General features: G+C 63.9%; 43 protein-coding genes and 1 tRNA gene (1 of these 44 running past the window's edge). 23 read left to right on the top strand and 21 right to left on the bottom strand.

Annotated elements, in window-relative coordinates; all coding sequences use genetic code 11:
• Positions 1-229 precede the first annotated feature (229 nt).
• The 3 genes from AC3WLM_RS19475 to AC3WLM_RS19465 all read right to left on the bottom strand — a co-directional run bounded on the left by AC3WLM_RS19475 (position 230) and on the right by AC3WLM_RS19465 (position 3,535).
• Positions 230-1,333 carry a ParB/RepB/Spo0J family partition protein gene (locus AC3WLM_RS19475; RefSeq protein ID WP_492478505.1) on the bottom strand — a complete coding sequence of 368 codons (1,104 nt, stop codon included), beginning with the start codon at positions 1,331-1,333 and terminating at the stop codon, positions 230-232.
• A gap of 83 nt (positions 1,334-1,416) precedes the next feature.
• Positions 1,417-2,619 (bottom strand): AAA family ATPase, encoded by a 1,203-nt coding sequence (locus AC3WLM_RS19470; protein ID WP_039335745.1) that lies wholly within the window; start codon positions 2,617-2,619, stop codon positions 1,417-1,419.
• Positions 2,620-2,716: 97 nt separating this feature from the next.
• Positions 2,717-3,535, bottom strand: coding sequence for an SDR family oxidoreductase (locus tag AC3WLM_RS19465; RefSeq protein ID WP_492478504.1), 819 nt, complete (start codon positions 3,533-3,535; stop codon positions 2,717-2,719).
• Between the two features lie 141 nt (positions 3,536-3,676).
• Here AC3WLM_RS19465 and AC3WLM_RS19460 point away from each other — a divergent pair, with 141 nt between their 5' ends.
• Both AC3WLM_RS19460 and AC3WLM_RS19455 read left to right on the top strand, forming a co-directional pair.
• The gene (locus AC3WLM_RS19460; RefSeq protein WP_039335742.1) at positions 3,677-4,438 is read left to right on the top strand and encodes an SDR family NAD(P)-dependent oxidoreductase; all 762 of its coding nucleotides are present in this window, start codon (positions 3,677-3,679) and stop codon (positions 4,436-4,438) included.
• 10 nt (positions 4,439-4,448) lie between these two features.
• On the top strand, positions 4,449-4,976 hold the full coding sequence (locus tag AC3WLM_RS19455; RefSeq protein WP_062342568.1) for a VOC family protein: 528 nt from the start codon (positions 4,449-4,451) through the stop codon (positions 4,974-4,976).
• A 248-nt stretch (positions 4,977-5,224) separates the two neighbouring features.
• Here the strand turns inward: AC3WLM_RS19455 and AC3WLM_RS19450 are convergent, their stop codons facing one another.
• The 8 genes from AC3WLM_RS19450 to AC3WLM_RS19415 all read right to left on the bottom strand — a co-directional run bounded on the left by AC3WLM_RS19450 (position 5,225) and on the right by AC3WLM_RS19415 (position 10,248).
• Positions 5,225-6,745 (bottom strand): chemotaxis protein CheW, encoded by a 1,521-nt coding sequence (locus AC3WLM_RS19450; protein ID WP_062342566.1) that lies wholly within the window; start codon positions 6,743-6,745, stop codon positions 5,225-5,227.
• 5 nt (positions 6,746-6,750) lie between these two features.
• Positions 6,751-7,746, bottom strand: a complete 996-nt coding sequence (locus tag AC3WLM_RS19445; protein ID WP_492478503.1) for a methyl-accepting chemotaxis protein — start codon at positions 7,744-7,746, stop codon at positions 6,751-6,753.
• Positions 7,747-7,933: 187 nt separating this feature from the next.
• Positions 7,934-8,350, bottom strand: a complete 417-nt coding sequence (locus AC3WLM_RS19440; RefSeq protein ID WP_492478523.1) for an enolase C-terminal domain-like protein — start codon at positions 8,348-8,350, stop codon at positions 7,934-7,936.
• Between the two features lie 49 nt (positions 8,351-8,399).
• The gene (locus AC3WLM_RS19435; RefSeq protein WP_492478502.1) at positions 8,400-8,852 is read right to left on the bottom strand and encodes an enolase C-terminal domain-like protein; all 453 of its coding nucleotides are present in this window, start codon (positions 8,850-8,852) and stop codon (positions 8,400-8,402) included.
• Positions 8,853-8,856: 4 nt separating this feature from the next.
• Positions 8,857-9,138 carry an MBL fold metallo-hydrolase gene (locus tag AC3WLM_RS19430; RefSeq protein WP_156451881.1) on the bottom strand — a complete coding sequence of 94 codons (282 nt, stop codon included), beginning with the start codon at positions 9,136-9,138 and terminating at the stop codon, positions 8,857-8,859.
• The gene (locus tag AC3WLM_RS19425; protein WP_492478501.1) at positions 9,078-9,512 is read right to left on the bottom strand and encodes an MBL fold metallo-hydrolase; all 435 of its coding nucleotides are present in this window, start codon (positions 9,510-9,512) and stop codon (positions 9,078-9,080) included. Before AC3WLM_RS19425 ends, AC3WLM_RS19430 begins: the two co-directional genes overlap by 61 nt.
• 3 nt (positions 9,513-9,515) lie before the next feature.
• Positions 9,516-9,833: a hypothetical protein gene (locus AC3WLM_RS19420; protein ID WP_492478500.1), complete on the bottom strand. Its 318-nt coding sequence runs from the start codon at positions 9,831-9,833 to the stop codon at positions 9,516-9,518.
• A 341-nt stretch (positions 9,834-10,174) separates the two neighbouring features.
• Positions 10,175-10,248 (bottom strand) — tRNA-Gly (locus AC3WLM_RS19415).
• 167 nt (positions 10,249-10,415) lie between these two features.
• Here AC3WLM_RS19415 and AC3WLM_RS19410 point away from each other — a divergent pair.
• Positions 10,416-10,706 (top strand): DUF2218 domain-containing protein, encoded by a 291-nt coding sequence (locus tag AC3WLM_RS19410; RefSeq protein ID WP_039335738.1) that lies wholly within the window; start codon positions 10,416-10,418, stop codon positions 10,704-10,706.
• Between the two features lie 71 nt (positions 10,707-10,777).
• Here the strand turns inward: AC3WLM_RS19410 and AC3WLM_RS19405 are convergent, their stop codons facing one another.
• Positions 10,778-11,686 carry an SDR family NAD(P)-dependent oxidoreductase gene (locus AC3WLM_RS19405; protein ID WP_039335737.1) on the bottom strand — a complete coding sequence of 303 codons (909 nt, stop codon included), beginning with the start codon at positions 11,684-11,686 and terminating at the stop codon, positions 10,778-10,780.
• A 176-nt stretch (positions 11,687-11,862) separates the two neighbouring features.
• Here AC3WLM_RS19405 and AC3WLM_RS19400 point away from each other — a divergent pair, with 176 nt between their 5' ends.
• The 6 genes from AC3WLM_RS19400 (at position 11,863) to AC3WLM_RS19375 (ending at position 16,030) form a co-directional block, all read left to right on the top strand.
• Positions 11,863-12,633: an SDR family NAD(P)-dependent oxidoreductase gene (locus tag AC3WLM_RS19400; RefSeq protein WP_492478499.1), complete on the top strand. Its 771-nt coding sequence runs from the start codon at positions 11,863-11,865 to the stop codon at positions 12,631-12,633.
• Positions 12,626-13,165, top strand: coding sequence for a nuclear transport factor 2 family protein (locus AC3WLM_RS19395; RefSeq protein ID WP_492478498.1), 540 nt, complete (start codon positions 12,626-12,628; stop codon positions 13,163-13,165). Before AC3WLM_RS19400 ends, AC3WLM_RS19395 begins: the two co-directional genes overlap by 8 nt.
• Before the next feature lie 105 nt (positions 13,166-13,270).
• Positions 13,271-14,749, top strand: coding sequence for a flavin-containing monooxygenase (locus AC3WLM_RS19390; RefSeq protein ID WP_193828611.1), 1,479 nt, complete (start codon positions 13,271-13,273; stop codon positions 14,747-14,749).
• Between the two features lie 4 nt (positions 14,750-14,753).
• Positions 14,754-15,332: a GTP cyclohydrolase I FolE gene (folE, locus tag AC3WLM_RS19385; RefSeq protein WP_062344390.1), complete on the top strand. Its 579-nt coding sequence runs from the start codon at positions 14,754-14,756 to the stop codon at positions 15,330-15,332.
• A gap of 63 nt (positions 15,333-15,395) precedes the next feature.
• Positions 15,396-15,686 (top strand): type II toxin-antitoxin system Phd/YefM family antitoxin, encoded by a 291-nt coding sequence (locus AC3WLM_RS19380; protein ID WP_039335732.1) that lies wholly within the window; start codon positions 15,396-15,398, stop codon positions 15,684-15,686.
• Positions 15,683-16,030 carry a type II toxin-antitoxin system RelE/ParE family toxin gene (locus tag AC3WLM_RS19375; RefSeq protein WP_039335730.1) on the top strand — a complete coding sequence of 116 codons (348 nt, stop codon included), beginning with the start codon at positions 15,683-15,685 and terminating at the stop codon, positions 16,028-16,030. Before AC3WLM_RS19380 ends, AC3WLM_RS19375 begins: the two co-directional genes overlap by 4 nt.
• Before the next feature lie 7 nt (positions 16,031-16,037).
• Here AC3WLM_RS19375 and AC3WLM_RS19370 read toward each other — a convergent pair whose 3' ends face one another.
• Positions 16,038-17,333 carry an MFS transporter gene (locus AC3WLM_RS19370; RefSeq protein WP_062344386.1) on the bottom strand — a complete coding sequence of 432 codons (1,296 nt, stop codon included), beginning with the start codon at positions 17,331-17,333 and terminating at the stop codon, positions 16,038-16,040.
• Between the two features lie 5 nt (positions 17,334-17,338).
• Positions 17,339-18,097 carry an SDR family NAD(P)-dependent oxidoreductase gene (locus AC3WLM_RS19365; RefSeq protein ID WP_039335728.1) on the bottom strand — a complete coding sequence of 253 codons (759 nt, stop codon included), beginning with the start codon at positions 18,095-18,097 and terminating at the stop codon, positions 17,339-17,341.
• 324 nt (positions 18,098-18,421) lie between these two features.
• Between AC3WLM_RS19365 and AC3WLM_RS19360 the strand changes: the two genes are divergently transcribed.
• The 6 genes from AC3WLM_RS19360 to AC3WLM_RS19335 all read left to right on the top strand — a co-directional run bounded on the left by AC3WLM_RS19360 (position 18,422) and on the right by AC3WLM_RS19335 (position 27,194).
• Positions 18,422-20,977 (top strand): TonB-dependent receptor, encoded by a 2,556-nt coding sequence (locus AC3WLM_RS19360; protein WP_062344383.1) that lies wholly within the window; start codon positions 18,422-18,424, stop codon positions 20,975-20,977.
• A gap of 187 nt (positions 20,978-21,164) precedes the next feature.
• Positions 21,165-21,668 carry a nuclear transport factor 2 family protein gene (locus AC3WLM_RS19355; RefSeq protein WP_492478497.1) on the top strand — a complete coding sequence of 168 codons (504 nt, stop codon included), beginning with the start codon at positions 21,165-21,167 and terminating at the stop codon, positions 21,666-21,668.
• Between the two features lie 23 nt (positions 21,669-21,691).
• Positions 21,692-22,450 (top strand): SDR family NAD(P)-dependent oxidoreductase, encoded by a 759-nt coding sequence (locus AC3WLM_RS19350; protein ID WP_492478496.1) that lies wholly within the window; start codon positions 21,692-21,694, stop codon positions 22,448-22,450.
• A 77-nt stretch (positions 22,451-22,527) separates the two neighbouring features.
• Positions 22,528-24,183 (top strand): choline dehydrogenase, encoded by a 1,656-nt coding sequence (locus AC3WLM_RS19345; protein WP_492478495.1) that lies wholly within the window; start codon positions 22,528-22,530, stop codon positions 24,181-24,183.
• Between the two features lie 54 nt (positions 24,184-24,237).
• Positions 24,238-26,370: a PA5441 family protein gene (locus AC3WLM_RS19340; RefSeq protein ID WP_492478494.1), complete on the top strand. Its 2,133-nt coding sequence runs from the start codon at positions 24,238-24,240 to the stop codon at positions 26,368-26,370.
• Complete coding sequence (locus tag AC3WLM_RS19335; RefSeq protein ID WP_492478493.1) at positions 26,340-27,194, top strand: DUF3142 domain-containing protein; 855 nt, start codon at positions 26,340-26,342, stop codon at positions 27,192-27,194. Before AC3WLM_RS19340 ends, AC3WLM_RS19335 begins: the two co-directional genes overlap by 31 nt.
• Here AC3WLM_RS19335 and AC3WLM_RS19330 read toward each other — a convergent pair.
• Both AC3WLM_RS19330 and AC3WLM_RS19325 read right to left on the bottom strand, forming a co-directional pair.
• The gene (locus AC3WLM_RS19330) at positions 27,191-27,811 is read right to left on the bottom strand and encodes a DUF3885 domain-containing protein (RefSeq protein WP_193828603.1); all 621 of its coding nucleotides are present in this window, start codon (positions 27,809-27,811) and stop codon (positions 27,191-27,193) included. The two genes, AC3WLM_RS19335 and AC3WLM_RS19330, sit on opposite strands and share 4 nt — an antisense overlap.
• Before the next feature lie 191 nt (positions 27,812-28,002).
• Entirely contained in the window at positions 28,003-28,488 is a 486-nt protein-coding gene (locus AC3WLM_RS19325) for a hypothetical protein (RefSeq protein WP_193828602.1), read from the bottom strand.
• A gap of 281 nt (positions 28,489-28,769) precedes the next feature.
• On the opposite strand from AC3WLM_RS19325, the gene AC3WLM_RS19320 reads away from it, so the two are divergent.
• Positions 28,770-29,258, top strand: a complete 489-nt coding sequence (locus AC3WLM_RS19320) for a TspO/MBR family protein (protein WP_193828601.1) — start codon at positions 28,770-28,772, stop codon at positions 29,256-29,258.
• Positions 29,259-29,460: 202 nt separating this feature from the next.
• Here the strand turns inward: AC3WLM_RS19320 and AC3WLM_RS19315 are convergent, their stop codons facing one another.
• Both AC3WLM_RS19315 and AC3WLM_RS19310 read right to left on the bottom strand, forming a co-directional pair.
• Positions 29,461-29,850, bottom strand: a complete 390-nt coding sequence (locus tag AC3WLM_RS19315) for a C-glycoside deglycosidase beta subunit domain-containing protein (RefSeq protein ID WP_492478492.1) — start codon at positions 29,848-29,850, stop codon at positions 29,461-29,463.
• 13 nt (positions 29,851-29,863) lie between these two features.
• A complete protein-coding gene (locus AC3WLM_RS19310) occupies positions 29,864-30,856 on the bottom strand; it encodes a sugar phosphate isomerase/epimerase family protein (protein WP_492478522.1) in 993 nt (330 codons plus the stop codon).
• 343 nt (positions 30,857-31,199) lie between these two features.
• Here AC3WLM_RS19310 and AC3WLM_RS19305 point away from each other — a divergent pair, with 343 nt between their 5' ends.
• The 6 genes from AC3WLM_RS19305 to AC3WLM_RS19280 all read left to right on the top strand — a co-directional run bounded on the left by AC3WLM_RS19305 (position 31,200) and on the right by AC3WLM_RS19280 (position 37,360).
• Positions 31,200-32,042: a nuclear transport factor 2 family protein gene (locus tag AC3WLM_RS19305; RefSeq protein ID WP_427465426.1), complete on the top strand. Its 843-nt coding sequence runs from the start codon at positions 31,200-31,202 to the stop codon at positions 32,040-32,042.
• A gap of 8 nt (positions 32,043-32,050) precedes the next feature.
• Positions 32,051-33,607, top strand: coding sequence for a carboxylesterase/lipase family protein (locus tag AC3WLM_RS19300; protein WP_492478521.1), 1,557 nt, complete (start codon positions 32,051-32,053; stop codon positions 33,605-33,607).
• A gap of 24 nt (positions 33,608-33,631) precedes the next feature.
• Complete coding sequence (locus AC3WLM_RS19295) at positions 33,632-34,921, top strand: SGNH/GDSL hydrolase family protein (RefSeq protein WP_492478491.1); 1,290 nt, start codon at positions 33,632-33,634, stop codon at positions 34,919-34,921.
• Positions 34,922-35,019: 98 nt separating this feature from the next.
• Complete coding sequence (locus AC3WLM_RS19290; protein WP_492478490.1) at positions 35,020-36,717, top strand: putative bifunctional diguanylate cyclase/phosphodiesterase; 1,698 nt, start codon at positions 35,020-35,022, stop codon at positions 36,715-36,717.
• Positions 36,718-36,782: 65 nt separating this feature from the next.
• Positions 36,783-37,022: a ribbon-helix-helix domain-containing protein gene (locus AC3WLM_RS19285; RefSeq protein ID WP_492478489.1), complete on the top strand. Its 240-nt coding sequence runs from the start codon at positions 36,783-36,785 to the stop codon at positions 37,020-37,022.
• A gap of 14 nt (positions 37,023-37,036) precedes the next feature.
• The gene (locus AC3WLM_RS19280; RefSeq protein ID WP_492478488.1) at positions 37,037-37,360 is read left to right on the top strand and encodes a type II toxin-antitoxin system RelE/ParE family toxin; all 324 of its coding nucleotides are present in this window, start codon (positions 37,037-37,039) and stop codon (positions 37,358-37,360) included.
• Between the two features lie 15 nt (positions 37,361-37,375).
• Here the strand turns inward: AC3WLM_RS19280 and AC3WLM_RS19275 are convergent, their stop codons facing one another.
• From AC3WLM_RS19275 to AC3WLM_RS19265, 3 genes are read right to left on the bottom strand one after another with little or no spacing between them, the layout of a single operon-like run.
• Positions 37,376-38,323 (bottom strand): ThuA domain-containing protein, encoded by a 948-nt coding sequence (locus AC3WLM_RS19275; RefSeq protein ID WP_062343741.1) that lies wholly within the window; start codon positions 38,321-38,323, stop codon positions 37,376-37,378.
• A gap of 11 nt (positions 38,324-38,334) precedes the next feature.
• The gene (locus AC3WLM_RS19270; protein WP_492478487.1) at positions 38,335-39,678 is read right to left on the bottom strand and encodes an MFS transporter; all 1,344 of its coding nucleotides are present in this window, start codon (positions 39,676-39,678) and stop codon (positions 38,335-38,337) included.
• A 33-nt stretch (positions 39,679-39,711) separates the two neighbouring features.
• A complete protein-coding gene (locus AC3WLM_RS19265) occupies positions 39,712-40,485 on the bottom strand; it encodes a TIM barrel protein (RefSeq protein WP_193828594.1) in 774 nt (257 codons plus the stop codon).
• Between the two features lie 245 nt (positions 40,486-40,730).
• Here AC3WLM_RS19265 and AC3WLM_RS19260 point away from each other — a divergent pair, with 245 nt between their 5' ends.
• Positions 40,731-42,726, top strand: partial view of a TonB-dependent receptor gene (locus tag AC3WLM_RS19260; protein WP_193828593.1) — the 5' portion only. 365 nt of this gene lie beyond the right edge of the window; 1,996 of the gene's 2,361 nt are visible here — the first part of the coding sequence; its start codon is at positions 40,731-40,733; its stop codon lies beyond the right edge, outside the window.

Here is a 42,726-nt window from a genome sequence, read left to right as displayed (position 1 = left end):
CCTTCGACAGGCTCAGGATGAACGGAGAAGGGGGGAGGCGGTGTGGATGGGAGCGTTATGTAGATAACAAATCCTGAAATCCGCTCAGCCTGAGCCTGTCGAAGGCCCCACCGGACGAAATGTTTCCCCAGGGAAACACCTGTCCGGATCGAGGGGGAAGGGGCGCACGGGAAAAATGTTTCCCCGGGGAAACATTTTTCTGCCGCTGCGCTTCTCCCCCCGTTTTCCATTAGAGCAGGATGCTCCGGCCCTCGTCCTCAAGCTGCTCCAACGCCTCGCGCGCCAGTTCCAGGAGGGCGTCGAGGTGCATGCCCGAACCGGCGTGGAAGCGCAGGGTCACGCCCTGCCGGTTGATCGAGCGCAGGGTGATGGCCGGCCTGCCGCCACGGCCTTCGAGCACGATCTCGCGCGGAGGGCCATCGGCCCTGACGCTCGCCGCCGCCATCAGACGGGCGACAACATCGTTGGCGGCAATCGCCGGATCGCCAGACTTGCGCCGTTCTTCCTGCAGGCGGGCCAGCACCTTGGCCTCGCGCAGGATCGCCGGAGCCAGCTCCCGGTTGTCGAGCAGCTGGGCGAGGGGGTAGGCGGGCTTCATCTGTACATCGGCGGGACTGGCGAAGGCGGCGACCACGACATCGGGCAGAGAGGCAACCTTGAGCATCTTCGACAGCCAACCTTTTGACAGGTTGAGCCGGTCTGCCATGCGCGTCAGGTGGGCGCCGTAATGATCGTAGAGCGCCTGCGCATAGTTGCGGGCGCGCTCGAGGTCCGACACGTCCTTTCGCGCGCGGTTCTCAAGGTCGGCCAGGCGGAAGGCGGCCTCGTCATCGAGCTGGGCGACTTGCGCCACGAACTGCATGTCGGGGTAGGAGTGGGCGCGCAGCCATGAGATCGACCAGTGCCGCCGCGTACCGGCGATGACTTCGTAGTCGTGGTCCGGGTCACCATCGATGCGGCGCACCACGGCGGGGACCTTCTGGCCACCCTCGGCAATGATCGAATCGATCAGCTCGCGGCAGGATTCGACCGAGAGGTGTTCGTATGAGCGGGCATTGCCCTTCCACACCCGCACCCGCGCCGGATCGAGCAGGAGCTGCGTGACCTGGCGGACTTCGCCGCTCGCCACGCGGGCCAGCGCGCTTTCGCGGCCGAGCAGGGTGGTGCCGCGCAAGCGTTCGTGGCGCGCCGGGGCAGGGGAGGGGCCAGGGGAAGGAGCCGGCGATTCGGCCGCCGTTTCCGGTGCCGTTGCTTTAGAAACTTCCGATTTGGTTTCAAGCACTTCCTCGTCAGCCAGCAGGCTTGCGAGATAGTCCGACTGCTTACGCGCCATAAGTCACCTCGTTGCGAAAGGCGCGGAACATAAAGTGAACGATTGCCTGTAGGAAAGTTGTTTCCCACGCGCTTGGCGGACGATCACGCATGGATCACGTCCTCCTCTCTTGCCGGGGCGACGCGGCCCCAGCCGGCGCGGACGAGCTGTTCGATCTGGCCCATCGCTTCATCGAGGTTGGCGCGGCAGCGCTTGTGGGTGCGCGGCGTGCCGATCGGCTTCTCGAGTTCGTAGACCGTCATCATGCGCAGGGCTGCGTGGCTGATCTCGGCGCTTTCGAGGATGGGCACGGGCAGCAGGGCTGGGCCGAAAGTCTGCTCCATGATGGTGCGGACCATTTCGTGGGAAGGATCGCCGCCATCGAACTTGGAGCAGATCAGGCGGACGAAGCTGTAGTCCACCGCGATCCCGGCCTCGATCAGCTGGGCGATGACCTGGTCCATCATCGAGAGAAACTGCACGGTCGAGCAGAAATCGGGCGTGGTGGCAGCGAGCGGCACCAGCAGCGCGTTGGCCGCCTGCATGACGGCAAGCGATATCGTGCCAAGGGCCGGGGGCGGATCGAGGATCACCACGTCATAATCGCGGGCCATGTCCATCAGCCCGGCCTTCAGCTTGCGGAAGCGCGCGGCGAGGACCGACTGGCCATCGGAACCGGAGGCGGCAAGTTCATACTCCACGTCGAACAGTTCGAGGTTCGAGGGGATCAGGTCGACATTGGGCCAGGGCGTGCGCTTGACCGCATAGAGCAGGTCAGTCTGGGTCGGGTCGATTGAAAGATAAGGATAAAGCGTTTCGTCGCGGGTGATGTTGAAGTGCGGGTTGAAGCCGAACAGCGTCGTCGTCGTCGCCTGGCTGTCGCAGTCCACCACCAGCACGCGATAGCCCTGCACAGCGAAATAATGGGCGAGGTGAGTGGTGACGGTGGACTTGCCGACGCCGCCCTTGAAGTTCTGCACCGCGATGATCGCCGGCACGTCGAGCGGGGCGCGGGCAGGGGAGGCGCCCAGCACTTCGCGCATGTGCATCAGCTCTTCCATCGAATAGCCGAGGCGGCGCCCATTCTCGCCCGAGGGGGGCGGGGGGAGGCGGCCGTCATCCTCGGCCATGCGGATGCGATTCGTCGAGCAGCCAAGCAGCTGCGCCGCCTCGGCAATGCCGACACGGACGTTGAGTCCCTTGCGGCTGTCTGGCAGGAAAGCCTTGCGGCGCAGGCGCTCGATCATCTTCTCGCCGGCTGAGGCAAGATCGCCGATCTGGCTGACTATTGAATTCTGATCAGACATCGCCCGCCTGTTTGAAGCTGTTTGGGCGACTGGTTAACCGATTTCCTTCAAACGTGCAACGGCCAAGCGAAACATCCCAAGAACGGGTCGTGGTCGATCAACCCTCGGCCATGGCCTTGGCCACCGCGGCGTTGATTTCATCGCGCGTGGGGTTGCGGCGCAAGGTCAGGCCACCATTCACCTGCAGGTTTTCCCCGGTCATGAAGCATTCGTCGCTGGCAAGGAAGACCACGGCGGCGGCAACATCTTCGGAAGTGCCCCAGCGGCCAAGCGGATAGGAATTGCGGAACGATTCGAACAGGCCGGGGACCTGCTTGGCCTCGGCGTTCATCGGCGTATCGGTCAGGCCCGGCGAGATCGAGTTGGCGCGGATGCCTTCGTGGCCGAACTCATGCGCGATGCAGCGCACGATGTGATCGGTTCCGGCCTTGGTGCCCATGTAGATCGCGTGATCGTTGAGCATGATCGTGGCGGTGGCCGAGCTGATCGTCATCAGCGAACCGCCGCGCCCGCCAAGCGACTTCGCCATCTTGCGGATCATCGCCTGGAAGAACTGGTGCGGGCCGACCAGCTGCAGCGCGCTCATCGCATCAAGTTCGGCGCGGGTAACCTCGAGGAAGGGCTTGAGCAGGCCCCAGCCGGTGGCGTTGATCGCGATGTCGATGCCGCCGAGCTTTTCGGACGCAGTATCGGCCAGGGCGTTGACGCTGGCTTCGTCGGTGATGTCGCACGGCGCCCATGCGCAGCCGGTCTGCGCGGCGAAGCTTGCCAGCACGGCTTCCTTGCGGCCCGAAACGAGCACATGCGCGCCTTCGTCGATCAGGCGCCGGGCGATGACCTGCCCCATGTTGCCTTCGCTGCTGGCGCCCAGCACCACGGCGGTCTTGCCTTCGAGACGGCACGTACCCTTGGTCATATCCTTGCTCCCAATCGCGTTTCCTGCTGGCTACCACTCGATGGGCCAGCGCATTTCCTGTTCAAAAGGGGAGTGGCTTGCCATTGCCACCCCCTTCAAGAACGCTGCAACGGATTCTGCACGGGATAGAGGAGCGACAACATGGATCTCGGACTCAAGGGCAAGAAGGTGATCCTGACCGGCGGCAGCCGCGGCATCGGGCGGGCGACGGTGGAAATCCTTGCTGCCGAAGGTGCGGACATCGCGTTCTGCTCGCGCAATGCCGAACAGGTTGCCGAAACCGCGGCGAGCCTTGAAAAGCATGGGGGCAAGGTCTTTGGCTCGGCCTTCGACATGGATTCGGGCCCGGACGCCTATCGCGCCTGGTTGACACAGGCGGCAGAAAGCCTTGGCGGCTGCGACATCTTCATCCCGATGATCTCGACCTCGGGTTCGGGCCAGACCGGTGACTGGCAGAAGGGCCTGGACCACGACATCATGGGTTCGGTGATCGGCGTGGAAGTGCTGGAGCCTTACCTTGAAAAGTCGGATGACGGTTCGGTCGTGATCCTGTCGTCGACGGCGGGGCTTGAAACCTTCATCGTGCCGCAGGGCTACAATGCGCTGAAGGGCGCGCTGATCGTCTATGCCGGGCAGCTCAGCCAGGCGCTGGGGCCGAAGGGCATTCGCGTCAACGCGGTTTCGCCCGGGCCGATCAAGTTCCCCGGCGGCAACTGGGACGTGATCGAAGGCGCTGCGCCCGATCTGTACAAGTCGGTCGAAGCCGGATTTGCGCTGGGCCGCTTTGGCGGGCCGGACGACGTGGCCAAGGCCGTGGTGTTCCTCGCCAGCCCGGCATCGTCCTATACCACCGGCACCAACCTGGTGATCGACGGCGGCTTTACCAAGCGCGTCCAGTTCTGAGGACCAGACCATGAGCATCGGGGCCAAGGGGATCCAGCATATCGGGGTCTCGGTCCCCGATCTCGACAAGGCACGCGCGTTCTACCTCGACCTGCTGGGCGCGGTTGAGGTGGGGCCGCCGCTGGAATGGCGGGACAATCCGTTCATCGACGAGGTGATCGGGCTGAAGGGCAGTGCGGCGCGGCAGTTCATGTGCCGGTTGGGCAATGCCCATATCGAGGTGTTCGAATATTCCGCGCCCGCGCCCGAGCGGCAGGACCCGGACCGCGGCGTGAACCACCACGGCTATACCCACTTCGCCGTGCAGGTTGACGATATCCAGGCCTGCTACCAGCGCCTGCTCGACGCCGGCATCCGCGTTCATGCGCCGCCTTCGATGGCGGGCATCACGGTGGACGATGACGGCCGCCGCCACGGCTATGCCGCAACCTATTGCCGCGATTTCTTCGGCAACGTGTTCGAGATCATGGAGATCTACGACGACCCGCAGATCCGTCCCGTGTGGCGCGAGGGCGACGGCGTGATCGCGCCGGACTGATCCCTTCGCGGTGAAGCGCGGGCAGCGTTTGCTGTGCGTATCGCAGCTGAAAGCCTGGCGCTTTGCACGCGCAGCGTCCTGCGTCGGGTCAAACGAAGGAAGCGTTACAAAGGTGGCCTTCCGGCTGGGTCTGTCTCCGCGTCGTGGTCCGCCGAATGTCGTCCTTCAGGGTGGAGATGGCGCGGGTCGCCGGGGACGCAGAACTACCCGGGCAAGTGAGGTTGCCGATAGGCGGCCTTTTCGTTCGCTCAGTTGCGAGCCGCTTCCTGCTGGACGTTCAACAGCCGCTCCGCTGCGCCGGCAAGGTCGAGCACCGTGCAGGCGTGACCATCGCTCAACCGGATGGTCGGCCCGGGCAGGCCAGGCAAATGTGCAGTCCGGTCCTTCGCCCCAACTTCCTGCAGCGCCTTGCGATCGACCGAATGCAGTTCGTCGACGCGAAATCCGGCGCGGCGCAGGCCATCAGGATGGTCGGTTCGCGTGACGATGATATATCGCCCATCGCGGGTGGCGGCTTCGCCCAGCACGTAAGACAGGTCGAGTAGCGGGACGCAGTGCCCACGTGATGCGAATAGGCCCAGCATGCCGCAATCGCCCGATGGCATGGGCAGGGTGGCGGCTTGGGCGAGCAGGATCTCCTCGACCGAGCCAAGCGGGGTCGAGAAGCGCTGATCACCAACTGAGAAAACAAGAAACGGCTTTTCGGTCGGGCGCGTTGTCAACTCGTCGGCTTGCCCGATACGTACTGCAGTTGTTGCGGTCTCCTGCACATTGCGGATCACGCCAAGATTGCGGAGGCCTTCGTGCGCGGCAAGCTTCTGCGCGTTGATCAGGAGTGCGCTGCCGTCAGCCGTTTCGAGTATCCCCAGAGACAGGACCGCGCCGGCTACGGCGTCCTGCAGAAGTGGCGAGAAACATCGGGCAGCGAACCGGCCGATGTCGTCCACGGTGTCGATCAGGAGCGCCACAAGACCGAAGGGCTCTGTCCAGCCTGGCGGGACAGGGTTCGGCAATTGCGTGCGCACGACAATGCCGGCACCGCTTCGCCGGCCTTTTGGCAGCGATCCATGACCGAGCAAATGCAGGGTGTCGACCACCGGGATTTCCGCGCCCTTGTATTCGCGCTGCGCGATCCAGAGCTCTGTTTCCTTCGGCGTCGGCAAAAGATCGGCAGAAGGAAGGCTGGCATCGACGCAGCTGGCTGGCAGGGCAAGCCGCAGGCCTGCAACCGTAAACACGAGGATGGGCTCGTCGATCTGACGGGAATCGTCCTTGCTGGCGGCCCGATCGGTGGCCGTGACCATTCCTGGCAATCCGATGATCGCTGCGGGATCAAGTACAACGCCATTGTGGGCGGCAACGCGGAATGTACTGAAAAACAGCCGCACACCTTCATCCGTGGCAGCCTGGCTGAGCGGACTTATCTCGCGGGTGGTGAGCGGCATGACGCCGATGATGCCATCAGCCAGAACCGCAAAGATGTGCTGCTCCTGGCGCAGGATCACGACAATCGAGCGCTCGTCAAACTGCTGTCCACCACCGTCAACTGACGGGTTCAGTGCTTGGGCAAGGTCAATCACGGGAATGACTTCGCCGCGCAGCTCGAGAGCGCCAGCTATGTCAGGCCGCGATGCGGGGAACGGTTCCAGTCTGGACGGGCAGGGTACGACTTCCCGGATTGCCGCCACGGGCAGTGCTGCGCAAAGCCCGGCAATGCGGATCAGGCCAAACAAGGTATCGTGTACGCCCGGCTGCAGCACCGCAGTCATCGTCTTCAGGCAGCGATGCTGGTTGTGGCGGAAAGTCTTGAAATCTGCCCAACGACATTTTCGGTCAGCTGTGCCTGGTTGGCAGCAAGCCGCGTAATCGCCTCTATTGCGGCATTGGTCTGCTGAACGCTGGACACGATTTCCGAAAATGCGTTGCGCGCCATGCGGGAGCGGTTGGTGCCTTCGCCGACTTGCGCATTGGACTGATCTATAAGTCGTGAAATGTCGCGCGCGGCGGCAGAGCTGCGTTCGGCAAGTTTGCGCACCTCGCCGGCAACGACAGAGAAGCCCACGCCATGCTCGCCCGCTCGGGCAGCCTCGATCTCGGCATTGAAGGCGAGCAGGTTGGTTTGCCCGGCGATCTCGCTGATGATGCGAACGATTTCGGAGATGGAAGTGGCGGATTTCTGAATCAGTTCGATGGATTCGATGGCAGAGCCGAGCGTTGTTTCGCCCTGTTCCGCGTTAACCCGTGTTTGCAGTGACAGCGAGAGCGCCTGATCCGTCGATCCGGTGATTTCCGTGATCGATTTGCAAAGCTGGGTTGATAGCAGGTTCATCTCGTGCGCGCGTTCGGTGATCGCCGTCTCCATCTGCACCTGTTCGGTGATGTCGAAGGCATACTTCACGATACGCACGGGATTGCCCGTCAGGTCGAAGATCGGATTGTATGTGGCCTGTATCCAGATATCGCGATCATACTTGCCCACGCGATGGAAGCGGCCAGAATGGAACTGGCCGGCGTTGAGCTTCATCCAGAAATCGCGGTAATCGGAACTGCGGATATAGTCTGGCGAGCAGAACATCGAGTGGTGTTGGCCGACAATTTCGCGCAACGAATATCCAATGGTGCGCAGAAAATTGTCGTTTGCGGTTATCACCTTGCCATCGAGATCGAACTCGATCGTCGCAAGGCTGCGGCCAATGGCATCTACCTTGGCGGAGAATTCGTTGCTGCGCAGCTTCTCCTCGGTAACGTCGGAGGCGTCGCAACTTGACACAGTAATCCTGGAATCAACCCGGTTTTCATTTGAAGGCGATCGATATCAGGACAACTGCTTACTTTGGGGGAATGATCCGTTACTCGCGCCTTGACTGCGCACCTCCCCGGCAAGTCGCTTCTGAAAGAGCGGCGCGCGATCAGTGCGCGATGCACACGTTTGTCTTCGAGATATCCATCCAGCCAGTTCACCCCGAAATCCCGACCCTGGCCAGATTCCTTGAATCCCCCGAACGGCATGTTCGCATCGATAAACACATGGCGTACCTGCGCATCTGCGCCGTGTCGTCGCGCGATCGGATCGTCGTGTCGAGGAAGGCCTGGTGCGCGCGGCGCAGGCGCTCCTGGTCCAGCGCGACGCCGAGACCGGGCGCATCGCCTACGATGATGCAGCCCTCTTGAAAGGCGATCTTGCCTCCCACCAGAACTTCGTCATCGTCCTCCACCCACGGGTAATGCGTATCGCAGGCATAGGTAAGGTTCGGCGTTGTTGCCGCGAGATGCGCCATTGCCATCAGGCTGATGCCCAGGTGCGAGTTCGAATGCATGGAAAGGCCAAGCCCGAACGTTGCGCAGATCGTGGCGAGATGCTGGCTTGCCCTCAGGCCACCCAGTAGTGGTGGTCAGAGAGCACGATCTGCACGGCATTTTTCGCTACGCTTTGCCGCACGTGATCGAAGCAGGTGACGACCATGTTCGTCGCCAAAGGCAGGCCGGTCTGCCGATGCAACTCGGCCATGCATCGAGCCCGTCGACGGGATCCTCGTAGTACTCGATAAGAAGTCCCAGCCTTGCCGCAACCGAGATGGCCGTTTCCATGGACCACGCCCCGTTCGGGTCGATGCGCAAGGGATATCCCGGGAAGGCTTCTGCCAATGCCTCGATGCTGGCGACTTCGAGCGCCATCAGCGATGCCGCATCGCCGTACCCTTCTCCCAAGCCGGTCTGGCCGTTCGATGCCGTGATCTCGATGATCGATCGCAAGGCGTAGGGTTCATGCACGCCGGCCGCGTTGCGCAGCGGGGGATCGCGAAAGGCGATCGGCGTGACCTTGATGTCGACGATGCGCACCCGTCGTCCGGGATCGCCCATTGCGCCTTGTGCCATCAGCTCATTCTCCGCTTTCACCCATCCGTGCGAGCTGCACGCGCGAGCATTTCTCCATCACGCGAGCGAATCTTTCGGCACGATCGGTGCCGTAGACGAACGGATTGGGATCGGTTGCGAGACCGTTGCGGAGCAGCTGAATCTTTTCGATGGCGCTGATGTGCGCCGGATGATTGCTTATCAGCGCATCCACCCCGGCCGTCTTGCCAAGGCCAGACCAACGGATCAGCGAGGCAATCTGAGTTTTGATGGTTTCGCTGCTGCTGCCGCCGCCGGTGCCGCCCATGAGGCCGACAGCGTGCCGGGCGTATGTCCGGGAGTGACATAGAGCTTCACCGTGGTCTGGCCGAGCGTGATCTTGTCTCCGTCCCTGGCTGCGATATCGCGCCGCGGCGGAAGCAGGTCGGCAAAAGGACCGCCGCCGCGATCCGGTCTTTCGATCATGTCCCAATCCGCCTGCGACAGCACAACCTTTGCGCCGTAAGTGTCCTGGAAGAACTTTGCGCCGCCCCAGTGGTCCCCATGGCCGTGCGTCACGATCAGATAGCGGATACGCTTCGGGTCGAGGCCAAGCCGGACCATGTTGGGCAAAATGATCTCGCGGGCTTCCGCCTCGCTGTTGAGGGCATCGATCAGAGTTATGCCATCGCTCGTGTCCAAGGCTCAGGCCGAAACCGCATTCTGGCCGATGGAATAGAGCTGATCGAAGACCCGGGCCTCGGGCACCAGTCCGTCGTGCTGGATGGCGGAAACTGTCTTTCGGTCGAGCGGGCTGGTCATGCAGCGCCAGTAGAACTCCGGCAGCAAGTCGGGTTCTGCCAGCTTTCGTGCGGCTGAAAGATGACGCGCAACCGCAGCGCTGTCCTGCGCCGGAAATGCGGCTTGCGAGGGGTCGCTGGCAGGGCCGGTCGCCTGCAGCGGGGCTGCAAGCAGGGCGCAGATCAGGCTGGCACCGATCGCGGGAACGCGAAGCTTCGTCATAGTCTGCACCTCTCCGGCCTGTTCTCATGCAACGTCGGACCAAGTGGGGACGTCAATGCGCGGCCATCAAGGGATTGAAGTGACGACGCGTTATGTCCAGTCCGGAAAGGGCATTGATCCATGCTATCGGAGCATTCGTGCACCTTGATAAGCTTTGCTGACATGTTCAGCTTGGCCAGTGATGTAGAACGAAAGGGTAGCATGCGGCGCGGCACTGAACCGCCCCATCGAAAAGCTGCTTCGTGCAGCAGATATTCGCGGTTTCAAGCGGCTCGGTGACGCCAAAAATGTCCGCTTTATTGCGGATTACAGCGATCTGGGTGTGCTGGTGAACGGGAAGTTGGAGCGGGTAGCGGGAATCGAACCCGCATAGCCAGCTTGGAAGGCTGGAGCTTTACCACTAAGCTATACCCGCTCGGGCCAGCAGGCCTCATTGGCCTCGTGGTGCAGGCAGCGCGCTTGCCACGGACTTGGCGATCTAGTCAACCTTGGATGAAGCATGAATTCGCGTCGGCAGTTGACATGATGTGATTACGATATATCTTAGATGCATTGAAAACAGTCTTTAGAAGCGAGTGATCCATGACCTCCAGCCGCGCCACAGTCCCGACCGCAAACGCCAGCCGCTACTTGCAGCAGCTCTGCAAGCATTGGGGCCACAAGTTCGAGGTGTCCTTCGATCCCCATGAGGGTAGGGTTGCCCTTCCGTTCGGACCAGTCGATCTCAAGGCCCACGACTCAGCCCTTGAAGTCACGTGCACCATCGACGGCGAAGGCGATCTTTCGCGAATGCAGCAGGTTGTCGCCGATCATCTCAATCGTTTTGCGCACCGCGAAGGCGAACTGGCATTCGACTGGCAGCCGCTGAACTGAAAGCTTCACGGCGCGAACACCCCCGTCTTCCTTTTCACGAAAGCGGGGGCATCGACGTTGGTGCTGTCAGATCACTCCTGCTTCTCCATGAACACCCGCGCGCGATCGGCTGCCCAGTTCTGCAGGGCTTCGGTGCGCAGGCGGGCGCCTTCCGGGTCGGCTTCGAGGGGGAGGACCGATTCGACGATCCGATCGAAGTGGGCGCGCAGGCCGTCCCTGGCTTCGGGGTAGGGGATCACGTAGAGCTGGTTTGCTTCAATCGCGCGCTTGACGTGCTCGGCGAGTTCGACCGGGTCCATGCCGTGCTGGTGGATCGAGTGGAGCGAGGCGATGGAGTCCTCGTTTTCGACGTAGCCGCTCTGGCCGAACTGCGCGGGGCGCAGGCGGCTGGCTTCGGCGATGTTGGACTTGATGTTGGCCGGGCAAAGAACTGAAACGCCGATGCCGTGCTTTTCAAGGCCGAGGCGGTAGCTTTCCATCAGGTTCACCACCGCAGCCTTGGCCGCCGAATAGGGTGCGGCCAGCGCGCTGCCCATCAGGCCGCCGAGGGACGAGGTGGTGACGATGTGGCCGGGCTTGCCGCTTTTGATCATGCGGGGCACGAACGTGACCATGCCGTTGATTACGCCCCCAAGATTGACGCCGATGATCCAGTCGAAATCGTCGTAGCTGGTGTTCTCTACCGGGCCGAAGCTGTTGACCCCGGCGGTGTTGAAGAGCAGCGTGGGCGCGGCGCCGAACACGGCTTCGACTTCGTCAGCGGCACGGGCGTAGGCAGCGCGGTCCATGATGTCGAGCACGAGGCCGTGGGCGGTGATGCCCTCTGCGCGCAATGCGGCGAGCGCCTGATCGATGGCCTCGGCCCGGATATCCGCGATCACGACCTTTGCGCCGGCACGGCCGAAGACCTGCGCCTGCCCCAGCCCTGCGCCAGAAGCGCCGCCGGTGATGAACGCGATCTGATCGTTGAAGTCTTGCACCTTTGCGGCTCCTCTGCCCGATATTGTTAGTGTTACTTACAAAAGTCGCGTGACCAGGGCAAGCGCTGGCGATAATCCGGCCATGTTGCGCATGATTGACCTCACATCCGATAAGGTGCACCAAATGCGTAACATAAGCTGACAAGTTCAGCGCGAAGCGAAAAACGGGAGATAGTATGGGCGAGATTTTTCCGGCCGGTGCAACGATCGTATTCGGCGGCAGTGGCGGCATCGGCCGGGGCGTGGCGCTGGAGTTCGCGCGCGAGGGCAGCGACGTGGCGGTGGTCTATCGCTCGAAGGAGGATGTGGCCCGCGCGGTGGCCGACGAGATCGCTGCGCTGGGGCGCAAGGCCACGATTCACCGCGCCGACGTGCGCGACCGCGGGCAGGTGCAGGCGGCGCTGGCGGGCGCGGTCGAACAGCATGGCCGGGTGCATAGCGTGGTGTGGGGGGCAGGGCCGGTGGTGCCGCAAGTGGCGATTGCCGACTGGACAGAGGAAATGTTCCGCACGTCGATGGAGATCGAGGCGTTCGGCTTCAACAATGCCGTCCACGCCGCGCTGCCGCACATGCGCGCAAGCGGCGGGGGAAGCTTCGTCCATCTCGGCTCTGCCGGGCACGATTGGTGGCCGAAGCTCGATGGCCTGTCGGTAGCGCCCAAGGCCTGCAACGAGGCGCTGATCAAGGGCATCGCCAAGGAGGAGGGCCAAAACGAGATCCGCGCCAATTCGATTCTCGTGGGCGTGATCGATGCCGGGCAGTTCAAGATCGGGCAGGAGGCGGGCACATTCACGCCGGAATGGGAAGCTGCGGTCAAGGCGATGCTGCCGCTGAAGCGCTGGGGCACGCCGCAGGACATCGGGCAGGCTGCGGTCTACTTCGCATCCTCGCGCGGGAATTACGTCACCGGGCAGACCATTTCGGTCGGCGGGGGCTTCGGTGTCTGAGCTGGCACCGCACCCGATCAGCCTTGACGAACTGATGGCGCGCGAGGCGCTGCGCCATCTTGTCACCGCCTATGGCCACTGCATCGACCGGCGCGACTGGGATCTGCTGCGCACCCTCTACCATGACGACGCGGTGGACGATCACACGCCCTATTACTGCGGGCCGGTGGATGGCTACATCGCGTGGCTGCCGGGCATGATGGCGAGCTGGCGGGCGACGATGCACACGGCGCTCTCGGCGCTGTTCGTGGTGGACGGCACGCGCGCCCAGGGCGAGATCACGGCGCGGGCGTGGCACCTGACGCTGGATGGCGAGCGGCAGTTCGTAGCCTGGGGGCGCTATGCCGATCATTACGAGCAGCGCGACGGGGTGTGGCGCTTTGCCCGGCGCTCGTTCATCCTCGACCATGCCGAGGACCTGCCCGCCGCGCAGGGCGACGATTTCGGCAGTGGCGGCGTCGGCACCGGGCGGGCCGGGGCGGACGATCCGGTCCATGCGCGGCTTTCGCTGTTTGCGCGGACGGATGCGTAATCAGCAGTGGGTTTCGATACGCATAATACGTTCGGGTGATGACGCCGGCGCGGGGGTGAGTGATCTGGCCGGTACTGAACAGGCACTCACGAGAATGGGAAGAGAATGACGGAGACGGGTGGGAAGGCGCGGTTGCGCTATGCGGTGATTGGTGCGGGAATGTCGGGCGTGATGGCGGCGATCAAGCTGCTGCAGCGCGGCGATGCGGACTTCGCAGTGTTCGAGAAAGGCGCGGAGCTGGGCGGGACCTGGCGCGATAACCGCTACCCGGGCCTGACCTGCGACACACCGTCGCACGCCTACAGCTACAGCTTTGCCCTGAACCCCGACTGGAGCGCCTACTACGCCACCGGACCGGAGATCCACGCCTACTTCAAGGGCGTGGCCGAACGCTTCGGGGTGGTGCCCTACATCCGCTTCAACAGCGAAGTCACCTCGTGCACTTTCGACGATGCGACGAGGACATGGACCCTCGGCATCGTCGATGGCTCGACCTACGAGGCAGACGTGGTGATCGTTGCCACGGGCGTGCTGCACCATCCGAAGATGCCGGACCTGCCGGGGCTCGATACGTTCAAGGGCAAGGCGTTCCATTCGGCGCGCTGGGATGACAGCGCCGTGCTCGACGGCGCGCGCGTCGGCGTGATCGGTTGCGGGTCGACCGGGATCCAGATCGTCAACGCGCTGAGCAGCCGTGCGGCGAAGCTGGTGCACTTCCAGCGTTCGCCGCAGTGGATCATGCCGGTGGTCCAGTTCGAATATACCGCCGAACAGCGCGCCGCCTTCGCCGCCGATCCTTCGCTGATCGAGGCGATCCGCAATGACCCGCAATACTGGGAGGCGGTCTATCGCTTCACCGAGGGCGTGACCGACTTCACCAGCCCGCAGATGCACGAGATCGAGGAGCTGTGCCGCCAGAACCTGGAGCAGAGCGTGCGCGATCCGGAATTGCGCGAAAAGCTGCGGCCCGATTATCACGCGGCGTGCAAGCGCCTGATCTATTCGTGGGAGTACTACGAGTGCGTGCAGCGCCCCGGTGTTTCCGTCGAAGTGGGTGCGATCGAGCGGATCGTGCCGGAGGGCGTGCTGATGAAGGACGGCACCTTGCACGAACTTGACGTGCTGGTGCTGGCAACCGGCTTCCGCGCCGACAGCTTCATCCGCCCGGCGGTGGTGACCGGGCGCGGCGGGCGCTCGCTCGACGAATTCTGGGCGACCCGGCCGACTGCGCACTATGCGATCGCGATGCCCGATTTCCCGAACTTCTTCATGCTCAACGGCCCCGGCGCGCCGGTCGGCAACTTCCCGCTGATCGACATCGCCGAGCGGCAGTGGGAATACATCGAGCAACTGCTCGAACCGGTGCGGCGGGGCGAAGCGCGTACGGTGGAACCGCTGGAACCGGCCTATCAGGCGTACGAGGCGCGGCGCATCGCGGCAGCGAAAAAGACGATCTTCGGATCGGGCTGCACTAGCTGGTATCTCGACAAGACCGGCATTCCCGCGACCTGGCCGTGGGGCTATCACGACTTCGCCAATGCCATGGCCAAGCCGGTGGCCGAAGAGTTCGCGTTCGCGGCCTGACCCAATGGAGACGACCAAGCCGGAGGTGCCTGCCGAGGTCGAGCAGGCGATTGCCACGCTGATCCGCTGGGCGGGGGACGACCCCGCCCGAGAAGGCCTGCTCGATACGCCCCGGCGCGTGGCGCGGGCGTGGCGGGAGTATTGCCAGGGCTATGCCGAGGACCCGGCCGCGCACCTTTCGCGCCAGTTCGAGGAAGTGGGCGGGTACAACGAGCTGGTGCTGCTCAAGGACATCCCGTTCCAGAGCCACTGCGAGCACCACATGGCTCCGATCATCGGCAAGGCCGCCATTGCCTATCTGCCGCGCGACAAGGTGGTGGGCATCTCGAAGCTCGCCCGCGTGCTCCATGCCTATGCGCGGCGGCTGCAGATCCAGGAGCGGCTGACCGCACAAGTGGCGCAGTGCATCTGGGACAACCTGCGTCCGCACGGCGTGGCTGTCGTAATCGAGGCGCAGCACGGCTGCATGACCGGGCGCGGCGTGCGCACGCCGGGCGTGGGCATGGTGACGAGCCGGATGATGGGCACGTTCCTCGAGGACAACCGCAGCCGCAAGGAAGTGCTGAGCCTGATGGGCTATTGAGGGCGGCTTGCTGGTCATCCATATTCGGACTACATTCGGACCGAATATGGATGGAGCCGCGTCATGGGTCTTGAAAGCCGCATCAAGCCGATCAGCTACCTGAAAGCCAACGCCGCCGAAGTGCTGCGCGAACTGAATGAAGGCGCCGAGCCGCTGGTCATAACCCAGAATGGCGAGGCCAAGGCCGTGCTGCAGGATGCGGCAAGCTATTACCAGATGCAGGAGACAATGGCGCTGCTCAAGCTGCTGGCGCTGGCGAAGGAGAATATCGCGGCGGGGAAGGTCAAGACCGTCGAGGGACTGGCCGACCGTATCCGCGCCCGTGCCGCTGAAGAAACCCGCTTTGTCGAATGACGGGGACCTATCGCGTCGAAATTGAAGACGAGGCGGAAAACGATCTGTTCGAAATCTATCGGCGCCGCCTTGCGCAGCGCGGACCCGATGGGCCAGACGGCGCCGAGGCGCTGCTGGATTCGATGATGCAACTCATCGACAGCCTTGCCCACTATCCTGAGCGCGGTCCGGTGCCGGTGGAATTACTGGAACTGCGCGGAAGTCCGTGGCGGCAGGTTTCACATTCGCCATATCGCATCATCTACGAGTTGGGGGACGGAGTGGTGACGATCGCGCTGGTCGCAGATGCGCGACGAGACTTCTCGACCCTGTTCCAACGCCGCCTGCTCGCCTTGAAGCGCTGAGCCACCGCTAACCCGCCAGCGCGGCCTTGTCGCGTTCGAACGAGCGCATTGCGCGCAGGGCGGCCCAGACGCCGATGTAACCGGTGGGGATGGCGACCGACAGGCCAATGCGCAGGCCATGAGGACCGGCTCCCGCGATCCAGTCCGAAAGTTGTCCGGCCAGAACCGGGCCGAGTACGTTGGCGAACATGCTGGAGATCAGCAGGACCAGTGCGGTGCCGGTGGCGCGGTGGCTGTTGGGCAGGATGTACTGCAGGCCGGCAAGCACGCCGACCGACCAACCGCCGCCGAGCAGGCCCGAAGGCACCGCGAGCAGCCGGGCCACGGTCAGGCTGTCGCTCCAGGTGACGAGCAGGATGGTGGTCGTTGCGCCGCCGAGCGCCAGCGCGGTGAGGCGGAGCTGAACGGTGGCATCGCCCTTGCCGAGCTTGTCGGAGAGAAAGCCGAAGCCGAGCACGCCCAACAGGCCGGGCAGCCCGAACGACAGAGCGAAGGTTGCGCCCGCGGCTTGCGTCGAGAGACCATAGGCGCGCTCGAACAGGGCGGGGCCCCACATGCCGAAGGTCACGCCCGAAAGCGAACCCAGCGCCATCACCGTGGCCAGCAGCATGACCGACGGCGTCCCGACCAGCAGGCGCATCGTCTGCTTGAGCGGGAGCACGGGCGTGGCGACGTCAATGACCTCACGCGCGGGTTCGCGCACGATCAGCCATGTCGCCAAGGCGATGACGATGCCGATCATGCCCAGTGCGTGGAAGGCGGTCTGCCAGGTCGAGGCGGCGGCGATGGCGGGGCCGCCGGCAAGGCCTGCCATCTGGCCGACATAGATCGCGGTCCCGAGCAGGGCGAAGGCGCGGCCCCGTTCGTTGGCGGGGAAATAGGCGGCGATCAGGGCGGCGGCAGGGGCCTGGTAAGCGGCCTCGCCTATGCCGACGCCGACGCGGGCCAGCGCCAGCATTTCGGCGCTGGTGGCGAGCCCTGACAGCAGGGTGAAGAAGCTCCAGAAGCCGCAGCCCAAGGCAATGATCATCACGCGCGAGCGGCGATCGGCGGCGCGCGCGATCGGCAGGGTGAACAGGCTGTAGAGCAGTGCGAAGGCCGGGCCCATCAGCGCGCCCATCACCGTATCGCTGATGCCGAAGTGCGCCTTGATCGGCTGGGCGAGGCCGGGGATCAGAAAGCGGTCGGCATAGTTGAGCACCGCGACCATGACCAGCAGCGTCAGCGCCAGCCAGCGGTTGGTCAGCGGCTTGCCACTTGTGGACAGGGTGGCGGCGGCGCCTGCCGGAATGGTCGCGGCCACGCGGCTCAATCCCGCATCTGCGCGCCGCCGTTGACGTGCCAGACCTGCCCATTGACCCAGGCGCCATCATCGGAGGCCAGGAACGTCACGGCGGCGGCGATGTCTTCGGGCTGGCCGAGGCGGACGTGCGGCACGGCGGCGAGGCCACGCTCGACATACTCGTCGGTGAGGTGCTGCCTGACCGCTTCGGTGAGGACGAGGCCGGGGCAGATCACGTTGGCGCGCACGCCCTTCTTGCCGAACTTGGCGGCAACGTGGCGGGCCAGCGCATGGATGGCGTTCTTGGTCATCGGATAGGCAACCTGCCACGGTGCGCCGCCCGATGCCGCGCCGGAGGAGGTGTAGATCATTGCGCCGCCGCCGCGTTCGAGCATCTTCGGCAGCGCCGCCTGCGTGGCGAGGAAGTGGCTCTTGGTGTTGATCGCGAAGCTGAGGTCGAGCACGTCCTCGGGGCAATCGAGGATGTCGTTGTCGCCCCCGGTGCCGCCCGCAAGGTTGGAATGGTAGAAGTCGAGGCCGCCATAGGTCTCTACCGCGCAGGCCACGATCGCGGCTTGTGAATCGGCCTTGGTGCCGTCAAGTTCGATGCCGGTGGCGGTGCCGCCGGTTGAGCGGATGCTTTCCGCCACTTCGCGGGCCCAGTCGCCCATGAGGTCACCGATGACGACGTGGGCGCCTTCTTCGGCGAGGCGCCGTGCGGTTGCAGCGCCAATGCCGCGCCCACCGCCGGCAACGATGCCGACTTTGCCCTTGAGGCCCTTCATTCCAGAATCTCCCGTATTGCCGATTTGCGGATCATAATGCCGCCAGAATTATGCAAACATGCATATCACCGGAATTATTATCGCGCAACGTGCGATATTTTTTGCTCTCATCTCCGCATAAAGCCAGTCTTGTGATTCGCGGCGTGCGCCGATGCGAGTGCTCTGGAGCGCATCGGCATGCTGCGTTTTTGCGGGAATCGACGGGTCCATATCCCGGACAAGTGGCGCATTTCTGCGATTCATGACATGTTTGCGTATTTCGACTTGTCAATTTCTACGCACTTGCTATCTTCCGCGCCAACAACGGTTTGGAGGGGAGTAACAATGAAGGCCACCACTTGCGCAACGCTCGCCGTGCGGCTGATGCTTGGCGCCAGCCTGGCGTCGATGATGCTGGGATCTGCCGCCCATGCTGCGGATGAACCCGTGCAGGCCAGCGATGACCAGGGCCAGCTGGAGCAGATCGTCGTGACCGCGCAGAAGGTCGAGCAGAACCTGCAGGACGTGCCGCTGGCAATCAGCGCGATCAGCGCCGACAAGGTCGAGAAGCTGGGCATCCGCGATGCCAAGGACCTGTCCGGCCTCGCCCCCAACGTGACCATCGTGCAGGGCACGACCAACGCCAATGCCGCCGTCATCTCGATCCGCGGTATTCCCACGCCGGCGACCGAGACCTTTGGCCTCGACACCGCGAACGGCCTTTACGTCGACGGCGTGTTCATCGCCCGCTCGGGCGGCAGCGCGCTTGACGTGATCGACGTTGCCCGCGTCGAAGTGCTGCGCGGGCCGCAGGGCACGCTGTTCGGCCGCAACACCACCGGTGGCGGCATTGCCTTCATCTCGCGTGCGCCGTCGAAGGAATTCAAGCTTTCGGCCGAAGCCGGCTATGGCAACTACAACGCGTTCAACGCCAAGATCACGCTCGATCCGGGCGAGATCGCGGGCATCTCGACCAGCTTCACCTACAGCCACCGCCAGCGCAACGGCGTGGTCGACAACCTCAACGAGCCAAGCGATGCGCGTGATCCCGGTGCGCGCAAGGGCGATTCCTTCCGCATCGCCGCCAAGGCCGACATCGGCGGCACGGGCTCGATCCAGTACATCTTCGACTGGAGCAAGATCGACGCATCGCCGATCAACTTCCAGCTGACCAATGTCGCCAGCGGCGCGGTGCGTCCGCCCGAAGTGGTCGGCGGCGTGCCGGTGGTGGTGACGCAGCAGGCGCCCGTCGCGCCGTTCCTGAACACGGTCAACTTCCTCGATCCGCGCTGCGCCGCTCTTGCCGCGCCGACGCGCGACTGGCGCCGCACGGTGTGCAACGACATCAACAGCCGTTCGACCGACAAGGCCTGGGGCCACAACGTGCAGGTCCAGAACGACTTCGGCGCGTTCCACCTGAAGTCCACCACCGGCTACCGCTTCTGGAACAACGACAGCGTGACCGACCTTGATGGCATCGGCGCGTTCACTGCGCCGCGCTTCACGCAGGCGTCGCTGTTCAACGGCATGCCGGCAAGTCTGCTGCAGTTCATCCCGTCGATCCCGGCAGCATTCCGTCCGTTCATCGCCGCATCGCCGGTACCGACCGTGCAGCAGAACCTGTTCGACACCAACAACAAGCGCCGCCACAAGCAGTTCAGCCAAGAGGTTGAAATCGGCAACGAGAGCGACAGCCTCGACTGGGTGCTCGGCGGCTTCTATTTCTGGGAAAAGGGTTCGGAGTACAACCCGCAGAACAGCGGCTTCGTGCTCGATACCAATTCAATCTTCCTCGGCAACTTCGGCCCGCTCGGCCCCTCGTTTGTCGCGGCCAATCCGGCGCGCTACCGTCTGGTGCAGACGCTTTCGGTGCTCGATTACACCGCGACGGCGGAAAGCACTGCGGTCTATGGGCAGGCGACGTTCTACCCCGGCGGCAAGGACAGCGGCCTGCGTCTGACGGCCGGCGGCCGCTATACCTGGGATACCAAGTCGATGGTGCGCCGCCAGAACGGCGCCGCCCCGCTTGCCACGCCCGAGCAGGGCCGCGCCAGCTACAGCAAGTTCACCTGGAACCTCATGCTGGGCTATGACGTGTCCGACCAGGTCAACCTCTATGCCCGCATCGCCACCGGCTATCGTTCGGGCGGGTTCAATGCGCAGGACCCTGCGGTGGCCGGCGTGCTGCCTTCGTTCAAGCCGGAGAACGTCACGTCCTACGAAGTGGGCCTGAAGTCGGAACTGTTCGACCGCAAGGTTCGCTTCAACCTTGCCGGATACTACAACGAGTACAAGGATCTGGCGATCGCCGTGCCGATCACCAACCTTGCTCCGGGCACTTTCGCCACCAAGGTAACGAACGCCGGCAAGGTCACTTACACCGGCGTCGAGGCCGAATTGACGGCGGTGCTGACCGACAACTTCACCTTCGAGGCGAACGCCGGTTACGTCGACATCAAGTACAAGGAGTTCCTCGCCGGGCTTCCGGTCGCCGCCAACCAGCCACTGGTCAACATCGCGGCCTATGCCACGCCGGGCTACACCTCGCCGTTCACCGCAAATGTCGCGATGAATGCGCAGTTCCCGCTGGGCGACAACGGCATGCGCCTGACCGGCCGGGTCAGCTATGCCTACGAAGACGGCAAGTACAGCTTCTCGAACGTGCTGTCCTCGCCGTTCAACGAAGTGCTGAAGGGCGACAATCGCAATATCGTCGACGCGCAGGTGGCGATCGATCGCATCCCCCTTGCCGGGAGCGAGGCGGCGGTGCGCTTCTGGGTCAAGAACCTGACCGACGAGCACAACCTCGTCCGCGCAATCGACTTCGGCCAGCTGGGCTATGGCGGCGGCTACTACGCCGATCCGCGCACCTATGGCGTGACGGTGGGCGTGAAGTTCTGATCTTTGGGGAGGATGGGCGCCGGTACTCCGGGAACCGTCTTCGGGTGGCCCCGCTTCTGCAAGTGCAGGGGCGGGGCTTTTCCGTTATTACGCGTTCATATAACGAAAACGCATCTTCACAATGGAATGCGTATCCCTATAGCTAGTGACAAAGCGAATCATGCAAGGTTCGTGTGGGAGAGCCGTGATGACGATCAGCCTTGAAGACCTCGCCGCGCGGCTGACCGCGCTTGAGGACAAGGAAGCGATCCGCGCGCTGAAGGCGCGCTACCTGCGCGCCTGCGACCTCAAGCAGGTCGAAGATGTGCGCGATTGCTTCGCCCCCGGCAAGATCCGCATCGCCTACCAGAATTTTCCCGAGTTCGATGACCGCGATGCCTTTGTCGCGATCTATCAGCAGATGGCCTGCAACGGCGGCGTCTATGACATCCACCACGCCACCAACTGGCAGATCGATCTTGAAAGCGGCACGCGGGCGACGGGCAAGTGGTCGCTCAATTTCCGCACGATTCTGACCGGGCCACGCCAGGTCGTCCGCCTCGCGGTGGAATACGACGACGTTTACGAGAAGCGCGACGGCCGCTGGTGGATCGTCGAGACTGTCAGCCGCGTGACCTCGATGCTGACCGAACAGGTGGCTGAGGACGGCAGCGTGACGGTAATCGCGCTGGCTGAGCCGCCGGCAGCCTGAACCTTCGAAAGGGAGATCCAGACATGGCAATCAATTACGGCCTTGATGGCAAGGTGGCACTGGTCACGGGCGCAGGCGGCGGCATTGGCCGTGCGGCGGCAGAGGCATTCGCGCGTTCCGGCGCGAGCGTCATGGTCAGCGACGTGAACGAGGCAGGCGGTGCTGAAACGGTAGCTTTGATCGAGGCTGCAGGCGGCAAGGCCGCGTTCGTGCGCTGCGACGTGAGCAACGCGGACGAGGTCAAGGCGATGGTCGCGGCCACGGTCGCAACGTTCGGCGGGCTCGACTGTGCATTCAACAATGCCGGGATCAACCGCATCACCGACGACCAGTACGACGACGCGATCTGGGAGCGCGACATCGCGATCAACCTTTCCGGCGTGATGCGCTGCATGCGTGAGGAGGCGGCGGTGATGCTCGAGCGCGGCGGCGGCGCGATCGTCAATACCGCCTCGATCAACGGGCTGGTCGGCAATGGCGGACAGCCTGCCTATACCGCCGCCAAGCACGGCGTGGTCGGCCTTGCTCGCCATGGCGCGCTGCGCTGGGCCAAGGCCGGCATCCGCGTCAATGCGGTCTGCCCTGGCGTGATCGAAACGCCGATGACCGCGCCGCTGGTGCAGAACGCGGAAATGAAGGCGCTCATCGACGGGATGACGCCGATGGGCCGGATGGGACAGGCCAGCGAAATCGCCGAGGCGGTGGTGTGGCTGTGCTCGCCTGCGGCAAGCTTCGTCACCGGACATGCCATGGTCGTCGATGGGGGCGCTACGGCGTTCTGACGCCTTGCATTTAATCGCGCGCTTAATTACCCCTGTGTCAGTAACCGCGAGCAACGCGGAATCGGGACAGGTGGATGATGGCCGAAAGCGCTTTCGACTTTATCGTGATCGGTGCTGGCAGCGCGGGCTCGGTGCTCGCCGCGCGCCTTTCCGAAGATCCGCAGACGCGTGTGCTGCTGCTTGAGGCGGGCGGGCCCAACACGTCGGTGCTGGTGCGGATGCCGGCGGGCGTGGGCACGCTGATCAAGCAGAAGAGCAAGCACAACTGGGGTTTCTGGTCGGAACCGGAACCGCACATGGACAATCGCCGGATGTGGCATCCGCGTGGGCGCGGCCTCGGCGGCTCGTCGGCGATCAACGGCATGGTCTATGTCCGTGGCCACGCGCGCGATTATGACCAGTGGCGGCAGATGGGGCTGGAGGGCTGGTCCTGGGCCGATGTGCTGCCCTATTTCCGCAAGGCCGAGGACAATTGCGACGGGGCCGATGCCTTCCACGGTGCGGGCGGGCCGCTGAAGGTCAACTGGGGCGAGAATTCGCACCACCCGCTCTATCGCGGGATCATCGAGGCCGGGCGGCAGGCCGGGCACAAGGTCACGCCCGATTTCAACGGGGCGGATCAGGAGGGCTTCGGCCGCTACCAGCTGACCATCCACGACGGACAGCGCTGGAGTGCGGCGCGCGGCTACCTCGCGCCGATTGCGGGCAAGCGCGGCAACCTGAACGTGGTGACCGGCGCGCGGGTCCACCGCGTCGTGGTGGAGAACGGGCGCGCCGTGGGCGTGGAGTATTCGCTGGGGCAGGGAAAACCGGTCAGCCGCGCCAGCGCCAAGCGCGAGGTTCTGCTTTGCGCAGGCGCGTTCCAGTCCCCGCAGATCCTCCAGCTCTCCGGCATCGGCGATCCCGAGGCGCTGAAGGCCAAGGGCGTTGTGCCGGTCCATGTGCTGAAGGGCGTGGGCGCGAACCTGCAGGATCATCTTGATGTCACGCTTAACTGGGCCTGCACCCAGCCGATCTCGCTCTATAACGAAATCAAGGGGTTGCGGCAGCTCAAGGTCGGGCTGCAATACCTGCTGACCGGCAAGGGCACCGGGCGGCAGAATGGGCTGGAGGCCGGAGCCTTCCTCAAGTCGCGCCCCGATCTCGATCGGCCCGACCTGCAGATCCACTTCGTCATCGCGATCATGCAGGAACATGCCAAGGTCCAGGCCAAGCGCGATGGCTTCACCATCCACGTCTGCCAGTTGCGCCCGGAAAGCCGGGGGCTGGTCTCGCTCAGCAGCGCCGATCCTTATGCCGACCCTGCGATCCTGGCGAACTTCCTCGCCGCCGAGGAAGACCGCCGCGTGGTGCGCGAGGGCATCCGCATCGCCCGCGAGGTGGCGGCGCAGGAGGCATTGGCACCCTATCGCGGTGAGGAGATCTGGCCCGGGGCGCATGTGCAGTCCGACGCCGACATCGACGCCTGGGTGCGCGCCAGGGGCGAGACGATCTACCACCCGGTCGGCACTGCGAAGATGGGCACGCGCGATGACCCGATGGCGGTGGTGGACAAGGACTGCAAGGTCATCGGCCTCGAAGGCCTGCGGGTGATCGATGCCTCGGTCATGCCGACGCTGATCGGTGGCAACACCAATGCGCCGACGATCATGATCGCCGAGAAGATCGCCGACGTGATCCGGGGGCGGCCGCCGCTCGCTCCGGCCGATACGCGGGTGGCGGAACTGGTGTGATAATATGATGAAGGCCATTGCGCGAGGAGGACCGGCTGGGCCACCTTGCCGCGCATGATCAAGCGTCTGTTCGCCAAGCATCCCGTCCTCACTACCGCAGGCGCCGTGGCGCTTGGCAGCCTTGGCGTGGGCACTGCGCTGTGGGCCTGTGCCGATACCTCGTGCTATCCCGGCTGGCAGCTGGGTGCGCTGGACTATGACTGCGCAGGCCGCGCGCTGATCAGCCCCGGCAACGATACGCGCATCAACATGGTCATGCTGATGCAGAGCGTGCAGCCGGGGGTGGCACTGCCTGCCGAGGCGAAGATTGATCCCAACGATCCGCAGTTCGGCAAGGTGTTCGTGTCGTGGGAAGGCTTGCGCGCTTCGCTGTGGCCTGAGCCGGAGGCGCCCGAGCCGGATTATGACGAGAAGAGGTGCTCTGAGGCTGAGGCGGGTAGTGCCGATTTCCTTGCGGCGCTGGCGGCAGACAAGGGCGTGTCGGCGGGAGAGCGGGCCACGCTGACAGCGCTGCGGGCGACGGCAGGGTGCCATGACGGCGAGTGGAACGACGCGGCAATTTCCAGCCAGCAGGGCCGCGCCTTCCTCTCCTACCTGAAAGCCGCCGATGCCTTCCACAAGGCGGACTATGCGGCAGCAGAAGCGGGGTTTGCCACGCTGGCCAAGGTCGGCAATCCGTGGATTGCCGAGACTGCGCGCTACATGCCGATCCGCACGGGACTTCGCCGCGCGGCGGCGACGTCGCTGGACGAGTGGGGCGATTTTGCCGGACCGGAAAAGGTCGATCGCGCGGCGCTGACATCGGCGGCACGTGCGATCGATGCCTATCTCGCCGCCTATCCCAAGGGCCGCTATGTGGTCTCTGCGCAAGGCCTGAAGCGGCGCGTGGCGTGGCTGGGCGGCGATACCGAGGCGCTGGTCGGCACCTATGAGTCGCTGCTCAAGACGACCCCCGCATCTAGTGTCGAGGCGGCCTATCTCGTCGAGGAAATCGACCGCAAGCTGCTTGATCGCGAGGATGCGGCGGCCGTCGTGGCAAAGCAGGGCAAGGCGCCGCTGCTGCTGGCGCTGGCCGATATGAAGATGATGCGGCCGGTCTACGATGGGCCGGCGGTGGGGCTGTCTGCCGCAGAGCTTGCGGCGCATAAAGCGCAGCTCTTGGCCTATCCCGATCTCTACGGCCTGCTCGAAGCCACCCGGATCACTTATGCTGGCGAGAATGCGAAGCCGATCCTCTCGATCCTGCCGGATGCGGCGCGGGCGAAGGGGATGACGCCGCTGGCCTTCAGCCGCCAGATGGTGCGCGGGCAGGCGCTCTCGGCCTTGCGCGATCCCAACGAGGCGGGATTCTGGCGCGAGCTGATCGGCGCGGCGAGCCCGTTCCACCAGCGCCCCTTGGCCGAACTCGGCCTTGCCCTGCGCTGGCAGCGCGACGGGCGCGTGGATCAGGTCTTCGCACCGGGATCGCCGGTGCAGGAGCAATCGATCCGCGAGGTGCTGTTGCAGACCGTTGCCAGCCCGGCGATCCTGCGCGCCAGCGCGGCCGACGCCTCGCGTTCGGACCATGAGCGCGACGTTGCCCGCTTCGCCCTGCTGCACAAGGACCTGACGCGCGGCGCGTTCGCCGATTTCACGCGCGATGTGGCGCTGGTGCCTGCCGATGCCAACACCGATGGCGGGCTGTGGGGCTTTGCCAGCCAGCAGAGCGTGCCGGTGGGCCTGTTTACCAAGGGCCAGTGGTCGGACGGCTTTGCCTGTCCGGCGATTGCGCAGACCGCCGCCACGCTCGCCCGCAATCCGGCTGACCAACGCGCGCGCCTGTGCCTTGGCGATTTCTGGCGCCTGAACGGCTTTGATGGCTTCGCCCTGCACGCGCCGGGCGATGGCGCGAATGTTCTCGGAAGCGCGCCAGACCTTTTCCCCGGCAAGGCCAGCTATCGCGATGCGATCTATGCCGCGATCATCGCCGACAAGGCGGCCCCGGCAGACCTGCGCGCCTATGCGCTCTACCGCGCGGTGCGCTGCTATGCGCCTTCGGGCTACAATGGCTGCGCGGGGCCTGCGCGGACCACGGCGGAACTCGAGGCGGCGCAGGTGCCGCTGGCGGTCCGCAAGGGCTGGTACGACGAGCTGAAGAAGCGCTACCCGCAAAGCCAGTGGGCCAGGGCGCTGCGCTTCTACTGGTGAACTGGCGCGCGATTGCCTTTGCCGCTGCGCTGCTCCTCGCCGGATGCGAGCGCCAGCCAGACGCGCCGCGCGTGCGGGCCGAAACGGCTGAGGCAGTGTTCGTCTGGCCCGGTGTCCACCCTGCGCCGGAAGTCAAGGCGCGCACCGTCTACCTGCTCGATGGCGAAGTGCGGCGCGATGGCGCAGCGCGGCTGCATCGGCTGCGCATGGGCACCCCGCGCCTGCCCGGCCGGACGCTATGGCTGGTGGTGCGAGCGGACCGGCTCGACTGGACCGACGCCACCCGAGCCGCGATCCTCGCCGACCTTGCGCAGTGGCGTGCGGCGGGTAACGAGGTGGCGGGCCTGCAGGTCGATTTCGATGCCGCCACCAAGGGCCTGTCAGGCTACGCCGCGTTCCTCAAAGACCTGCACGCCCGCCTGCCCAGGGACGTCCGTCTCTCGATCACCGGCCTGATGGACTGGAGCGCCAATGGCGATCCCCGCGCGCTTGCCCAACTTGCCGGCACGGTCGACGAAGTGGTGATCCAGACCTACCAGGCCCGCTCCACGATCTCCGGCTACGAAGCCTACTTCGCGAAACTGGCAAATTTCCCAATTCCCTTCCGGGTGGCGCTGGTCGAAGGCGGCGAATGGCAAGCCCCACTGGGACTTGAGACCCACCCGATGTTCCGGGGCTACGCGGTGTTCCTGCTGGGGCGCGCGAGCGGCTTTGGGGGGAGGTCCGGTTTCGGACGCGGCGTAGTTCGGGCTGAATGGCTTGAATGGGGTGTATTCCGGATGGTCGGCTTTCAGTCGCGAGGCGCCACGAACGGAAGTAGTTAGAACAGCTTTGCCATGCGCTCAAGATCGTAGTCGAGGAGCCAGTCAGCAAAACCTGCGTAAAGCCCTTTAAGCTTGGCGGCATCAAATGCACTCACGTCCATTCCTCGATCATCGTAGATGTGCATCATCACGGATGCGTTTGGGTCGATCAGGAAAGTAACGACAGGAGCTCTCGGGTAGATAGGCATTTCTGACGCGACGGCATGCCAAAGAAGGGTGTCGCGGGCCATCTTGTCTAGACCCATATCGTAGCTGCGGATGTCCCAGACATCTGCCTCTTCTCCAGGATCGGTGTAAAGTACTGCCTGCCATTCGCTTATCAGAGGCGCATGAAATCCGGTGTAATGAAGAGCCATGAACCCGTCGGCTACTTCATCCGCAAGACCAGCTTGATTTGGCAGGCGGCCGTTCCACGCCACGATGCCTATGCAGCTTTCACGAAACATCGCGTCAGCGACGGTTGATGCCCGTCGGTGCGCCTGAAGAAAACGTGGAACTGACTCGGTTGTGTTATCAAACTCCTCGCCACCAAGTTCGAAACGCAGTCGAACGTCCTCGAAGCCAAAGCGGGCTGTCCAAAGACTCGACCACAAATTCTCAATGGATGGCCTGCTCATAGCGCTCGATAGCCGCTTCGAGCGCGACCAAGCAATGACGAAAAAGCTTGGCCGAACGGCAGCAATGGCGTCGTGTCGTGACTAAGCGCTTTTGGGCCCAATGGTCGGAAAGCCGCCCTTCGACTCAAGCCGGGACAAGCGGCAGCTGTCGGTACGCCTGCCTTGTTGCTCGAACGGCGGCAATGGGGTGGTTAGTGGACTTCGCCTTCGATCAGCGTTACGGCGTCACCAACCGCTGAAGTGAGCCGTCCGTCGCGAAAGCTGAATTTCATCCTAATGCCCTCGAGGGGCTGATTGGTTCGGAATAGCAATTCGACTTCCCAAGAGCAGCCGGAGGGAACGAAGGCTATCGGCCCGGTCCATAGGGATTGCGCTTCAAATCGGATCGGCTTCACGTCTTTTACCATTTTGACAGCACCGGGCGGACCAAAGCTTCTTACGGTAATATGATCACCTCGTCGGATTTCAAAACGAGCATCGTCGGCGATTACCGCTCGAAGGTGGTCGGTCTCGTTCCGATCCGCAGCTCTCACCAGATCAAGTGCACGCTGGACATAGAAGCGGTCGGCTTCGCTTTGGCTCGGGCGACCACTTTCAAACCCGGGGCAAGCTGCAGTCGCACTTGCCATCGGAGTTGAAGCGACAAGCAGGATCAATGCAGATAAGATTTGCGGCATCTGAAGGAATTGCCATCACCGCTGAATGTCCGCAATGGCGTCGTTTCCGGAACGGCGGCTTTTCAAGTAGGAGTTCGCCATAGCCGCCGATCCTCCCTTTTCATCGCTGGTGCAAAGGAGGGCGCGGAAAGGACTGGTTGCCTCCCCTGCGTCAGTCCTTCGGATTGGCACCTTCTTTGGCCTTCGCGAGGACGGGAGGATCAGAGATCTTCGAAGGCGGCTCAGGGCCGCCCGCAGATGCAGGTTGCGTGCGGCGTCGATTGCGGCCAGACCTTCGCTCCATGCAACCTCATGTCATCGCTGCCGTCCTGTGGGCCCTGATCCTTGGCGGGGCGGGCGGGGTCCTAACCGAGATCGGGCCGTGGTATCGCAATCTGAAGAAGCCTTCCTGGCAGCCGCCCGACTGGCTGTTCGGCCCGGCGTGGACGGTGATCCTGGGGCTTGCCGCCTGGGCGGCGGTGCTGAGCTGGGATGGTGCCAGTGACGAGGCCGGGCGGATGACGGTCATCGCGCTGTTCGCCGTGAACTTCGTGTGCCACTTCCTGTGGTCGCCGCTTTTCTTTGCGCGCAAGCGGCCCGACTGGGCGCTGATCGAGGTGGTGCCGCTGTGGCTTTCGGTACTGGCGCTGTGCGTCATGCTGCGGCCGTTCTCGGTGCTGGCGAGCTGGCTGATCGTGCCCTATCTTGCGTGGGTGAGCTTTGCCGCCTGCCTCAACCTTGTCATCGTGCGGCTGAACCGGCCTTTCGGGGACGTGAGAGAAATCTCGTAGACGTGTGAATTGTCGCACATTCTTCTGCGACGAAGCGAGCTAATCAGCCCTTGCGACCCGAAGGGCTCTGCCAGTCAGAGTTCCTGAACTTCAAGGGGACGGCGCGAGCGATCGCACCGTCCCCCTTTTTTGCAGGCGTTCCGTAGTAACGCCGAGGTCCCCGCTCCAAAATCCATTCAGGCGCGGGGACGCCGGGTTTTTGTCACGCGGCGAGCGCGAGGTCCTTGGTATCCTTCGTGGTGGGCACGAAGGGCAGGTAGGAGACGCGGTAGCGCACGGCGAAGGTGATCTGGTGATCGCCTGCGGCAAGGCCGCCGTTGAGCACGATGATCCGGGCCTTTTCGCCGAAGTTCCAGCGATCGTCGTAAACGGTTTCCATCTCGTCGAGCGTGTAGGTGTTGCCATGGGCGGAGAAGCGCACGGTTTCACGCGGCTGCACTGCGCCGTCGACGGTGACCTGGATGTCCTCGATCATCGAGAGGCCGAGGCCGCGGTAATAGGGCAGGCGCCCGAGGAAGGAAAAGCCCGTGGTTTCGCCGTCTCTGGCCTCGCTGCGGAGGCTGCCCTCGACGATCATCTTGTTGTCCATCATGGGAAGAGTCTCCTTATTCTGCAGCTTCGGCCATGGCTTCCGCATCGGCGCAAGCCGTGGGCGAGGTCTTGATTGCGGGGTCCTGCGCTTCGCCGAGAAGGCGGGCGAGCATGACCTGCTGGCGGCGGATCTGTTCGACCGAATCCGGCTCCTGCGCGTCCTCGATCCAGCGGTTGCCTTCGTATTCCGAGCAGATGTAGCCGTCGTAGCCGCCTTGGTTCAGCACTTCGACGATCTTGTCGTAGGGGATCGAGGGTTCCACGTAGTCTTCGTTCATCTGGTAGAACTTGCCGTGGATGTTGTGGATGCGCGGCATGTAGTCGAGCATGCGCTTGGGCTCATAGGCGGCGTTGTGGCGCATGGTTTCGGCCATGGCGATGGCAGGGCCGGTGCCGCCCATCTCCTGCACGTTCAGGATGACGTATTCCGAAAGAACGCGGTCTTCATAGGCCTTCACGATGTAATCCGCGATGTTCTTCGGCACGCCAAGCCGCATGAACCGCTCAGTGAACACCGGCGGGAAGGCGTGGAGGAACATGCCCATGTCGGGCAGGAAGCCGAGCGCGTCCGAACCGGACTTCTCGAAGGCTTCGGCGTGGCGGATGATCCAGGGGTGATCGAAGTGCAGCGGGGCGTGGACCTCGATGAGGATCTTGATGCCCTTTTCCTCGGCATAAGGCGCGGCGGCAACCAGCACTTCGGGCGCGATCGAGACGAGGGCGCGGATATACTTCGCGCCAAGACGGGCGCCGAAGTCGATGTCCTTCTTCACGCTGGCGACCTGCTCTTCCAGAGGCATCAGGCGGCCCTTGTAGCGCTTGTAGTCCAGCATGAAGTCATGACAGACGGCGGTGCAATCATACTGCGCGATAATGCGGTGCCAGTTTTCGATCTCGGCATCGGCCACGCCATATTCGGGCCAGCCCCAGAACGACTGTTCGCCGATGACCTCGATGCCCTTGGCGCCGAGTTCGGCGCTGGTGCGGATGCAGTCCTCGAGGGTCATCTTACCCTGGAAGGTCTCGTTCTGGTAGGAATAGAGGCTCACGCCCCTCTTGATCTTGGACACACGTCACCTCTTGGCGGGGTTGTTGCGGATAGCCGGCACAGGCTCGATCGAAATGCCGAGTTAGCGTTGCGGACAGGGCGGGAAGGGGCGTGCAAGATAGCGCAGGCCTTTCGCTCTCTCCTGGGGTCTGCCGCCCCTTATTGGAATGGATATTCTAACAATATGCGGCGTCCGTCAAGTCCTGCTTGACCATCGTTTTAGAATCACCACACTTATTCTGAATTCGCGATGCCGCGCATGATGCGGTGCTGCCCGAAAAGACTGCAAAAGGGAGATGGAGATGTACGCAAAGACGTTGCGCCGCGCCATGATCGGCCTTCTGGCAAGTGCCGCGCTGGCAGGTCCGGTAATGGCAGGTCCGGCCGCTGCAAAGGACGATCTGGCCGCGATCAAGGCCGAGATGCAGGTGCTGAAGGCGCAGGTCGAAGGCGCGCGCGACCGGGCGGCGGTGGAAAACCTGTTCTCGCGCTACATGTACCTGCACAATGCCTTCCGCGATACCGACATCATCCCGCTGTGGGCGAAGAAGGGCACGCCGGGCGTACGCTCGCAGTACAGCAACCTTGGCGTCTACACCGATTGGGACAAGATCATGTCCTACCACCAGGGCCGTCCCGCGCCGGTCAGCAAGCTGGTGTTCCACTATGTGACGACGCCGGTGATCGAAGTGGCTGGCGATGGCCAGACCGCCAAGGGCCTGTGGATCGTCAACGGGCTGGAATCGGGCCTGGTCGATGTCGACAAGGCCAAGAACATGCCTGCCTGGATGTTCGAGAAGGATCTCGTGCAGGGCAAGAAGGTGTGGATGCACAACGTCTACCTCAAGTACGGGGTCGACTTCATCAAGCAGGACGGCCAGTGGAAAATCTGGCACTTCCACTGCTTCGAGGTGGCCCGCGCGCCCTATGGCATGGGCTGGATTCCCTTTGCTGCTGTCGCGCAGGACGATGCCTTCAACGTTGACCTGATGTATGTGGGCGAGGACGGCAAGCCGGTGTTCATGCCCAAGGTCGATGGGCCCGCCACGGTGCTTTCCAACACCTACCGCACCGATACCTCGCAGAAGCTCGAGGCGCGTCCGCCCGAACCGTATCGCACCTTCAGCGAAACCTTCGAGTACTGACCTGCGTGATGCGGATCGCGGGCCCTGTCGGAGCGCTCGCCCTTGCTTTCGCGGCGAACGTCTCCTTTGCGCAGACCGTGGTGGCGACCAGCGGCGGCGCGGTCCGCGGGACGGTGAAGGGGGATGCCGAGGCTTTCCTCGGCATCCCCTATGCCGCGCCGCCGGTGGGGCCGCTGCGCTGGCGCGAGCCGCAGGGGGCGGCTCCGTGGCAAGGCGTGCGCGAGGCATCTGCGTTCGGGCCGGTGTGCCAGCAGGGCGTACCGGCGCCGTGGGGCCCCTATACCGCCGAGTTCCTTGCCGCGCCGCCGATGAGCGAGGACTGCCTGACGCTCAATATCTGGCGTCCGCAGCATACGGTAAAGAAGTTGCCGGTGCTGGTGTTCATCCACGGCGGCGGTTTTGGCGGCGGGGCGGGCAGCCTGCCGATCTATGACGGGGCGAAGCTTGCCGCGCGGGGCGTGGTCGTCGTCACGATCAACTATCGCGTCGGCATACTGGGCTTCATGGCGCATCCGGCGCTCACGGCGGAATCGCCGCTGGGGTCTTCGGGCAATTACGGACTGCTGGATCAGATCGGCGCGCTGAAATGGGTGCGCGCCAATGCTGCAGCATTCGGTGGCGACGCGGCCAACGTGACCGTTTCGGGCGAGAGCGCGGGCGCGGCTTCGGTGGCGGACCTGATGGTATCACCGATGGCCAAGGGCCTGTTCGACAAGGCGATCGCCTTCAGCGGCGCCAGCATGGCAGTGGATGTGCCGCCGCTGGCGAAGAACGAGCAGATCGGGGCAGAGCTTGCGGCCAAGCTGGGCAAGGCGAGCATCGCGGAAATGCGCGAGGTTCCTGCCGAGGCGCTGATCGAGGCGACGCGCTATGTGCCGGGCGCCAGCAGCGGTCCGCCGCCGCTGCGGTTCGTGCCCAATGTTGATGGCAAGGTGGTGCCGTTCGATCCGGTCCGGGCGAGCGGCCCGGTGGTTAGCCCGGTGCCCTTGATCACCGGGTACAACAGTGCCGAGATGATCGATCCTTCGGTGCGGACGCCGGCGCAGTTCGAGGCGGCGGTGCGGGCACGCTATGGCGCGTTCGCGGACCGTCTGCTGGCGCTCTATCCGCATGCGACCGAGGCGGAAGCGATTGCCTCCAACTCGCTGATCGCGCGCGATCGCTACATGGCAGGGCTGCTGCTGTGGGCGAAGGAGCGCACGCGCAATGCACGGCAACCGGTTTTCGCCTATGTCTATGACCACGCCTATCCGGCGGTGCGGGGCGGGCAATCATGGGGAGCCTTCCACTCCTCGCAATTGCCCTATGTGTTCGGCAACATCGGGATCGGCGATCGGACGTGGACGGCGGCTGACAGGCGCATTGTGCGGCAGTGGCAGGACCGCCTGCTGGCCTTCATGCGCGGCGGCGCGCCGGGCGCAGGATGGGCCCAGGTGGGCCCGGCGACGAGCGGCGTGATGGGGCTGGGGGACCGTGAAGCGATGCGGCCGGCCGTATCCTCGACCGAACGGCTCGAGGCGTTCAAGGCCTATGCTGCAAGTGGTGGCAAGCTGGGGCTGATGTGAAGCGCCCGTGAAAGGAATCCTGCCATGCGCAACCGCTTGATCTTGCGAATTTTCATAGGACTTGCCGCATTTGCCGTGGCGTCGATGCCTTCGGCCGCAAGGCCCTCCGGAGCAAACGGGGCGGGGCAGGCTTGGCGCGATGCCTTCCAGTCCAGCCCGGCAACCTACGAGGCGCCTTCGGAAGCGTTCCTGCGTTTTGCCGACGAGCATTGGAACGTCAAAGGCGAGGAACTGCGCCGCAATCTGTTGCCGCAGCCGGTGACAGGGACCGTGCGCTACCGGGTGACCATACAGGCCGACGGCGCACAGATCCGCGTAAGGCTATCCAACGAAGAGGGGTCGAAGCCGCTTCAGATCGCTGCTGCATCGGTCGGCATTGCGGCAGCCGGCTTTGACGCGCGCCCCGGCAGCCTGCGATTGACTTTCTCGGGTGCCAGCCAGACCGCAATGGCCGTTGGCGCGCCGCTCGTAAGCGATCCCGTTGACCTCAAGGTGAAGGCGGGGGCCGAGCTCGTCGTCAGCGTGGATCTCGCCGGGCCGATGATGAACGAAGGCCGCGGCGGCGCCGGGTTCGTGGTGGCGAAGGGCGGACAGGCGATGGAGCCCGTGCTTGGCGGGGCAACTGTCCTGACCGGGAGGCCGCTGGTTACGGGCGTTTCCGTGCTCGGCGAAACTGCTGTGAACGTTGTCGTCGCCTTTGGTGATTCGATTACCGATGGCAACCGCGCCACTCCCGGTGCGTTGCACGGATGGCCCGAAATTCTGGCGCGCAGGCTGAATGCGCGCAAGGGCGCCAAGCGCTATTCCGTGATCAATGCCGGGATTGCCGGCAACCGCGTTCTCGCCCCCGGCTGGGGGGCAGCCGCGCTGGCCCGGTTCGATCGCGACGTGCTGCGCATCGAAGGCCTTTCGCACGTGATAATGCTCGAGGGCATCAACGACATCAATTTTTCCGGCAAGGGCCCGTTCGGCGACAATCCGGAAATCACCAGCGCCGACCTGATCGGCGGCTATCGCCAGATCATTGCCCGCGCCCACGCGCGTGGCGTGAAGGTCTATCTTGCCACGCTTACGCCCAGCCCGGGCGATGCGGCGACGTCGACCCTGCAGAAAAGGGCTCTGCGCGAGGAGGTCAATCGCTGGATACGCAGTTCCGCAGAGCCCGATGCGGTCATCGATTTCGACGCGATGGTCCGCGATCCTGCAGCGCCCGACCGGTTCGCCGCGCCCCATGATTCAGGTGATCACCTGCATCCCAGCGACGCCGGCCATCAGGCGATGGGAGAAGGCATGGACCTGGCTCTCTTTCCGTAGTGTTCTTCAGCGCTAAGTAATTCCCGTGCATCAAGAAAGCTTCACTTTTAGACATTTAACTTAGGCAAGGCATGCTCGCCACGATCGAGGAGTCTGTCTTGCCGAATAAGAGCCTGCACCCCGGTCGCTATGCGCAGATGCTTGCGCGGTCCGCTACTGCCGCCATCTGCGCCGGGCCTGACAACCTGATCCTTTCGTGGAATTCCGCGGCCGAGCAGTTGTTCGGCTTCAGCGCGGAGCAGGCGATCGGCAAGCCGCTGACGATCATCATGCCGGAGCGCTACCACGCCGCGCACGAGGCGGGATTGGCCCGCGCCGTCAAGAGCGGCAAGGCGCGGTTGGCGGGCAAGGCCATCGAGATGCTGGTGCGCCATGCCGACGGGCACGAGATCCCGGTCGATCTTTCGCTGTCGATGTGGGACGAGAACGGCCAGCCGATGTTCGGCGCGCTGATCCGCGACATCACCGATCGGCAGGCGGCCAAACGCCGGCTCGAGCATCTCGCCCATTGCGACACGCTGACATCCTTGCCCAACCGCAATGCCTTGAACGCCCGGCTGGAGGAAGCGATCGCGCGCGGCTCCTGCGCGCTGATGCTGCTTGACCTCGACGGGTTCAAGGACATCAACGACACGCTGGGCCATAGCGTAGGCGACCTGCTGCTGGCTGATGTGGCGCGGCGGATCGAAGGCTGCGTGGGCGATGCCGACATGGTGGCGCGGTTCGGCGGCGACGAGTTTGCCATCGTCCTGTCCGATTGCAGCAATCCGCTGCGGATCGATTCGCTGTGCCGTGCAATCTTCGAAAGTCTCGCCACCCCGTTCCAGATCAACGGCAAGAACGTGTTTGTCGGCACCAGCATCGGCATCGCGCTGGCGCCGAAGGATGCATCGACGGTGGACCAGCTGTTGTCGCGCGCGGACCTTGCGCTCTACAGCGCCAAGGCCGAGCACGGGGCGCAGCGCAAGTATTACCTGCCGACGATGCACAACCGCTCGGAGCAGCGCCAGAGGCTGGGCGCGGAACTGCGCGAGGCCTTGCCGCAAGGGCAGTTCGTGCTGCACTTCCAGCCGCAGGTCTCGCTCGAAGACAAGGCGCTGCTGGGCGTGGAGGCGCTGCTGCGGTGGAAGCACCCGCAGTTCGGATTGCTGCACCCCGATGCCTTCCTTTCGGTTCTGGATGACAGCGTTGTAGCCGAGGACGTGGGCGACTGGGTGATAGACGAGGCCTGCCGCGTGGCCAGTTCCTGGCGCAGCGCCGGGCTTGGCGAAGTGCGCATGGCGGTGAACCTGTTTGCGGCGCAGTTGCGCTCGCCCCGGCTCTATGGCGTGATCGGCGAAGCCTGCCGCAAGCATCGCATCGCGCCCACGCAGCTGGAAATCGAGATCACCGAGAACATCGTGATCAAGCACAACGACGAAGTTGCCACGATGCTCAAGCGCCTGAAGACGCTGGGCGTGGACATTGCCTTCGACGATTTCGGAACCGGGTATGCCTCGCTCAGCCTGCTGCAGCGCTATCCGCTGGATCGGCTCAAGATCGACCGCTGCTTCGTTGAAGCGATCCATCGTTCGGATGCGGATGCCGCGATTGTCGATGCGGTGCTGCAGATGGCGCGCACGCTTGGCCTGGAAGTGATCGCCGAAGGGGTGGAAACGCGCGAGCAGGAACGAGTGCTGCGCGAACTTGGCTGCAAGGAAGCGCAAGGGTTCCTCTATGGACGGGCCGTTGCGGCGGACGAGATCGTGCGCCTGTTCGCGCCCGTTCCGCAAGCGCGGGTGGCTGCTGCAAGGTAGGGCAGCGCGGCAGGCTGGGAGAGGGGTAGGTTGCCATTTTTTGCCATGCAATCTATCTTGGCGGCATGTCTTCGATGAACATTTCGCTGCCAGACGCCTTGAAGTCTTTCGTTGACGCCCAGGTTGCAAACCGGGGGTTCGGCACGAACAGCGAATACGTCCGCGAGCTGATCCGCAAGGACCAGGACGTGCAGCGACTGCGGGGGATGATTCTGGATGGCGCAGCCTCGCCAATTGCGGGCGAGGTGGATGAGGCCTACTTCGACGGATTGCGAAAGCTGGCGCAGGACCGCGTCGGTAGCTGAGCAGAAGCGGGCCAATGCGCCGTCTGGTTTTCCATGAGCTGGCAGACAAGGATGCCCGGCGCGCTACGGAAGACTATGCCCTGACAGCCGGGCTGGATGTTGTCCTGCGCTTTGTCGACAGATTGCAGGATACATATGCGTCGATCGCCCGTGCGCCGAACGGAGGTTCACCGCGGTGGGCTTACGAGTTGTCGGTGCCGGGTCTTCGTTCGAGAAGCGTAAAGGGATTTCCCTGGGCGGCTTTCTATCTTGTGGCGGAGGATCGCATCGAAATCCTCCGCCTGCTTCATCTGCAGAGCGACATCCCTGCATGGCTCGCCGCCGATCCAGAAGCGTGAATTGCCAAGCCGCGGTCAGGGCCTGGTCGGATAGTCCTTCGCTTCTTCCAGTACGGGCAGGGTGACCTTGCCGGTGGCGGCCCATTCGGTGCCGCGCAGGATCAGGGTCTGCAGCGGCTGGAAGTGGAGCGAGACTTCATCGTGGCCAAGCGTGATCGAGAAGACGCGGCCCTTGCCGTAGTCGGCGGTCCAGACCTGAGGGTGATCGGCGTCGATGCCTTTCATGGCTTTGAGCTTTTCGGGCGTATAGGCGGCGGCGGGATACTTGGGGCCGGTCAGCTTCGGGTCATAGGCGGCGGCGGAATCGTGGGCGGTGGCGAGGACGTGGATCTTCGCATCCGGGTCCATGCCCATGTTGGTGTACATGTCGTCGTTGTAGGTCCAGATGAATTCGCGCATGCCCGCAGTGATCGGGTGGGTGCGGTCAACCAGATGGACGGGGAAGGCACCCGGAGGGGCACGGCGGCTGGTGCCGGGTTCCATCGCGCCGCCGATCAGCTTCTTGTATTCGGGTATGTCCCGCCCCCAGGTGAAGCTGGAGTGATAGGCGACGAGCCCGCCGCCTTCGCGCACGTATTGGTAGAGCGCCTTGAAGGCGCTGTCCGACCACACCTTCTGCACCGGATCGGCATAGTTCCAGCGGCTGGAATAGTTGAGCAGGACGACGTCGTACTGCTTTAGCGTTTCCAGCGTGCCGTTGTCGAAATCCTCGGTCACGCGAACGTCGAAGCGCTTGGTATCCTGCATCATGGTGCGCAGCATGTTGTTCACGCCGGTCCAGTCATGCTCGTAGGAATTGCGGCCCGAAATGATGAGGACCTTGAGGCGGTTCTCGGCCGGGTTCACCGGGATGGCGACGCGCTGCACGGTTTCGGGCGGGCGGTAATCGATGGTGACAATGACCTGCGCGGCGGCAGGCACGGCGATGCAGGCCGCAAGCAGGGCGGCTGTGATCTTCTTCATGAGGTTCTCCCTTATTCCGCCGCTGCGGGCTGGCGCGCGGCGATGTCGTTGCGGATGGTTTCGTGCAGGCCGTCCATCGGCCACATCAGGACGACCACGGTCTGCAGGCCGAGCAGGACGACGGCGCTGCCGTAGTAGGTCCAGCGGATCGCTCCGCGCGCGGCATCAGTCACGGCATCGGGCACATAGCCTGCCGCGCCGAGCATGAAGGCGAAGCCTGCGGTGCCCACTGCCATGCCGACCTTGGTGGAAAGGCTGATCCCTGCCGAAAGCAGGCCCTCGCGCCGGGTGCCGAACTTCCATTCATGGTAATCCACCGTCTCGGCGATCATCGCGAAGGCGGCGGTAATGGTGATGGACGTGGCAAGGCAGGCGGCGATGTAGAGGCTGAGGAAGGCGGCAGTGTTGTCCTGCGCCAGCGGGAGCACAGCGAAGATCACGGCGGCGAGCGCGAGGACGAAGGCGCTGCCCTTCCTGATGCCGGTGCGGGCAAGGATCGGCGGGGCGACGAACGAGGACAGCAGCAGCATCCCCGAGACGGCAGGCAGCATGACCGAGATCAGCCAGGGCTGGCGCATCACGTCGATCGCGAAATAGGCGGTCGCGCTCATCATCAGGCCGAAGCGGATGAAATAGAGCAGGCACGAGGCGAAGACGACGAGCCAGGCCTTGTTTTGCAGCATTTCCTTGACGGCAGGGCCGATGGCGAAATCGGGCGAGGAGCCGTCCTCGAAGCGCTCCTTGCAATTGGCGAAGAGCGCGAGCGTTGCGGCAAAGCCGATCGCGGCAAAGAGCATCGCGACGTACTGGAAGCCCTTGTTCTGGTCTTCCCCGCCGAAAACGCCGACCAGCGGCATGACGGCAGCGGTGCCGAGCACGACCGAGATCGAGGTGCCGACGCCGCGCATGCCGGACAGCTTGAGTCGCTGCTTCGGGTCCAGCGTCATCATCGGCATCAGCGCGGTATAGGGGATCGCCTGGACCGACATCAGGATGCCCAAGGCCTTGAACGTGACGAAGGCATAGACCAGCTGCGCGCTATCGCTCCAGTCGGGCACGTGGAACAGCGCGACGGTGAGCAGCGCATAGGGCAGGGCGGTGAACAGGAAATAGCCGCGCGTGCGGCCCCAGCGGCTGCGGGTCTTGTCGACCATGATGCCGACCACCGGATCGATGATGGCATCGAGCAGGCGCGCGATCAGGAAGATGGTACCCACCCCTGCCGCCGGCATGCCGACGACATTGGTGTAATAGAACAGCAGGAACCCGCTGGCCATGTTGTAGGCAAGGCTGGTGCCCATGTCGCCCATGCCGTAGCTGAGGCGTTCGGCGAAGCTCAACTTTTCGTTTGCCACATCCCTCTCCCGGACCGCAGCGTTACAGTTTGCTCAGAGCGCCAGCGTCTTGCGGGTCAGCTCGAGCGACTGGTCCATCGGCAGGGTGGGGAAATACTCCATGCCGATGCTGCCCTTGTAGCCAAGGCTTTCGAGCGTTCCCATCACATGGCCCCAGTCAACCGTGCCGGTGCCGGGTTCGTTGCGGTCGTCCATGTCGGCCACCTGCACATGGGCGACGAGGTGGATGCGGCCTTTCAGAACGTCGGCAATATCCTCGCCCATCACGGCGCTGTGCCAGACATCGTAGAGCAGGCGCAGGTTGGGGCTGCCGACCGCTTCGACAAGGTCCAGCCCGAGCGTGGTGCTGACAAGGTACATTGCCGAGAACAGGCGGGTGTTGAGTGGTTCGAGCAGGAGGGTGACGCCTGCTGCTTCCGCAAGCGCGGCGGCTTCCTTCAATGCGGCGACGGCGTTGGCGAAGTGGTCTTCCTCGCTCATGCCTTCGACCTTGAAGCCCGATGCGACGATCAGCGGTGGTTTGCCGAGGGGGGCAGTGGCTTCGATGGTCTCGCGCACGGCCTGCACCATCTCGGCGCGTTCGGCCGGATCGACGATGGAGCGGCGCGGATCGACGCAGATGCCGGTGAGCGTGACGCCGGTTTCGGCAAGGGCCGCGCCGATGGCTTCGACGGGCTTGTCCCGCCAGAGGTGGAATTCGACCAGGTCGAAACCGCCAGCCTTGGCGGCGCGGATACGTGTCGCAAGGTCACCGGCTTCGGCGAACTGCCATTCGATGCAGGATGAAAGCGGATAAGCAGCAGGCACGTCGATCTCCCAATCGGCGGCCCCGCACCATGCGGTGCGTTTGCCTGGCGGCAGAAAGGGCCGCTACTTTATTGGAATGCATGTTCGCATTTTCGCGGGCCTAGGTCAAGGGGGCGCCGCCGAATGCGGCAGCAACACTAAGACATAATGCAGACCGGGGTTTGACAAATAGAATCTATATTCCAGAATAAGCCTTCGCATTCCGGCCGAATCGGCGGCGAACAAGTTTTGGGAGGAAAAACCAGATGAAATCGAATGGATTCAAGTTCCTGCTGCTGTGCGGCGCAGGCTGCATCGTGCCGTTTTCGGCGGCTCTGGCGCAAAGCGAAGCCGACGAGGCTGCCGACCCCAATGTCATCATCGTGACCGCGCAGAACCGGTCGCAGAACGTGCAGGACGTGCCGATCGCGATAAACGTGGTCAGCGGCGAGGCGCTCAAGGCTTCGGGCGTGACCGATCTCGTCTCGCTCCAGCGCGTGGCGCCGGTCGTCCAGATCGTGAACGATACCGTGCTGACCCGCGTCACCGTTCGCGGCATCGGTTCGAACAGCAACGACGAGGCGCAGGACCAGGCCATCGCCATCAACATCGATGGCGAATACATCAATCGCCCGACCGTACTGAATGCCGCGCTTTTCGACCTCGATCGCGTTGAAGTGCTGCGCGGGCCGCAGGGCACGCTCTATGGCCGCAACGCCACCGGCGGCGCGGTGAATTTCATCACGCGCAAGCCCGGCAGCGAATTTGCCGCCAACGGCAGCCTGAGCTATGGCAACTTCAACCACGTGATCGCCGAGGGCGGCGTCACCGTGCCGCTGGGCGACATCGGCGGCATCCGCGCGTCGGGCATCTACTCCGACCGCGATGGCTACAACTACCATCCGAACATCGACAAGCGCAGTGGCGATGACAACACCTGGGGTGGCCGTCTGAGCCTGCGGCTCGAGCCGGTCTCGGGCCTGAAGATCAACGCGGCGGTCGAGCGGGTGGAGCAGGACATCGTCGTTCCTGCCCAGGCCTTCATGAACTTCAACGCGGCCGGCAACTCGCCGGGAGCGGGCTGCGCCGCCAACCCCGGTTGGGTCGAGATTGCCCCGGCTGTTCCGGGTACGCAGTGCATTCCGGCGCTGACCAACAATCTCGCCAACGTGGACCGTTCGACCTACAATGCACCGGCGAGCGGCCTTGGCAGCAACGACCTGAAGTCAACCGCCGTGCGTGGCAGCATCGCCTATGATTTCGGCGCCGCCACCGTGACCTACACCGGCGGCTTCCGCGAGACCGATGCGCTTTCCGCGCTGGGCCTTTCGCCCGCCTATCGCTTCAACACCTTTGTCGGCAACACCAAGACCCACAGCCACGAGCTGCGCCTCAATGGCGAGAGCGACCTGCTGGTCTGGCAGACGGGCGCGTTCTACTTCAACGAGAAGCTCGACGTGGAGCGCGGGCTCTTTCGTTTGCCGCCGCCGCCGTTCCTGCTCGGCGCCAATGGCGGATACGTGAACTACTTCTTCCGCAACGTGGAGTCGCGCAGCTGGGCGGTGTTCGGCCAGACCGACGTGAAGCTTTCGGACCAGTTCACGATCGTGGCCGGCCTGCGCTATACCGATGACAAGCGCTCTGCCCGTTATCGCGACCATGGCGGTGCGATTGCCAATCCGTCCAACCCGCTGTTCAACACCGGCAACGTCCGGCCGACCAACCCCGGCACGCCCCTGCGCAATCTGACGCTGGGTTCGGAAGCGGACAAGCTGACCTGGCTGGCCGGCGTGAACTTCAAGCCCGATGCCGATACGCTGATCTATGGCAAGGTTTCGACCGGCTTCAAGGCGGGCGGCTTCGATTCAGTCGGCCAGTATGCGCCGGAAACCAACACGGCGTACGAAGCAGGCCTGAAAAAGAACTTCGGCGCATCGTCGCAGCACACCTTCAACCTTGCCGGCTTCTACTATGACTACAAGGATCTGCAGGTCGGCGTGCTGCTCGATACGACGAAGGGCAGCCAGATCTTCAACGCCGGCAAGGCGAGGATCTGGGGCGTCGAAGCCGAAGCGGTGATCAAGCTTTCGGACAACGACACGTTCTCGGCCACGGCGAACTACGTCAACGCCGAGTACCAGCAGCTCCTGACTGCAATCCCGGTGTTCTGCGTGAGCGGCTCGGGTTGCCGTCCGAGCGGCGGCAACGGCGAGCTGACGGTCGGCAACCTCGAGACGACGCCGGGCGTTGTCACGCAGCCCA

The organism is Novosphingobium sp. FW305-C-30-35, from assembly GCF_058783135.1.
Note: the sequence above shows the minus strand (reverse complement) of the source record. Positions and strands in the feature narration are given on the sequence as shown.

What these genes read in the sequence shown, in the direction of transcription:
- AC3WLM_RS19475 (WP_492478505.1), bottom strand. Translation starts at nt 1,333, where the DNA reads ATGGCGCGTAAGCAGTCGGACTATCTCGCAAGCCTGCTGGCTGACGAG.
- AC3WLM_RS19470 (WP_039335745.1), bottom strand. Translation starts at nt 2,619, where the DNA reads ATGTCTGATCAGAATTCAATAGTCAGCCAGATCGGCGATCTTGCCTCA.
- AC3WLM_RS19465 (WP_492478504.1), bottom strand. Translation starts at nt 3,535, where the DNA reads ATGACCAAGGGTACGTGCCGTCTCGAAGGCAAGACCGCCGTGGTGCTG.
- AC3WLM_RS19460 (WP_039335742.1), top strand. Translation starts at nt 3,677, where the DNA reads ATGGATCTCGGACTCAAGGGCAAGAAGGTGATCCTGACCGGCGGCAGC.
- AC3WLM_RS19455 (WP_062342568.1), top strand. Translation starts at nt 4,449, where the DNA reads ATGAGCATCGGGGCCAAGGGGATCCAGCATATCGGGGTCTCGGTCCCC.
- AC3WLM_RS19450 (WP_062342566.1), bottom strand. Translation starts at nt 6,745, where the DNA reads ATGACTGCGGTGCTGCAGCCGGGCGTACACGATACCTTGTTTGGCCTG.
- AC3WLM_RS19435 (WP_492478502.1), bottom strand. Translation starts at nt 8,852, where the DNA reads ATGGCACAAGGCGCAATGGGCGATCCCGGACGACGGGTGCGCATCGTC.
- AC3WLM_RS19430 (WP_156451881.1), bottom strand. Translation starts at nt 9,138, where the DNA reads ATGGGCGGCACCGGCGGCGGCAGCAGCAGCGAAACCATCAAAACTCAG.
- AC3WLM_RS19420 (WP_492478500.1), bottom strand. Translation starts at nt 9,833, where the DNA reads ATGACGAAGCTTCGCGTTCCCGCGATCGGTGCCAGCCTGATCTGCGCC.
- AC3WLM_RS19410 (WP_039335738.1), top strand. Translation starts at nt 10,416, where the DNA reads ATGACCTCCAGCCGCGCCACAGTCCCGACCGCAAACGCCAGCCGCTAC.
- AC3WLM_RS19400 (WP_492478499.1), top strand. Translation starts at nt 11,863, where the DNA reads ATGGGCGAGATTTTTCCGGCCGGTGCAACGATCGTATTCGGCGGCAGT.
- AC3WLM_RS19390 (WP_193828611.1), top strand. Translation starts at nt 13,271, where the DNA reads ATGACGGAGACGGGTGGGAAGGCGCGGTTGCGCTATGCGGTGATTGGT.
- folE (WP_062344390.1), top strand. Translation starts at nt 14,754, where the DNA reads ATGGAGACGACCAAGCCGGAGGTGCCTGCCGAGGTCGAGCAGGCGATT.
- AC3WLM_RS19380 (WP_039335732.1), top strand. Translation starts at nt 15,396, where the DNA reads ATGGGTCTTGAAAGCCGCATCAAGCCGATCAGCTACCTGAAAGCCAAC.
- AC3WLM_RS19375 (WP_039335730.1), top strand. Translation starts at nt 15,683, where the DNA reads ATGACGGGGACCTATCGCGTCGAAATTGAAGACGAGGCGGAAAACGAT.
- AC3WLM_RS19365 (WP_039335728.1), bottom strand. Translation starts at nt 18,097, where the DNA reads ATGAAGGGCCTCAAGGGCAAAGTCGGCATCGTTGCCGGCGGTGGGCGC.
- AC3WLM_RS19360 (WP_062344383.1), top strand. Translation starts at nt 18,422, where the DNA reads ATGAAGGCCACCACTTGCGCAACGCTCGCCGTGCGGCTGATGCTTGGC.
- AC3WLM_RS19355 (WP_492478497.1), top strand. Translation starts at nt 21,165, where the DNA reads ATGACGATCAGCCTTGAAGACCTCGCCGCGCGGCTGACCGCGCTTGAG.
- AC3WLM_RS19350 (WP_492478496.1), top strand. Translation starts at nt 21,692, where the DNA reads ATGGCAATCAATTACGGCCTTGATGGCAAGGTGGCACTGGTCACGGGC.
- AC3WLM_RS19345 (WP_492478495.1), top strand. Translation starts at nt 22,528, where the DNA reads ATGGCCGAAAGCGCTTTCGACTTTATCGTGATCGGTGCTGGCAGCGCG.
- AC3WLM_RS19340 (WP_492478494.1), top strand. Translation starts at nt 24,238, where the DNA reads ATGATCAAGCGTCTGTTCGCCAAGCATCCCGTCCTCACTACCGCAGGC.
- AC3WLM_RS19330 (WP_193828603.1), bottom strand. Translation starts at nt 27,811, where the DNA reads ATGAGCAGGCCATCCATTGAGAATTTGTGGTCGAGTCTTTGGACAGCC.
- AC3WLM_RS19325 (WP_193828602.1), bottom strand. Translation starts at nt 28,488, where the DNA reads ATGCCGCAAATCTTATCTGCATTGATCCTGCTTGTCGCTTCAACTCCG.
- AC3WLM_RS19320 (WP_193828601.1), top strand. Translation starts at nt 28,770, where the DNA reads ATGCAACCTCATGTCATCGCTGCCGTCCTGTGGGCCCTGATCCTTGGC.
- AC3WLM_RS19315 (WP_492478492.1), bottom strand. Translation starts at nt 29,850, where the DNA reads ATGATGGACAACAAGATGATCGTCGAGGGCAGCCTCCGCAGCGAGGCC.
- AC3WLM_RS19310 (WP_492478522.1), bottom strand. Translation starts at nt 30,856, where the DNA reads ATGACCCTCGAGGACTGCATCCGCACCAGCGCCGAACTCGGCGCCAAG.
- AC3WLM_RS19305 (WP_427465426.1), top strand. Translation starts at nt 31,200, where the DNA reads ATGTACGCAAAGACGTTGCGCCGCGCCATGATCGGCCTTCTGGCAAGT.
- AC3WLM_RS19300 (WP_492478521.1), top strand. Translation starts at nt 32,051, where the DNA reads ATGCGGATCGCGGGCCCTGTCGGAGCGCTCGCCCTTGCTTTCGCGGCG.
- AC3WLM_RS19295 (WP_492478491.1), top strand. Translation starts at nt 33,632, where the DNA reads ATGCGCAACCGCTTGATCTTGCGAATTTTCATAGGACTTGCCGCATTT.
- AC3WLM_RS19285 (WP_492478489.1), top strand. Translation starts at nt 36,783, where the DNA reads ATGTCTTCGATGAACATTTCGCTGCCAGACGCCTTGAAGTCTTTCGTT.
- AC3WLM_RS19280 (WP_492478488.1), top strand. Translation starts at nt 37,037, where the DNA reads ATGCGCCGTCTGGTTTTCCATGAGCTGGCAGACAAGGATGCCCGGCGC.
- AC3WLM_RS19275 (WP_062343741.1), bottom strand. Translation starts at nt 38,323, where the DNA reads ATGAAGAAGATCACAGCCGCCCTGCTTGCGGCCTGCATCGCCGTGCCT.